Annotated in this window: 52 protein-coding genes (2 of these 52 cut by a window edge); 19 read left to right on the top strand and 33 right to left on the bottom strand. The window is 58.6% G+C overall.

The annotated features are described in order from the left end of the window. The 6 genes from F8N44_RS26225 to F8N44_RS26250 all read right to left on the bottom strand — a co-directional run. Positions 1-742, bottom strand: the 5' portion of a protein-coding gene (locus F8N44_RS26225) for an amino acid ABC transporter permease (protein WP_150652349.1). It extends 5 nt beyond the left edge of the window; 742 of the gene's 747 nt are visible here — the first part of the coding sequence; its start codon is at positions 740-742; its stop codon lies beyond the left edge, outside the window. Between the two features lie 193 nt (positions 743-935). Further along, positions 936-1,862, bottom strand: a complete 927-nt coding sequence (locus tag F8N44_RS26230) for a glutamate/aspartate ABC transporter substrate-binding protein (RefSeq protein ID WP_150652350.1) — start codon at positions 1,860-1,862, stop codon at positions 936-938. Between the two features lie 521 nt (positions 1,863-2,383). Then, on the bottom strand, positions 2,384-3,922 hold the full coding sequence (gene glpD / locus F8N44_RS26235; protein WP_150652351.1) for a glycerol-3-phosphate dehydrogenase: 1,539 nt from the start codon (positions 3,920-3,922) through the stop codon (positions 2,384-2,386). 347 nt (positions 3,923-4,269) lie between these two features. After that, positions 4,270-5,025 (bottom strand): DeoR/GlpR family transcriptional regulator, encoded by a 756-nt coding sequence (locus F8N44_RS26240; RefSeq protein WP_007916700.1) that lies wholly within the window; start codon positions 5,023-5,025, stop codon positions 4,270-4,272. Positions 5,026-5,120: 95 nt separating this feature from the next. After that, the gene (glpK, locus tag F8N44_RS26245) at positions 5,121-6,623 is read right to left on the bottom strand and encodes a glycerol kinase GlpK (RefSeq protein ID WP_007916698.1); all 1,503 of its coding nucleotides are present in this window, start codon (positions 6,621-6,623) and stop codon (positions 5,121-5,123) included. Positions 6,624-6,700: 77 nt separating this feature from the next. Continuing rightward, positions 6,701-7,552: an MIP/aquaporin family protein gene (locus F8N44_RS26250; protein WP_150652352.1), complete on the bottom strand. Its 852-nt coding sequence runs from the start codon at positions 7,550-7,552 to the stop codon at positions 6,701-6,703. A 361-nt stretch (positions 7,553-7,913) separates the two neighbouring features. Between F8N44_RS26250 and ybaK the strand changes: the two genes are divergently transcribed. After that, positions 7,914-8,384 (top strand): Cys-tRNA(Pro) deacylase, encoded by a 471-nt coding sequence (ybaK, locus tag F8N44_RS26255; protein WP_150652353.1) that lies wholly within the window; start codon positions 7,914-7,916, stop codon positions 8,382-8,384. 95 nt (positions 8,385-8,479) lie between these two features. Next, positions 8,480-9,262 carry a PhzF family phenazine biosynthesis protein gene (locus F8N44_RS26260; protein ID WP_150652354.1) on the top strand — a complete coding sequence of 261 codons (783 nt, stop codon included), beginning with the start codon at positions 8,480-8,482 and terminating at the stop codon, positions 9,260-9,262. Positions 9,263-9,381: 119 nt separating this feature from the next. Here the strand turns inward: F8N44_RS26260 and F8N44_RS26265 are convergent, their stop codons facing one another. Both F8N44_RS26265 and argF read right to left on the bottom strand, forming a co-directional pair. After that, on the bottom strand, positions 9,382-10,491 hold the full coding sequence (locus F8N44_RS26265) for an ABC transporter ATP-binding protein (RefSeq protein WP_150652355.1): 1,110 nt from the start codon (positions 10,489-10,491) through the stop codon (positions 9,382-9,384). Beyond that, on the bottom strand, positions 10,488-11,408 hold the full coding sequence (gene argF / locus F8N44_RS26270) for an ornithine carbamoyltransferase (RefSeq protein ID WP_150652356.1): 921 nt from the start codon (positions 11,406-11,408) through the stop codon (positions 10,488-10,490). The genes F8N44_RS26265 and argF overlap by 4 nt, the downstream gene beginning before the upstream one ends. Positions 11,409-11,812: 404 nt before the next feature. Here argF and F8N44_RS26275 point away from each other — a divergent pair, with 404 nt between their 5' ends. The 3 genes from F8N44_RS26275 (at position 11,813) to grxD (ending at position 14,782) form a co-directional block, all read left to right on the top strand. Further along, positions 11,813-12,103, top strand: a complete 291-nt coding sequence (locus F8N44_RS26275; RefSeq protein ID WP_007916677.1) for a hypothetical protein — start codon at positions 11,813-11,815, stop codon at positions 12,101-12,103. A 134-nt stretch (positions 12,104-12,237) separates the two neighbouring features. After that, positions 12,238-14,343, top strand: coding sequence for a molybdopterin oxidoreductase family protein (locus tag F8N44_RS26280; RefSeq protein ID WP_150652357.1), 2,106 nt, complete (start codon positions 12,238-12,240; stop codon positions 14,341-14,343). A gap of 97 nt (positions 14,344-14,440) precedes the next feature. Continuing rightward, on the top strand, positions 14,441-14,782 hold the full coding sequence (grxD, locus tag F8N44_RS26285; RefSeq protein WP_008079424.1) for a Grx4 family monothiol glutaredoxin: 342 nt from the start codon (positions 14,441-14,443) through the stop codon (positions 14,780-14,782). A 184-nt stretch (positions 14,783-14,966) separates the two neighbouring features. On the opposite strand, the gene bfr is transcribed toward grxD, so the two are convergent. Together bfr and F8N44_RS26295 are read right to left on the bottom strand one after the other, a co-directional pair. Next, positions 14,967-15,440, bottom strand: a complete 474-nt coding sequence (bfr, locus tag F8N44_RS26290) for a bacterioferritin (RefSeq protein ID WP_007916671.1) — start codon at positions 15,438-15,440, stop codon at positions 14,967-14,969. Positions 15,441-15,641: 201 nt separating this feature from the next. Next, a complete protein-coding gene (locus tag F8N44_RS26295) occupies positions 15,642-15,860 on the bottom strand; it encodes a bacterioferritin-associated ferredoxin (protein WP_003227725.1) in 219 nt (72 codons plus the stop codon). Between the two features lie 314 nt (positions 15,861-16,174). Between F8N44_RS26295 and F8N44_RS26300 the strand changes: the two genes are divergently transcribed. Beyond that, on the top strand, positions 16,175-16,777 hold the full coding sequence (locus F8N44_RS26300) for a peroxiredoxin (protein ID WP_003227723.1): 603 nt from the start codon (positions 16,175-16,177) through the stop codon (positions 16,775-16,777). 77 nt (positions 16,778-16,854) lie between these two features. Here the strand turns inward: F8N44_RS26300 and rnt are convergent, their stop codons facing one another. Together rnt and pyrC are read right to left on the bottom strand one after the other, a co-directional pair. Beyond that, positions 16,855-17,532: a ribonuclease T gene (gene rnt, locus F8N44_RS26305; RefSeq protein ID WP_007916667.1), complete on the bottom strand. Its 678-nt coding sequence runs from the start codon at positions 17,530-17,532 to the stop codon at positions 16,855-16,857. Continuing rightward, positions 17,529-18,575 (bottom strand): dihydroorotase, encoded by a 1,047-nt coding sequence (gene pyrC, locus F8N44_RS26310; protein ID WP_150652358.1) that lies wholly within the window; start codon positions 18,573-18,575, stop codon positions 17,529-17,531. Before pyrC ends, rnt begins: the two co-directional genes overlap by 4 nt. Before the next feature lie 160 nt (positions 18,576-18,735). On the opposite strand from pyrC, the gene F8N44_RS26315 reads away from it, so the two are divergent. Then, a complete protein-coding gene (locus F8N44_RS26315) occupies positions 18,736-19,647 on the top strand; it encodes a flagellar protein MotY (protein ID WP_127929598.1) in 912 nt (303 codons plus the stop codon). 129 nt (positions 19,648-19,776) lie between these two features. After that, positions 19,777-20,994: an argininosuccinate synthase gene (locus F8N44_RS26320; RefSeq protein WP_007916658.1), complete on the top strand. Its 1,218-nt coding sequence runs from the start codon at positions 19,777-19,779 to the stop codon at positions 20,992-20,994. Between the two features lie 133 nt (positions 20,995-21,127). Here the strand turns inward: F8N44_RS26320 and F8N44_RS26325 are convergent, their stop codons facing one another. Then, positions 21,128-21,844, bottom strand: a complete 717-nt coding sequence (locus tag F8N44_RS26325; protein WP_150652359.1) for a hypothetical protein — start codon at positions 21,842-21,844, stop codon at positions 21,128-21,130. Positions 21,845-22,358: 514 nt separating this feature from the next. On the opposite strand from F8N44_RS26325, the gene F8N44_RS26330 reads away from it, so the two are divergent. Then, entirely contained in the window at positions 22,359-22,985 is a 627-nt protein-coding gene (locus F8N44_RS26330) for a response regulator transcription factor (RefSeq protein WP_007916656.1), read from the top strand. A gap of 90 nt (positions 22,986-23,075) precedes the next feature. Here the strand turns inward: F8N44_RS26330 and F8N44_RS31425 are convergent, their stop codons facing one another. The 8 genes from F8N44_RS31425 to metG all read right to left on the bottom strand — a co-directional run bounded on the left by F8N44_RS31425 (position 23,076) and on the right by metG (position 30,085). Continuing rightward, positions 23,076-23,252 carry a PA3496 family putative envelope integrity protein gene (locus F8N44_RS31425; protein ID WP_191630954.1) on the bottom strand — a complete coding sequence of 59 codons (177 nt, stop codon included), beginning with the start codon at positions 23,250-23,252 and terminating at the stop codon, positions 23,076-23,078. A 106-nt stretch (positions 23,253-23,358) separates the two neighbouring features. Further along, complete coding sequence (gene nth / locus F8N44_RS26335; protein ID WP_150652360.1) at positions 23,359-23,997, bottom strand: endonuclease III; 639 nt, start codon at positions 23,995-23,997, stop codon at positions 23,359-23,361. Continuing rightward, positions 23,994-24,575, bottom strand: coding sequence for an Rnf-Nqr domain containing protein (locus F8N44_RS26340; protein WP_150652361.1), 582 nt, complete (start codon positions 24,573-24,575; stop codon positions 23,994-23,996). The genes nth and F8N44_RS26340 overlap by 4 nt, the downstream gene beginning before the upstream one ends. Beyond that, entirely contained in the window at positions 24,572-25,177 is a 606-nt protein-coding gene (locus F8N44_RS26345) for an RnfABCDGE type electron transport complex subunit G (RefSeq protein WP_150652362.1), read from the bottom strand. The genes F8N44_RS26340 and F8N44_RS26345 overlap by 4 nt, the downstream gene beginning before the upstream one ends. Further along, a complete protein-coding gene (locus F8N44_RS26350; protein WP_150652363.1) occupies positions 25,174-26,157 on the bottom strand; it encodes an RnfABCDGE type electron transport complex subunit D in 984 nt (327 codons plus the stop codon). The genes F8N44_RS26345 and F8N44_RS26350 overlap by 4 nt, the downstream gene beginning before the upstream one ends. Further along, complete coding sequence (gene rsxB / locus F8N44_RS26355) at positions 26,144-27,352, bottom strand: electron transport complex subunit RsxB (RefSeq protein WP_150652364.1); 1,209 nt, start codon at positions 27,350-27,352, stop codon at positions 26,144-26,146. The genes F8N44_RS26350 and rsxB overlap by 14 nt, the downstream gene beginning before the upstream one ends. After that, complete coding sequence (locus F8N44_RS26360; RefSeq protein ID WP_150652365.1) at positions 27,349-27,918, bottom strand: electron transport complex protein RnfA; 570 nt, start codon at positions 27,916-27,918, stop codon at positions 27,349-27,351. Before F8N44_RS26360 ends, rsxB begins: the two co-directional genes overlap by 4 nt. Before the next feature lie 115 nt (positions 27,919-28,033). Next, on the bottom strand, positions 28,034-30,085 hold the full coding sequence (metG, locus tag F8N44_RS26365; RefSeq protein WP_150652366.1) for a methionine--tRNA ligase: 2,052 nt from the start codon (positions 30,083-30,085) through the stop codon (positions 28,034-28,036). A 155-nt stretch (positions 30,086-30,240) separates the two neighbouring features. Between metG and apbC the strand changes: the two genes are divergently transcribed. Continuing rightward, positions 30,241-31,335: an iron-sulfur cluster carrier protein ApbC gene (gene apbC / locus F8N44_RS26370; RefSeq protein ID WP_150652367.1), complete on the top strand. Its 1,095-nt coding sequence runs from the start codon at positions 30,241-30,243 to the stop codon at positions 31,333-31,335. Positions 31,336-31,470: 135 nt separating this feature from the next. Here apbC and F8N44_RS26375 read toward each other — a convergent pair whose 3' ends face one another. Continuing rightward, positions 31,471-32,229, bottom strand: coding sequence for an SDR family oxidoreductase (locus F8N44_RS26375; protein WP_150652368.1), 759 nt, complete (start codon positions 32,227-32,229; stop codon positions 31,471-31,473). 164 nt (positions 32,230-32,393) lie between these two features. On the opposite strand from F8N44_RS26375, the gene F8N44_RS26380 reads away from it, so the two are divergent. The 4 genes from F8N44_RS26380 (at position 32,394) to groL (ending at position 35,907) form a co-directional block, all read left to right on the top strand. Next, a complete protein-coding gene (locus F8N44_RS26380) occupies positions 32,394-33,125 on the top strand; it encodes a HugZ family protein (RefSeq protein WP_150652369.1) in 732 nt (243 codons plus the stop codon). Between the two features lie 65 nt (positions 33,126-33,190). Then, positions 33,191-33,667: an FxsA family protein gene (locus tag F8N44_RS26385; protein ID WP_077574356.1), complete on the top strand. Its 477-nt coding sequence runs from the start codon at positions 33,191-33,193 to the stop codon at positions 33,665-33,667. Positions 33,668-33,915: 248 nt separating this feature from the next. Further along, positions 33,916-34,209 carry a co-chaperone GroES gene (locus F8N44_RS26390; RefSeq protein WP_007916610.1) on the top strand — a complete coding sequence of 98 codons (294 nt, stop codon included), beginning with the start codon at positions 33,916-33,918 and terminating at the stop codon, positions 34,207-34,209. Between the two features lie 51 nt (positions 34,210-34,260). Further along, complete coding sequence (gene groL, locus F8N44_RS26395) at positions 34,261-35,907, top strand: chaperonin GroEL (protein ID WP_127929586.1); 1,647 nt, start codon at positions 34,261-34,263, stop codon at positions 35,905-35,907. Positions 35,908-36,099: 192 nt separating this feature from the next. Here groL and F8N44_RS26400 read toward each other — a convergent pair whose 3' ends face one another. Both F8N44_RS26400 and F8N44_RS26405 read right to left on the bottom strand, forming a co-directional pair. Then, positions 36,100-36,843: a phosphatase PAP2 family protein gene (locus F8N44_RS26400; protein WP_150652370.1), complete on the bottom strand. Its 744-nt coding sequence runs from the start codon at positions 36,841-36,843 to the stop codon at positions 36,100-36,102. Positions 36,844-36,897: 54 nt separating this feature from the next. After that, a complete protein-coding gene (locus F8N44_RS26405) occupies positions 36,898-38,847 on the bottom strand; it encodes an LTA synthase family protein (RefSeq protein WP_150652371.1) in 1,950 nt (649 codons plus the stop codon). A 202-nt stretch (positions 38,848-39,049) separates the two neighbouring features. Between F8N44_RS26405 and colR the strand changes: the two genes are divergently transcribed. From colR to F8N44_RS26430, 5 genes are all read left to right on the top strand, one after another. Further along, the gene (gene colR, locus F8N44_RS26410) at positions 39,050-39,733 is read left to right on the top strand and encodes a two-component system response regulator ColR (protein WP_016986673.1); all 684 of its coding nucleotides are present in this window, start codon (positions 39,050-39,052) and stop codon (positions 39,731-39,733) included. After that, positions 39,723-40,997 (top strand): sensor histidine kinase, encoded by a 1,275-nt coding sequence (locus F8N44_RS26415; protein WP_150652372.1) that lies wholly within the window; start codon positions 39,723-39,725, stop codon positions 40,995-40,997. The genes colR and F8N44_RS26415 overlap by 11 nt, the downstream gene beginning before the upstream one ends. A gap of 161 nt (positions 40,998-41,158) precedes the next feature. After that, positions 41,159-41,827 carry a class I SAM-dependent methyltransferase gene (locus tag F8N44_RS26420; protein WP_127929583.1) on the top strand — a complete coding sequence of 223 codons (669 nt, stop codon included), beginning with the start codon at positions 41,159-41,161 and terminating at the stop codon, positions 41,825-41,827. A 4-nt stretch (positions 41,828-41,831) separates the two neighbouring features. Next, the gene (locus F8N44_RS26425; protein ID WP_150652373.1) at positions 41,832-42,548 is read left to right on the top strand and encodes a lipopolysaccharide kinase InaA family protein; all 717 of its coding nucleotides are present in this window, start codon (positions 41,832-41,834) and stop codon (positions 42,546-42,548) included. Positions 42,549-42,550: 2 nt separating this feature from the next. Beyond that, complete coding sequence (locus F8N44_RS26430; protein WP_127929581.1) at positions 42,551-42,778, top strand: hypothetical protein; 228 nt, start codon at positions 42,551-42,553, stop codon at positions 42,776-42,778. Between the two features lie 135 nt (positions 42,779-42,913). On the opposite strand, the gene F8N44_RS26435 is transcribed toward F8N44_RS26430, so the two are convergent. From F8N44_RS26435 to F8N44_RS26480, 9 genes are all read right to left on the bottom strand, one after another. Next, positions 42,914-45,940, bottom strand: a complete 3,027-nt coding sequence (locus F8N44_RS26435; RefSeq protein WP_150652374.1) for a multidrug efflux RND transporter permease subunit — start codon at positions 45,938-45,940, stop codon at positions 42,914-42,916. Between the two features lie 13 nt (positions 45,941-45,953). Continuing rightward, positions 45,954-47,102, bottom strand: a complete 1,149-nt coding sequence (locus F8N44_RS26440; RefSeq protein ID WP_150652375.1) for an efflux RND transporter periplasmic adaptor subunit — start codon at positions 47,100-47,102, stop codon at positions 45,954-45,956. A 181-nt stretch (positions 47,103-47,283) separates the two neighbouring features. Next, the gene (locus tag F8N44_RS26445; RefSeq protein ID WP_095191953.1) at positions 47,284-48,384 is read right to left on the bottom strand and encodes a DUF1513 domain-containing protein; all 1,101 of its coding nucleotides are present in this window, start codon (positions 48,382-48,384) and stop codon (positions 47,284-47,286) included. Positions 48,385-48,398: 14 nt separating this feature from the next. Continuing rightward, positions 48,399-49,463 carry an imelysin family protein gene (locus F8N44_RS26450; RefSeq protein ID WP_127929577.1) on the bottom strand — a complete coding sequence of 355 codons (1,065 nt, stop codon included), beginning with the start codon at positions 49,461-49,463 and terminating at the stop codon, positions 48,399-48,401. A 27-nt stretch (positions 49,464-49,490) separates the two neighbouring features. Further along, entirely contained in the window at positions 49,491-50,918 is a 1,428-nt protein-coding gene (locus F8N44_RS26455) for a di-heme oxidoredictase family protein (RefSeq protein WP_150652376.1), read from the bottom strand. Positions 50,919-51,237: 319 nt separating this feature from the next. Next, positions 51,238-52,584: an imelysin family protein gene (locus F8N44_RS26465; RefSeq protein WP_038366845.1), complete on the bottom strand. Its 1,347-nt coding sequence runs from the start codon at positions 52,582-52,584 to the stop codon at positions 51,238-51,240. Positions 52,585-52,814: 230 nt separating this feature from the next. Then, on the bottom strand, positions 52,815-54,866 hold the full coding sequence (locus F8N44_RS26470) for a putative bifunctional diguanylate cyclase/phosphodiesterase (RefSeq protein WP_150652377.1): 2,052 nt from the start codon (positions 54,864-54,866) through the stop codon (positions 52,815-52,817). A 466-nt stretch (positions 54,867-55,332) separates the two neighbouring features. After that, a complete protein-coding gene (locus F8N44_RS26475; RefSeq protein WP_008085479.1) occupies positions 55,333-55,929 on the bottom strand; it encodes a superoxide dismutase in 597 nt (198 codons plus the stop codon). Between the two features lie 176 nt (positions 55,930-56,105). Next, positions 56,106-56,651: the 3' portion of a LysE/ArgO family amino acid transporter gene (locus tag F8N44_RS26480; protein WP_016986684.1), read on the bottom strand. Its footprint extends 57 nt past the window's final position; 546 of the gene's 603 nt are visible here — the last part of the coding sequence; the start codon falls outside the window, past its right edge — the gene reads right to left on this strand; it ends in the stop codon at positions 56,106-56,108.

The raw sequence follows: 56,651 nt of genomic DNA on the forward strand, positions 1-56,651 counted from the left end.
TACCCCCCACGGAGATCAGGCCGGGCACCGCGACTTTCTTCTCGACCATGCGCATCAGCAACATCAGGCTCATGTTCAGGGTGAAGTAGATCAACGTGGCCAGGGTGAAGGCTTCAAACAGGTTGGCCGAGAACTCAGCGGTCTGTTTGGTTTGCGCCAGCAGTTCCATCAGGCCGATCAAGGACGCCACGGAGGAGTTCTTGAAGACGTTGAGGAATTCCGAGGTGAGCGGCGGAATGATGATCCGGTAGGCCTGGGGCAGCAGCACGTTCCAGTAGATCTGCGGCAGCTTGAAGCCCATGGCGCGGGCGGCGGATTCCTGGCCGCGCGGCAGCGCCTGGATACCGGTACGCACTTGCTCGCAAACACGGGCGGCGGTGAACAGACCCAGGCACACGACAACGCTCAGGTAAGCCGAGGTGGTCGGGTTGAGGTCCTGTTTGTACCAGTCCTGCAGGTTTTGCGGCAGCAGGTCGGGTACCAGGAAGTACCAGATGAACAGCTGAACCAGCAGCGGCACGTTACGGAACAGCTCGACGTAGCAGGTGGCGATGCCCGATACGATGCGGTTCGGCACCGTGCGCATGACCCCCAGAATGGAGCCCAGCAGCAAGGCGATAATCCACGCCACGATGGCGATGGCAATGGTCCAGCCCAAACCGGCGACATACCAGTCGAGATAAGTCTCGCTGCCAACGCCGGTGGACTTGAAGAACACGCCCCAGTCCCAGTTGTAATTCATTAGGGTCTCCCCTCGAGATCGATCGATGTACAAGCACCCGCTTGGGGAAAATCCTTTCCCGCCCGACGTTGAACGTCAGGCACACGCGATCGGCTCGAAAACCGCCAGGTCGAGTGTTCCACTGTATAGCCAGCAGGTAGTAACAGACGCCTGAGGGAGGGTGGCTCCCTCAGGAGATAAGGTTAGTCAGTAATCAGATTTTTACGTCAGGCGCCGGCTTGTCGCTCGGGTTGGCGATCAGATCTTTTACCTTGTCGCTCATCGGGAAGTTCAGGTTCAGGCCTTTTGGAGGAATCGGGCTCTCGAACCACTTGCTGTAGATCTTGTTGATCTCGCCGGACTTGTACAGCGAAACGATGGCGTCATCGACAGCCTTCTTGAAGGCTGGGTCGTCTTTACGAACCATGCATGCGTAGGCTTCGAAGGACTGTGGCGTACCGGTGATGATCCAGTCGGCCGGCTTCTTGGCCTTGGCTTCTTCGCCGGCCAGCAGGGCGTCGTCCATCATGAAGGCTACGGCGCGGCCGCTTTCCAGCATGTTGAAGGATTCGCCGTGGTCTTTGGCGGAGATGATGTTCATGCCCATCTGCTTGTCGGCGTTCATCGCTTTGATGATGCGCTCGGACGTGGTGCCGGCGGTGGTCACGACGTTTTTGCCTTTCAGGTCGGCAAAGTCAGCGTAGGACGGCTTGCCATCCTTGTCTTTCTTGACCAGCAGACGGGTGCCGATTTCGAAGATGTTGACGGTGAAGTCGACTTGCTGGGCGCGTTCGGCGTTGTTGGTGGTCGAGCCGCACTCGATATCCGCAGTGCCGTTCTGGATCAGCGGGATACGGGTTTGCGAGGTGACCAGGTTGTACTTGACCTGCAGGTCGGGCTTGTTCAGGTCTTTTTTCAGGGCTTCAACGATGGCCACCTGAATGTCGTGGGAGTAGCCCACTGGTTTGCCGGAAGCATCGGCAATGTAGGAAAACGGAATGGAGCTGTCGCGGTGAGCGAGCGTGATGGTGCCCGAATCGTTGATTTTCTTCAGGGTGCCGGTGAGTTCGGCGGCGAAAACTGGCGTGCTGATCAGAGCGGCCGCAATGGCTGCGCCCAGGATATGGGGAACGATGCGCATCAAATTTTCCTCGAATTGTTTTTTTTATGGAGCCAGTTCGTCGGCCCTTTTGTGCTTCGAATGCCTGACGGCTCCTGAAGTGTTGGCACAGCAGGCATTCGTCGAGAGAGTGTAGAGCATGAGTCGTGCCAGAGCCGTCTCATGTAGCTAAGTTTATGATTTATAACGTTATTAAAGTTTTGTGATGGTTTTTTTGGGCGTAACTGATCCGGTTTACCGAATCGACCGGGAAGTCGCGTTCGGAAATCCGAACGGCGAAAAGCCCCTCACCCTAACCCTCTCCCAGAGGGAGAGGGGACTGAGCGCGGTGGATGGTCGAGTTACGCCGACGTGAGATACCGAGTCGAACTCAGAATTTGAAGAGGCCCCCGATCGGCTCCCTTTCCCCTCTACCCCCTGGGGGAGAGGGCTGGGGTGAGGGGGAAAAGATCTAACTGACACAATCAGGTTCAACAGAACCCACAAAACAAAAAGCCCCTGAATCTCTCAATTCAGGGGCTTTCGTTTAAGCGATGTTCACATCACGCCGCTTCAATCTTGCTACGGTTCTGCTCAACCTTACCCAGATACGCCGCCAGTTTTTCCTGCTCAACCGGGGTAGTGAACAGCCCCAGCTTGCTACGACGCCACAGAATGTCGTGCGCCGTGGTCGCCCACTCTTCGCTGCACAGGTAATCGACTTCACGGGTGTAGAGCCCGCCGCCAATGTGTTCGCCCATGTCGGCGAGGCTTTCCACGCCTTCGAGCATGCGCCAGGTACGGCTGCCGTAAGTGGTGGACCAGCGACGAGCGATCTCGGTCGGCACGAAGTCGAACTTGTCGCGGATCAGCGCGCTCAAGGCTTGCGGGGTGGTCATGTCTTCGCCGCCGGGCAGGGTGGCGGTGGCCGTCCAGCTCGGGCGCATCTGGGTGAAGAATGGCAGCAACTGCGCCATCGCCGACTCAGCGAGTTTGCGGTAGGTGGTCAGCTTGCCGCCGAACACCGACAACAGTGGTGCTTCTTCAGTGTTGCCGGACAAGGCCAGGGTGTAATCGCGGGTGACGGCCGAGGGGTTGTCGGATTCGTCGTTGCACAACGGGCGTACGCCCGAGTAGCTGTGCTGGATGTCGTCACGGCTGATTTGCTTCTTGAAGTGGGCGTTGACCACTTTCAACAGGTAATCGGTTTCGCCGTCGGTGATGGCCACTTTCGCCGGATCACCTGTGTACTCACGGTCGGTGGTGCCGATCAGGGTGAAGTGGTTGAGGTACGGAATGGTGAAAACGATGCGCTGATCTTCGTTTTGCAGAATGTGCGCGTGATCACCTTCGTACAGTTTCGGCACGATGATGTGGCTGCCCTGAATCAAACGGATGCCATACGGCGATTCCATCTTCAGGTCGTCACGGATGAACTTGGCAACCCATGGGCCAGCGGCGTTCACCAGTGCTTTGGCGGTGATCGCAAACAGGCTGCCGTCGGCACGTTCCAGGTTCAGGTGCCACAGGCCTTTGGCACGACGGGCGCTGACGCAACGGGTCTGAGTGTGCACGTGGGCACCTTTTTCGCGGGCGGCCATGGCGTTGAGTACCACGAGGCGGGCGTCGTCGACCCAGCAGTCGGAGTATTCGAAGCCTTTCTTGATTTCGCTTTTCAGCGCGCTGTCGGCACCAAACTTGAGGCTTTTCGAACCTGGCAGTTTTTCGCGCTTGCCGAGGTTGTCATAGAGGAACAGGCCAGCCCGGATCATCCATGCCGGGCGCAGGTGCGGACGGTGTGGCAACACGAAGCGCATCGGCTTGACGATGTGCGGCGCCTTGGCCAGCAGCACTTCACGCTCGGCCAGCGCTTCACGTACCAGACGGAACTCGTAATGTTCGAGGTAGCGCAGGCCACCGTGGATCAGCTTGCTGCTGGCCGACGAGGTGTGGCTGGCCAGATCGTCCTTTTCGCAAAGGAACACCGAAAGCCCGCGACCGGCGGCATCCGCTGCGATCCCCACGCCATTGATCCCGCCGCCGATAACGGCGATGTCGTAGATCTCGGAGATTGGGGGCGTACGCAAGGTAGAGGTGGACATCGGCTGGCCTCGGGTTCTTTTGATTTTCTATATTGGAAATCGAACATGAATGTTCATTTGCGAAAATGGTAGCCCATAAAGACGCGCGCAGCCAGTCACGTTCGATTGAAAAAACTCATCGAAGGGCGGCTAAAAGAAAATTTTCGAACATTAAATGCGCGCAAGGGCGCAGAAGACGTGTTGTTTGATCGATTGTTTTCGTCGGATCGCCGCCCGGAGCAGGCTCGCTCCCACAGTGGGTGGAAGACTCACAAATCTTGTGATTGGCTCGTATCTCTGTGGGAGCGAGCCTGCTCCGGGCGGCGATCCGACGAAGGCGTCAGTACAGACAATGAAGAGAAGGGTAGTTAAACGACCTCTAAGCGAATCTTGTGCTGACTCAACAACTGCGCCAGCGCCGGCACCGGTTGCTGATCGGTCACCAGGCAATCAATCAGACTGATCGGCCCCAACCGGATCATCGCGTTACGCCCGAACTTGCTCGAATCCGCCGCCAGAATCACCTGCCGTGCATTGGCAATGATCGCCTGCGACACCCGCACTTCCTGATAATCAAAGTCGAGCAAACTGCCGTCTTCATCAATCCCGCTGATCCCGACCAGGGCGAAATCAACCTTGAACTGATTGATGAAATCCACGCTCGCCTGGCCGACAACACCGCCGTCACGACGCACATTGCCGCCAGTCAGCAACACATCGAAATCATCCTTGGCACTGAGCATCGACGCCACGTGCAGGTTGTTGGTGATGATTTTCAGGTGATTGTGATTGAGCAGGGCGCGGGCAATCGACTCGGTGGTCGTGCCGATATTGATGAACAGCGAAGCATGATCGGGAATCTGTGCAGCGATGGCTTCACCGATGCGTTGTTTTTCATCGCGCATCTGGTCGGCGCGCATCGCATAGGCGGTGTTTTCGACACTGGAATCATAGGCGGCACCACCATGGTAGCGACGCAGCAGATTGGCTTCCGCGAGCTGATTGATGTCGCGGCGGATGGTTTGCGGGGTTACAACGAACAGCGTGGCCATTTCCTCGATGCTCACATAGCCGCGTTCGCGGACCAGCTCGAGGATTTGCTGCTGACGGGGAGGCAGATTCATGGGGCTTCCTTTGGGCTGCCGTGCAAAATTTGCCCATGATGCCGCAGGAATCTCCTCCCGACCAGTTAGTTGCCTATCAGTCTGTGAAGGTTGGCTTATTCAGCGTCTTCACGCGCCCAGTCACGGGTACGGCTGACGGCTTTTTTCCAGCCTTTGTACAGCTTCTCTTTCTCGACTTCGTCCAGGCTCGGTTCGAACTCGCGCTCGATCACCGCTTTGCCGCGCAGTTCTTCCAGGCTGCCCCAGAAACCGCACGCCAGACCGGCCAGGTACGCCGCGCCGAGTGCCGTGGTTTCGCGCATTTGCGGACGCTCGACCTGCGTGCCGAGGATGTCGGCCTGGAACTGCATGAGGAAGTTGTTCGCCACCGCGCCGCCATCCACACGCAGGGCCTTCAGGCGTTCGCCGGAGTCCTGTTGCATGGCGTCGAGCACGTCGCGGGTCTGGTAGGCGATCGATTCAAGTGCGGCGCGGATGATGTGATCGACGCGAACACCGCGCGTCAGGCCGAACAGCGCGCCACGGGCATACGGGTCCCAGTACGGAGCTCCCAGACCGGTAAAGGCCGGCACCAGGTACACACCGTTGCTGTCCTTCACTTTATTGGCGAAGTATTCGGTGTCGTGGGCGTCGTTGATGATTTTCAATTCATCACGCAGCCACTGCACGGTGGAACCGCCGTTGAACACCGCACCTTCCAGTGCGTAAGCAACTTCGCCACGCGGGCCGCAAGCAATGGTGGTGAGCATGCCGTGCTGGGATTTCACCGCTTTGTCGCCGGTGTTCATCAGCAGGAAGCAGCCGGTGCCGTAGGTATTTTTCGCCTGGCCCGGCTCGACGCACATCTGGCCGAACAGTGCCGCTTGCTGGTCGCCGGCGATACCGCCGATGGCGATGCCGCTCTTGGTGCGACCGTAGATTTCCGAAGAAGCCTTCACTTCCGGGAGCATCTCGCGCGGGATGTCGAGGATCTCCAGCATCTTCGAATCCCACTCCAGCGAATGGATGTTGAAGAGCATGGTGCGCGAGGCGTTGGTGTAGTCGGTGACGTGCACCTTGCCGCCAGTGAATTTCCAGATCAGCCAGCTATCGACGGTGCCGAACAGCAATTCACCGTTACGCGCACGCTCGCGGCTGCCTTCGACGTTGTCGAGGATCCACTTCAGTTTGGTGCCGGAGAAGTACGGGTCGGTGACCAGACCGGTGTTGTCGCGGATGTACTCTTCGTGGCCATCGCGCTTGAGCTGCTGGCAGATCTCGGTGCTGCGGCGGCACTGCCAGACAATAGCGTTGTACACCGGGCGGCCGGTGGTCTTGTCCCAGACCACAGTGGTTTCGCGCTGGTTGGTGATGCCGATGGCAGCAACCTGATCGTGGTGCAGACCGGCCTGGGCCAGCGCTTCAACCATCACCGCGCTCTGGGTGGCGAAGATTTCCATCGGGTCATGTTCGACCCAACCGGCCTGTGGGTAATGCTGGGCGAATTCGCGCTGCGCGGTGCATACCACGTTCGCATCGCGGTCGAAAATGATCGCGCGGGAGCTGGTCGTACCCTGATCGAGGGCAATGATGTAGTTCTTATTCTGAATGTCGGTCATGTCGATTGCCTTGGACGAAATAAGGGAGAGTGGGCCGTGGCGCAGGCTCTATAGGGCAGGAGCCGGCGCCGACTGTTTCAAGAAGTTCTTGGTTTGCCGTCAATGGCCGGTTCTGCATCCTTTGTAGCAGGTGTGGCGCCGGTCAGGTGACGGGCGATGAGCCCGCGATACCCGGCAGCGCCGAGGCAGGCACCGACAATCGGTGCAAAAATCGGAATCAGGAAATACGGAATATCACGGCCGCCAGTGAAGGAAATTTCACCCCAGCCGGCGAAGAAAGTCATCAGTTTCGGACCGAAGTCACGCGCCGGGTTCATCGCGAAACCGGTCAACGGCCCCATCGAACTGCCGATAACGGCAATCAGCAAGCCGATCAGCAGCGGTGCCAGCGGGCCTTTCGGCAGGCCGTTGTTGTCATCGGTCAGGGACATGATCACGCCCATCAGGATCGCCGTGATGATCATCTCGACCAGGAATGCCTGGGCGGTGGACAGCGCCGGGTTCGGGAAGGTCGAAAACACCGAGGCCAACTCAAGGCTGGCCGCCGAGCCGCGAACCATTTGGTGAGTTTGTTCGTAATCGAAGAACAGGTTGCTGTACAGCGTGTAAACCAATAGCGCGCCGCAGAAGGCGCCGGCGATCTGCGAAAGAATGTAGAAGGGCAGTTTGCGCTTTTCGAAGTCGGCAAAAATCGCCAGCGCGATGCTGACGGCCGGGTTCAGGTGCGCGCCGGACACGCCAGCGGTGAGGTAAATCGCCATGCTCACACCGACGCCCCAGATGATGCTGATTTCCCACAGGCCGAAGCTGGCGCCCGCGACTTTGAGCGCGGCGACACAGCCAGTGCCGAAAAAGATCAGCAGTGCAGTACCCAGAAACTCGGCCATGCATTGGCTCGATAGCGATGGTTGCTGTAAAGCAGTTGTCATTGAAAACCTCGGTTTTTGTTGTTGTCTGGCGTCTCGCCGATAGGGCAGGGCGCGATTTTCACCGGGTGGGAATCCCCATTCCGTTCCGGTTTACTGCTGGGTGCTGCGATGACGATAATTCTTACATTATTCAGATTCGAAAAAATATAGACAAGAAACAAACCTGTCAAAGGTCGAAAGTGAACCGTCGGTCACAATAAAACTATTCGTTGGGTGAATGATCCTGTGTCGTCCGCGCGCGATGGTGTCAGCAGAATGTCTGCAAGCCACGGGAATCGTGGCTTGGGATAGAGCCTTTTAGAGGCTGATCACCTAGAATCGGATGCAGCATTTTTCTGTCACTGCCGAGCCTGGAGCTGCCATGACCCCTGCGTTGGACTTGTTGAAAAAAGTTCGTGCCGAACATCGCGTGCACAGTTACGAACATGACCCCAAGGCCGCATCCTACGGGCTGGAGGCCGCAGAAAAATTGGCGCTGGAGCCAGCGCAGGTGTTTAAAACCTTGTTGGCGGCCAGCGAAAAAGGCGAGTTGCTGGTGGCGGTGGTGCCGGTCGTCGGAAGCCTTGACCTCAAAGGTCTGGCCCATGCCGCGGGGGTAAAAAAAGCCGAGATGGCTGACCCTGCCGCCGCACAACGCTCCACCGGTTATCTGTTGGGTGGCATCAGCCCGTTGGGGCAGAAGAAGCGCCTGCGTACCTTCATTGATAACTCGGCTCAGGGTTTTGCGACTATTTATGTCAGCGCCGGTCGGCGAGGCCTGGAGGTGGAACTGGCACCCGCCGTGCTCGCCGAACATACCCAGGCGAAATTTGCCGATATCGGCCGCACGTGACCGTTATCGCTGTATGCAGAAAATTGGCCGGTTCTGTCACTGGCGTCGATCGCCTCGTGGCTGCATGCTCTGCCGACTGACTTAGGGAGAAGGTTATGCAGCTCGAGTTCCATCAGGTCGATGCGTTCAGTGATCGACCATTCAGTGGCAATCCGGCGATGGTCTATCGGCTGGATGCCTGGCTTGCGGATGAGCTGATGCAGAAGATCGCCGCCGAGCACAATCTGGCGGAAACTGCGTTTCTGGTGCGTGAGGGGTCGGCCTGGCATATCCGCTGGTTCACCCCGACTACTGAAGTGCCACTGTGCGGCCACGCCACGCTGGCGAGCGCTTATGTACTGTTCGAAATTTACAAGGAAAGCGCCGGGCGTATCGACTTTACCTGTAAATCCGGTCCGCTGAGCGTCACGCGGGAAGGTGATCGGTTGTGGCTGGATTTCCCGTCGATCATGCCGTCTGAGATTGGTGTAACTGTCGACGTTGAGCGGGCGCTGGGTGTCGAAGCGGTTGATGTGCTCGGCTCCAACGAACTGTTTGTGGTACTGGAATCGGAGCAGGCCGTGCTCGATTGCACGCCGGACATGGTGGCGTTGGCCAAGCTGCCCTGGCTGGGCGCTATCGTTACGGCGCGGGGTAATCAGCACGACTTCGTCTCGCGCTATTTTGCGTCGGCGATTGGCATCAATGAGGATCCGGTGACCGGGTCGACGCATTGCAGCCTGATCCCGTATTGGTCCAAGCGTCTGGGCAAATCGAGCCTGACCGCTTGCCAGCGCTCGGCACGGGGCGGGGAGTTGTTTTGTCGGCTGGAAGGCGAGCGAGTGAAGATTGGTGGCAATGCGACGCTGGTTGCCAGCGGTACATTGTTGTTGGGTTAGCCCAAAAACACCTGTGGGAGCGAGCCTGCTCGCGAATACGGTCGGTCAGTCAAATCATCTGTGACTGATACATCGCATTCGCGAGCAGGCTCGCTCCCACAGTTTTGATCCGGGTTGGATCAGAGGGCGGTGTTGTAGCGGCGGACGCCGTTTTCCACTGCCGGGATTTGTGCGGCGGTACTGCCCGATGCCTGGAACAACACCAGATGTTCAGCAGCTACGCGAATCCCCACCTCAGCCCCAACCTGATGATCCGCATGACTAGGGAAAATCGATTCCAGCTGCGCCCCCGTCGGCAATTGCAGACGATACAGCGTCGACGCCCCAAGGAACGTCTTGCCGACAATCCGCGCTTTCAACCCACTGTCCGGCGCATAAACAATGTCATCCGGGCGCAGCAGCACATCCACAGCCCCGCCAATCGGCCAGGTATAAGCCCGATTGCCGCGCAGCTCACCCAGTTCAGTCTGCACCGATTCCGGGCTGCCCAACTGGCCGCGAATGAAGTAACCCTGACCGATGAAGCTGGCCACGTACGGCGTTGCCGGTTCGTGATAGAGGTTGTACGGCGTGTCCCACTGCTCCAGTCGACCTTCCTTGAACACGCCAACGTGGTCGCTGACGGCGAAGGCTTCTTCCTGATCGTGGGTCACCAGAATTGCGCTGGTGCCACGGGCCTTGAGAATGTCGCGCACTTCATGACTGAGCTTGCGCCGCAGTTCGCCGTCGAGGTTGGAGAACGGTTCGTCGAGCAGCAGTAATTGCGGCTCCGGCGCCAAGGCACGGGCGAGGGCAACTCGCTGTTGCTGGCCGCCGGACAACTCATGCGGGAAGCGCTTGCCGAGGTTCTTCAGGTTGACCAGTTCGAGCAACTCTTCGGTCACGCGTTCCTTGTTCGGATGCTTGCGAATGCCGAAGGCGATGTTGTCGGCGACGCTCAGGTGGGGAAACAGCGCGTAGTCCTGGAACACCATGCCGATCCGGCGTTTCTCCGGGGCGAGGGTGAAACCGGCGCTGGAAATGGTCTCACCACCGAGAGTGATCTCACCTTCGTGCACCGGTTCGAAACCGGCGATGGCGCGCAGGGTGGTGGTCTTGCCACAGCCGGACGAACCGAGCAGGCAACCGATGTCACCGGCGTTGAGGTGCAGATTGAGGTTCTGCACCACACGTTGATCTTGGTAGCCGCAAGCGAGGTTGCGCAGGTTCAGCAGTAATTCATGGCTCATGCGTGGTGATATGCCGGTTCAACGAGGAACTCGAGCAGGGCCTTCTGTGCGTGGAGACGGTTTTCTGCCTGATCCCAGGCGACGGAGCGCGGGTCATCGAGCAGGTCGAGGCTGATTTCTTCGCCACGGTGCGCAGGCAAGCAGTGCATGAACAGCACGTCCTCGGCAGCGAGGTCGAGCAAAGCACGGTTGACCTGGAACGGGGCGAACAGCTTGAGGCGCTTGGCAGTTTCCTCTTCCTGACCCATCGAAGTCCAGACGTCGGTGCTCACCAGATGCGCGCCACGCACGGCGTCTTGCGGATCGCGAACGATGGTCACGCGATCGCCGGCCTTGGCGACGAATTCAGGATTGGGCTCGTAGCCTGCCGGGCAGGCGATGCGCAACTGGAAGTCGAACTGCATCGCTGCTTCTATATAGCTGTTGCACATGTTGTTGCCGTCGCCGATCCAGGCCACGGTTTTACCCTGGATCGAGCCACGGTGTTCAAGGAATGTCTGCATGTCGGCCAGCAACTGGCACGGGTGCAGGTCATCGGACAGGCCGTTTATCACTGGCACGCGCGAGTTGGCGGCGAATTCGGTCAGGGTGCTGTGGGCAAAGGTACGGATCATCACCGCATCGAGCATGCTCGACATGACAATGGCGCAGTCGCCGATCGGCTCGCCACGACCCAGTTGGGTGTCACGCGGCGAGAGGAAGATCGCCTGGCCGCCGAGCTGGATCATGCCGGCCTCGAAGGAGATACGGGTACGGGTCGAGGACTTCTCGAAGATCATGCCCAGTACACGGTTTTTCAGAGGCTCGAACAGTACGCCGCGGTTACGCAGGTCCTTGAGCTCAACGCCTCGACGGATCACGCTGACCAGCTCTTCGGGCGTGCAATCCATCAGGGAGAGAAAGTGCCTTGCGCTCATCATTGACTACCTTTTTGCTACAAACCGCAGATGCTCAAAGCCTTGTTTAACGGAACAACGGGCGAGACCTGCGGCGTAAGCCGCACGGGGCGACGAAATAGGGGAAGGCGCGATATTGACACTAAATGTCGCGTTTTTCCAATAGGCTACGGTTTTTGTGGGATTCGGAGGACGCACTGGCGTTGCAGTCGAGTATTTGAAGCCGGGCTCAGCACAGCAGCGAGCCTCTTTGTACACTGGCCTCGCAGGGCTTGGCAATGCGGCGTGGCGGGGGATCGGGTCGCTTGGGTCGGTTTACGATCGTGGCGCCATGCCACCACTTGGTCGGATGCTCGAGCTGAAACATTTGCTAAAGCAAAGTGCTGGGTTATAAATAAGTTTCGAGCGACGCAGGAAGCCTCCGCATGGAATCGAAAGAAAAACTGTTAATGGAATTGCTGGGCCACACGGCTCGCTCTCTGACCCATCTCACCGCGTCGGTGACCTCAATGTCGTTCGAACTGCTGCGCAGCGAAGACGAAGTCGTCAAGAGTGCCGGCCGCCACATGATCGATCGCATGGCAACGATTAGCGCCGGGCTCGACGAACACTGGCGATTGATCGGCGAACTCACCGGCGTGCACGTCGCCCACGAGCAGATCGAAACCATCCAGGAAATCCAGCTGGCAGCACCTCCGCAGCTTCCATCGAGTTGAGCGCGGCGGTCTATCGGCGCACCTGATAGGCGCCGATTCACAAGACGAACGTCGCTGGCGCTGCTTCTTCACTCGGGCCATAGTTTTGTTCCCGCGGGTGTCATTACCCGCCCAGAACAAGACAGAGACTGGCCATGACCAAGACTCTCCATCACCGTGCCTGCCACCTGTGTGAAGCCATTTGCGGCCTGACCATCGAGACCACTGAAACCGATGGCCATGTTGCGATCACCTCGATCAAGGGTGATGCGCTGGACACCTTCAGTCGTGGCCATATCTGCCCCAAGGCGGTGGCGCTGCAAGATATCCAGAACGATCCGGATCGCCTGCGCCAGCCGATGCGCCGGGTTGGCAGCGAATGGCTGCCGATCGAGTGGGACGAGGCCTTTGCGCTGGTGGCCGAGCGGCTGGCGGCGATTCAGGAGCGTCATGGGCAGAATGCAGTGGCGGTCTATCAGGGCAATCCGAGCGTGCACAACTACGGGCTGATGACCCATAGCAATTATTTCCTCGGTTTGCTGAAGACGCGCAATCGCTTCTCGGCGACCTCGGTCGATCAGTTGCCGCATCACCTGAGCAGTTACCTGATGTACGGCCATGGCTTGCTGCTGCCGATTCCGGACATCGATCACACCGATTTCATGTTGATCCTCGGTGGTAATCCGCTGGCGTCCAACGGCAGCATTATGACCGTGCCAGATGTTGAGAAACGTTTAAAGGCAATCCAGGCGCGCGGCGGTAAAGTCGTTGTGGTTGATCCACGACGCAGTGAGACGGCGGCGATGGCTGATCAGCATCTGTTCGTGCGTCCGGGGGGGGATGCCGCGTTGTTGTTTGGTGTGCTTAATACGCTCTTCAGTGAAGGCCTGACCCGTGACAGTCACTTGCCGGTCGATGGGCTGGAGGAGGTGCGCGGGGCGGTAGCGTCATTCACCGCTGAGGCCATGAGCCCGTTGTGTGCCGTGCCTGCCGGACAGATCCGTCAACTGGCCCGCGACTTCGCTGCCGCACCGAGTGCGGTTTGCTACGGCCGCATGGGGGTTTCAACCCAGGCCTTTGGCACGCTGTGCCACTGGGTGGTGCAGTTGATCAACCTGGTCAGCGGCAATCTCGACCGGGTAGGTGGCGCGTTGTGCACCGAGCCCGCAGTGGACTTGGTGGCATCGACCTCGGGCGGGCATTTCAACAAATGGCAAAGCCGTGTCTCGGGTCGTCCTGAATACGGCGGAGAGTTGCCGGTCTCGGCGCTGGCCGAAGAAATGCTCACCGAAGGCGAGGGTCAGATCCGTGCGCTGATCACTGTGGCCGGCAATCCGGTGTTGTCGACGCCGAACGGGCGGCAACTGGAGCAAGCGCTGGACGGCCTGGAGTTCATGGTCAGCATCGACCTGTATATCAACGAAACCACGCGCTACGCCGACTTGATCCTGCCGTCGACCTCGGCGCTGGAGAATGATCACTACGACACCACCTTCAATCTGTTCGCGGTACGTAACGTGACTCGCTTCAATCGTGCAATTCTCGCCAAGCCCGAAGGCGCGCTGCATGACTGGGAGATTTTTGTTGGCCTGGCCAAGGCCTTTGCCGAGAAGACCGGTAAAGAGCTGAAGCCGACCATGCCGCCATCGAAGATGATCGACATGGGGCTGCGCATGGGCCTGTACGGTGATGCCTCTGAGCAGAAACTCTCGGTGGCGACGCTGTTCGATCATCCCCACGGGATCGATCTGGGTGCGCTGAAAGCGAATCTGGCCTCGCGCCTGAAAACACCGAACCAGCGTGTGCAGGCCGCGCCGCCAGAGATCCTCGCCGACCTCGCACGTTTTGCCGCGTTGCAGGCACCCGCTGCAGATGAACTGTTGATGATTGGCCGTCGCCACGTACGCAGCAACAATTCGTGGATGCACAACTATCACCGTCTGGTGAAGGGCAAGCCACGTCATCAGTTACTGATGCATCCGGACGATCTCGCCAGCCGTGGGCTCCACGATGGTCAATGGGTGCGCGTCAGTTCGCGGGTTGGGCAAATCGAAGTCGAAGTGCTTGGCAGCCTCGACATGATGAAAGGTGTGGTCAGCCTGCCGCATGGCTGGGGTCATGCAAGGCCAGGCGTGCAGATGGCGATTGCCAGTAGTCAGCCGGGCTCGAGCGCGAACGACCTGACTGATGAATGTCAGCTCGACGAGTTGTCCGGCAATGCGGTGTTGAATGGCGTGCCGGTGACGGTGGCGGCGGCTTGAGCATGACTGTCGGGGAGACCGAGCATGGCGCTCGGGATTCCGTTACAATGCGTCACCGTGCCGACCCATGAGTCGGAAAGTTCAGCCGAGGTGCTCCATGGATATCATCGAAACGATTAAAGAGCAGATTGCCAACAACACCATTCTGCTTTACATGAAAGGCTCGCCGAATGCCCCGCAGTGTGGCTTCTCCGCGAAAGCTGCGCAGGCTGTCATGGCTTGCGGCGAAAAGTTTGCGTACGTGGACATCCTGCAGAACCCGGAAATCCGCGCCAACCTGCCTAAATACGCCAACTGGCCGACTTTCCCGCAACTGTGGGTCGGCGGTGAGCTGGTCGGCGGTAGCGACATCATGACCGAGATGGCTGCAGACGGTTCGCTGCAAAGCACCATCAAGTCGGCTGTTGAAGCTGCAGCGGCGAACAAGTCCGAAGCCTGATCAGCCAGGTTTCATGCGATAGCTGCTGGTGTAGGAGCTGTCGAGTGAAACGAGGCTGCGATCTTCTGATCTTCAGCCAATAAAAAGCCCCGCCACTCGAAAGAGGGCGGGGCTTTTTAGTGCGTTCGAAACGTTACTGCAAGTTGCCGGTGCAATCTGAAAAGATCGCAGCCTTCGGCAGATCCTACTCTTCGCCCATCTGCGATTGCAGATAGTTCTCAAGACCGACTTTATCGATCAGGCCCAGTTGGGTTTCCAGCCAGTCGATATGTTCTTCTTCGGATTCGAGAATGTCTTCAAGCAGTTCACGGCTACCGAAGTCACCGACGGTCTCGCAATGCGCGATCGCGGTCTTCAGGTCAGCGTGACCGGTCTTCTCGATACGCAGGTCGCACTCCAGCATTTCCTTGGTGTGCTCGCCGATGTGCAGCTTGCCCAGATCCTGCACGTTCGGCAGGCCCTCGAGGAACAGGATGCGCTTGATCAGCTTGTCCGCGTGCTTCATCTCGTCGATGGATTCTTTGTATTCGTGCTTGCCGAGCTTGTTCAGACCCCAATCTTCATACATGCGCGCATGCAGGAAATACTGATTGATCGCGACCAGCTCATTGGCAAGGATCTTGTTGAGATGCTGGATGACTGTAATGTCGCCTTTCATGATCGGAGTCCTGCCCTGTATTAGCTGTATATACGGCAGAGTTTGAGCTTCGTACTTATAAGTGTCAAACCTAAGTTATTGAATAATATATGAAAATTAATCGGAATAAGAATGTTTGTGTTCCGCGTCTGTAGCCTAAGCAATTGATTTACAGGCATAAAAAAACCGGACATAAGTCCGGTTCTTTGAAATGTGGTGTTATTACGCGGCAGTAAATTCTACCGGATAGGGGATCGCGGCCTGGGCGGTTTGCAGCTTGGTCAGGGTTTCGCGAACGACTTCCTTGGCAAGGCAGGCACATTTGCCGCATTGGCTGGCGACGCCGGTGGCCTGGCGAACTTCTTTATAGCTGCAGCAACCTTCATAGATCGCTTCGCGGATCTGTCCGTCGGTGACGCCAGTGCAGAGACAAACATACATAAGTGAGAACCGTCGCTGGTTGTGACTCAATTGCGATGGATCTTAATGTTAACGAGAATGATTGTCAAAGTGCTTTCGGAACGCTTCAGCCGATTAACAGCCATGACTGACGAACGGTATTTACTGGCGATTTGCCTGGCCCCGTAAATGCAGCGCCGTTCTGCGCCTGCTTTAAAAAACCGTTAAGGACAGGCCAAATTCGCAGTGTATGATGGTCGGCCCTTGCGAAGGGGGTTCGTGTCACAGGGCTGTCGCCTGAGGGTGGCAGGCTGGCGCGAACCCTGAACTTCAAGTTTTTACACCAGGAGATATCAATGAGCGTACTCGTAGGCAAACAAGCCCCTGACTTCACCGTCCCGGCCGTACTCGGCAATGGCGAGATCGTTGACAGCTTCACCCTGTCCTCGGCCATCAAAGGCAAATACGGCCTGGTGTTCTTCTACCCACTGGACTTCACCTTCGTCTGCCCGTCCGAGCTGATCGCTCTGGACAACCGCATGGCTGACTTCAAGGCACGCAACGTTGAAGTGATCGCTGTGTCGATCGACTCGCACTTCACTCACAACGCATGGCGCAACACTCCAGTGAACAATGGCGGCATCGGCCAGGTGAAATACACCATGGCTGCCGACATGAAGCACGACATCGCTAAAGCCTACGACGTTGAGTCGGAAGGTGGCGTAGCGTTCCGTGGCGCGTTCCTGATCGACGACAAAGGCGTTGTCCGCTCGCAGATCATCAACGACCTGCCGCTGGGCCGTAACATGGAAGAGCTGATCCGTCTGGTCGACGCTCTGCAATTCCACGAAGAGCACGGTGAAGTCTGCCCTGCCAACTGGAAAAAAGGCGACAAAGGCATGAACGCTTCGCCAGAAGGCGTTGCTGCATACCTGACCGAGAACGCTGCTGCCCTGTAAGGCGCAATGTCGAGGTACAAAAAAACCGGCCCACGTGGCCGGTTTTTTATGCGCGGGATTTACCCGACGACCATCGATCAGTCGTCGAAATCTTCCCAGCCGCCCATCTGTTTCCAGCGGTTGACGATGCCACAGAACAGCTCAGCGGTTTTCTCGGTGTCGTAACGCGCCGAGTGCGCCTCACGGCCGTCGAAATCGATGTCGGCAGCCTGGCAGGCTTTAGCCAGCACGGTTTGACCGTAGGCCAGACCAGCCAGCGTCGCGGTGTCGAAGCTGGAGAACGGGTGGAACGGGTTGCGTTTCATGTCCAGACGCGCAACGGCCGCGTTGAGGAAGCCAAGATCGAAGCTGCTGTTGTGGCCAACCAGAATCGCGCGTTTGCAGCCATTGGCCTTCAACGCTTTGCGAATGCCACGGAAGATGTCGGTCAGTGCGGTTTCTTCGCTGACCGCCATGCGCAGCGGGTGATCGAGCTTGATCCCGGTGAACTCCAGAGCCGCTGCTTCGATGTTGGCGCCTTCGAACGGCTCAACGCGGAAGAAGTAGGTGTGATCGGGGTAAACAAAACCCTTTTCATCCATGGCGATGGTGGTCGCGGCAATCTCCAGCAACGCATCGGTGGCCGAGTTGAAGCCACCGGTTTCTACGTCGACGACTACCGGCAGGTAGCCGCGAAAGCGTGCTGCCATTGGGTGACGGGAACCGCCACCACCACTTTGACCGTCCAGTTCGTCGTCGAAATGGTCTTCACTCACGCGTGTTCCTCCAGCAGGCGCCAGCGCAGTTTTTCACCGGCGCGCAGCGGGATAACGGTCAGCTCGCCAAACGGCAGGCTGGTCGGGGCGGTCCATTCTTCACGAACCAGGGTGATGCGATCGGTGTTCACCGGCAGGCCGTAGAAACGCGGGCCGTTGAGGCTGGCGAAGGCTTCGAGCTTGTCCAGCGCGTTACGCTGTTCGAAGGCTTCGGCGTACATCTCGATGGCGGCGTACGCGGTGTAGCAACCGGCGCAACCGCAGGCGGCTTCCTTGGCGTGCTGGGCGTGCGGCGCCGAGTCGGTGCCGAGGAAGAACTTCGCGCTGCCACTGGTGGCGGCGTCGAGCAGGGCTTCCTGATGCGTGTTGCGCTTGAGGATCGGCAGGCAATAGAAATGCGGCCGAATCCCGCCGACCAGCATGTGGTTGCGGTTGTAGAGCAGGTGGTGCGCGGTGATGGTCGCGCCAACGTTGGCCGGAGCCTCATTGACGAACTGCACAGCGTCGCCGGTGGTGATGTGTTCAAACACCACTTTCAGTGTCGGGAAACGCTCGACCACACGGCGCATGTGCTCATCGATAAAGATCTTTTCGCGGTCGAACACATCGACGTCGCCACGGGTGACTTCACCGTGGATCAGCAGCGGCATGCCGACTTCGGCCATGGCTTCCAGCGCCGGGAAAATCTTGTCGATGCTGGTTACCCCGGAGTCGGAGTTGGTGGTCGCGCCAGCCGGGTACAGCTTGGCGGCGTGCACAAAACCGCTGGCCTTGGCCTCACGAATTTCTTCGGGCTGGGTGCGGTCGGTGAGGTACAGCACCATCAGCGGCTCGAAGCGACTGCCGGCCGGGCGGGCAGCAAGAATCCGCTGGCGATAGCCGTCGGCTTCAGCGGCGTTGCGCACCGGAGGTACCAGGTTGGGCATGATGATGGCGCGGCCAAAGGTGCGCGCAACATCGGCAACGGTATTGGTCAACACGGCACCATCGCGAAGATGAATGTGCCAGTCGTCGGGACGCAGCAGGGTCAGGCGGTCGGACATGAGGGGATTCCAGGCGGGTCAAACTGAGGCGAATGCTACCGGAAAAGACTCTTGCAGGCACTCGCTATCAAGTTTTGCCGGAACCTTCCGATATCCCGTAGGTATGCCGTAAACATAGTGTGAATCGGTCTTTGTGTTTCAGAAGCCAATGGAGCCTCCCGTGCGCCAGCGTTATTTAGCCTTGCTCAGTGTGTTTGCCAGCCTTCCCGCGATGGCGCTCACGTACCAGACCCGTCTGGAGAACATTGAGTGGACGGTCGCCGGGGACAAGTTCGAATGTCGTCTGACCCAGCCGATCACTGATTTCGGCTCGGGTGAGTTCGTGCGCAAGGCCGGTGAGCAGGCGATATTTCGTCTGAATGCCTACAACGCCATGCTTGGCGGCGGTTCAGCGACCTTGCTCGCGGCGGCGGCGCCTTGGCAGCCGGGCCGTGGCGACATCAACCTGGGCAGCGTCAGGCTCGGCAGCGGCAACGTGTTGTTCAACAGCTCGCAGTCTCAGGCCGGTGGTCTGATCAGTGGCCTGCTGGACGGCCGTAGCCCGGTTGTACGCCGTGCCTCGGGCGATGGCCGCGTCTCGGAAGTTCGCTTGTTGCCGGTCAAATTCAGCAAAGCCTTCAACGATTACCAGACGTGTGTGGCGAAATTGCTGCCGCAGAATTTTGACCAGATCAAACAGTCGCAGATCGGCTTCCCCGGCGAGGGCGTTGACCTGGACGCCGCCGCCAAGGCCAGGCTGCAAGTAATGCTCGAATTCATGAAGGCCGATCCGACGGTCAATCACATCGAGCTCGACGGCCATTCCGATAACAGCGGCAATCGCCTGACCAACCGCGAACTGTCGCGCCGCCGCGCGCTGGCGGTCGTCGACTTCTTCAAGGCCAATGGTATTCAGGAATCGCAGATCACCGTGCGTTTCCACGGCGAGCAATATCCCATTGTGCCGAACACCAATGCAGCCAATCGCGCGAAGAACCGTAGGGTCAATGTAAAACTGGCGCGCGTGGCGCCGGTCAGCCCCGCACCTGCGCCTCAAGCGAGCACGCCCGCCAGCACTGCAGCGACTTCCTGACCCGCCGGTCATCGTCGCGCTCTCGACAGATTCTGTCGCTTTGTCGTCTTAAGCTGTCGCGCCTCTGTAAATTATCGCGTTTGAGCGGTAGACTCCTCGGCTTTCCGTAGAACCCCGTGGAGTGATGGCATGGCGGACGTAAACAAGGTCGTTCTGGCGTATTCCGGCGGCCTGGACACTTCGGTGATCCTCAAGTGGCTGCAGGATACTTATAACTGTGAAGTGGTGACCTTCACCGCTGATCTCGGTCAAGGCGAAGAGGTCGAGCCGGCCCGCGCCAAGGCTCAGGCCATGGGCGTCAAAGAAATCTACATCGACGATCTGCGCGAAGAGTTCGTGCGTGATTTCGTGTTCCCGATGTTCCGCGCCAACACCGTTTACGAAGGCGAGTACCTGCTGGGTACTTCCATCGCACGTCCGCTGATCGCCAAACGTCTGATCGAAATCGCCAACGAAACCGGCGCTGACGCCATTTCCCATGGCGCCACCGGCAAGGGCAACGACCAGGTGCGCTTCGAACTGGGTGCCTACGCACTCAAGCCAGGTGTAAAAGTGATTGCCCCTTGGCGCGAGTGGGATCTGCTGTCCCGCGAGAAGCTGATGGACTACGCCGAGAAGCACGCGATCCCGATCGAGCGTCACGGCAAGAAGAAGTCCCCGTACTCGATGGACGCCAACCTGCTGCACATCTCCTATGAAGGCGGCGTGCTGGAAGACACCTGGACCGAGCACGAAGAAGACATGTGGAAATGGACCGTCTCCCCGGAGAACGCTCCTGATAAAGCGCAATACCTGGAACTGACCTACCGCAACGGCGACATCGTTGCACTGGACGGCGTCGAAATGACTCCGGCCACCGTGCTGGCGACGCTGAACAAAATCGGTGGTGCCCACGGTATCGGCCGTCTCGACATCGTCGAGAACCGTTACGTCGGCATGAAGTCCCGTGGTTGCTACGAAACCCCGGGCGGTACCATCATGCTGCGCGCTCACCGCGCCATCGAATCGATCACCCTGGACCGCGAAGTCGCTCACCTCAAAGACGAGCTGATGCCGAAATACGCCAGCCTGATCTACACCGGTTACTGGTGGAGCCCTGAGCGTCTGATGCTGCAGCAAATGATCGACGCTTCGCAGGTCAACGTGAACGGCGTTGTGCGCCTGAAGTTGTACAAAGGCAACGTGATCGTCACTGGCCGCAAGTCCGACGATTCGCTGTTCGATTCCAACATCGCGACCTTCGAAGAAGACGGCGGTGCTTACAACCAGGCCGATGCGGCGGGCTTCATCAAGCTCAACGCGCTGCGCATGCGCATTGCTGCCAACAAGGGCCGCAAGCTGTTCTAAGTGTTACAGACTGACGCGCAATGAAAAGGGCGGCCTTGTCATCGAGACAAGGTCGCCCTTTTTGCATGATTCTTTGTCTGGATCTGATCAATCCATGTTTCTGGCCTTCGCGCTTGTCGCCAAGACTCATCGTTCATGTCCGTGCCATCAGCGTCACTGCTTGTGAACACAGGTTATAGACGATACAGAGCGTCTTGCCTGAGCCCTTTTTTACCTGCTTGCTTTGCTGCAGTGCGTTTTTCGTCAGTAAAACATCCGACACGTGATTGGAAAGGAAAACGACTACCCTGGCAGTTTTCCTGTCGAGGTTTCGGATTTTTTCCAGAATCGTGGCCAACTCCCTCGCTTCATCGACATCCCTCGCATCAATGAGGTGCAGGTTACAGACCCATGCAGGTAACTGAATGTTGTGCTGAACAATCAGGTTCGGCTTTGTGTTGATGTCCGACGGTGGGTCAGGTGCGTTGTGGATTTTGCACGAGTCTTGCCGTTCGACAGTGCCTGACTCACTTGGCACGATACAACTTGATAGTCCAAATGCACCTTGCATGGCAGGCTCCTGGGGCGAGGCGTGTCGTTTGTTTTCGCGATCATTGTTATCGATTACTTTTAGAAAGTTTTTGTCCTTGCCGAAGTCGGAGGGTGAGTAGAGGGAGCGGTAGTTGAAGTTTAGTGTGATAAAGAAAAGAAATAACAAGTAAAACGGAAAGCTGATCAAAAACCACACGTATATTTCCCGGTCCTTGTTATCAAGAAACGGTAATGAGACCGCGGCTGATGTTTCCGAAATGGCGGCAAATATGGCAATGACTGTCATTGGATTGGTAATTCTGCTTTTTATTTTCAACATGCTTTGGCTCTTCTGTCTGGTCTTTCTCATAGTTGATGTATTGGTAGGTGTGAGTTGTTGTTTGGTAGTTGTTTTCCGAGATGTTTATTTTTATAGCAAAAACAATGGAGCAGGTATAAATATCTTGTTTCAGGTGTTTATATTCTGGCTTGAAGGGCGTGTTGCTCTCGAGCTGATATTGCTTGATGTTTCTAATTTGAATCAGTGTCGCTTGCGTCCGTCGGGTCGAGGCTGTTCAGCGCGGCTCAGGTGTTATCGAACGCAGCGACGAGCTCCGATTTCAGTTCTGCTGGAAGTAACCTGTAACAATGTAAATGGACAGATATTGCCAAGTGCGAAGGAGGCGATGACGTCGGATTTTTAGAGCGGTAGCGATTTTTTGTAGGATAAGTCCGCAATGACTGTAGGGCATGTCTTTCGATGCAAGTGCATGATTATCCCGGCATGCCATAGAGCAAGTGGCTGGGCTATTGTGCGTGTTCTAAAAATTCGAACAGCGAAACTGGACTTGCCCATGAATAAAGTGCTGATCGTGGATGATCACCCTGTCATTCGTCTTGCGGTGCGTATGCTAATGGAGCGTCATGGCTACGAAGTCATCGCAGAGACTGATAACGGTGTGGATGCGTTACAACTGGCTCGAGAACAAATGCCGGATATTGTTATTCTGGATATTGGAATACCGAAACTTGATGGTCTGGAAGTTATTGCGCGCCTGACTTCGACGGCCATGCCTATTAAAGTCCTGGTATTGACTTCACAGGCCCCCGGGCATTTTTCAATGCGCTGCATGCAGTCGGGGGCTGCCGGCTATGTCTGTAAACAGCAAGACCTGACCGAATTGCTCAGTGCGATCAAGGCGGTATTGTCAGGCTACAGTTATTTCCCCAATCAGGCTTTGCATACGGTGCGAACCAGTTTGGGCAATGCCAGTGAGGCCGACATGGTAGATCGGCTGTCCGGTCGGGAAATGATGGTGTTGCAGCAGTTGGCACGGGGAAAGACCAACAAGGAAATCGCCGATGGCATGTTTTTGAGCAACAAGACCGTGAGCACCTACAAGACACGCTTGTTGTTGAAGCTTAATGCACGCTCCCTGGTTGACCTTATCGAGTTGGCGCAACGCAATGGTCTGGTCTGAATGCCTGTAGTAGCTGACAGGGTCATGGGCCGATCGAATCCAGCTAGCTGCAGAAAGTAAAAAGCCTCCGGTTCAGGAGGCTTTCAAATATCAGTCATCAAAATCGTATTCGGCCAATTGCTTTTGCAGTCGGCGCTCCTCGAGCAGGTTATCGATGGTGCGGCGCTTGCTCAGGTTGGTCTTGGCGACCTCGACCACAGGTTCGGCGTCATCAGTTTCTGCAGCGATATCGTCATCTACATCCAGTGGCTCTTTGTCGCTACTCATAAGCTGACTCCCGGCTAAGAATGCCTTTGGCGCTCCTTATATCGATATTCCTGCGGCGGGTAAAAAAGATTTTTTCAATCGATTTATCAATTATTCCAATAGCCGGTCAATCGTCCGAGGTTTTGTCTTTGTACTCGCACAAGTCCTCGATCCGGCAACTGCCACAACGCGGCTTGCGGGCCAGACACACATAGCGACCGTGAAGAATCAGCCAGTGATGAGAGTCGAGCAGGAATTCCTTGGGCACAAACTTCATCAGCTTCTTTTCCACTTCAACCACATTTTTACCCGGTGCAATGCCGGTGCGGTTGCTGACCCGGAAGATGTGGGTGTCGACGGCCATGGTCAGTTGCCGGAAAGCCGTGTTGAGTACGACGTTGGCGGTCTTGCGGCCCACTCCCGGCAAGGCTTCGAGTTCTTCACGGGTTTGCGGGACCTCGCTGCCATGGCGTTCAACCAGCAAACGGCAGGTTTCGATGACGTTCCTGGCCTTGCTGTTGTAGAGACCGATCGTCTTGATGTATTCGGATAGACCTTCGATACCCAACGCGTGGATCGCTGCCGGCGTATTGGCAACCGGGAACAGCTTCGCCGTGGCCTTGTTGACGCCTACGTCAGTCGACTGCGCCGAAAGAATCACGGCGATCAACAGCTCGAACGGCGAGGAGTAGGCCAGTTCGGTCTTTGGCTCCGGATTGTCTTCGTGCAGGCGACGGAAAATCTCCAGACGTTTTGCAGCATTCATGGACGATGGTTTTCCTTGGAAATTGAGTTCGGGCGAATCAACGCCTGGCGCGCCGCCAGCAGCAGCGCCAACAGAATAAAAGCACCGGGGATCAAGGTGATCAGGTGCAGCCCTTCGCTAAACAGAACAAGACCTGGCCAGGATTCGGACAGCCCCCGGCCGAGACTACCGTGGCCGGTGAGTTCACGCAGCCCTGCAAGTACCAGCATGAGTCCACCGAACGTCGCGCAGAGTTTGAAGCGTTCGGCCAGTGATTGATGCCAGAAACCATTGTGTTCCAGAACCACGCATTGCAAGGCGATCAGGCCGGCATACAGGCCGAATGCTAGCTGCCAGGGCAGAAACCAACGCTGTGCCAGAAGATCTGCGCAACTGGTGAAAGTCGCGGCGAGCAACAGGCTGGCCAGTAATGCGCTTGTACCACTGAGCCTCGATCGCAAAGCCGGCATGCACAGGCCATACAGACCCACCACTGTGGCGAACATCAACAATGTTCCCAGTGCGCCTGCCAAGGAGTCGCTGGTGCCAAGCAGCAGTGTCAGCATCAAAGCATTCGAAAGGGTTGCCGAGCGGTTCATGTTCCGCTCCCCAGCAGTGCCGCCCGATGAGCATCGAAGTAGCGCAGCGCATCGTGGATCGTGCTGATGGCGGCGCGAGAGGTGATGGTCGCACCGGCCATCTGATCAAATTGGCCTTGATCCTTTTTCAACGCCCAGCCTGCATCGCTCGGATCATTGCTCAATTTGCCGATAAACGTCTGCAGCCAGGCGTTCGGCCAGTCTCCCAGATGCCCGCCGAGTGCTGGCGTTTCGGTTTGTTGGAGAGTTTTGACGCCCAGCAATTTGCCGTTGGCATCGATTGCAATCAACAGTTCGATGGCACCCGCATAACCCCGGGTCTGGCTACGCAGCAGAATCGCTACGGTCTGGCCGCCTCGGGTCACGCGATAACCGCCGGTCAAGGTGCTGTGGTTCAAGGCTGTGTCTGCCAAGGCCAAAGGCTGTTCCAGCGGTTGATTGTCGTAGGCCTCGAGCGGGAGCAGGTCGAGCAGTTTGCGGCTTTCGATCAAGCGCTGTTCGGCGGCTATCTGCGGTGCGTTAATGCGCTGTAAGACGTAGGTCGCACCGATGCCGATGAGCACCAACATCAACACGATTAGCGCGCTGCCCGTGCGGTTCATGGATTCACCTGTGACTGGCGGCCAGCGGCAAATCGCTCCAGCGCCGGCACGCAAAGGTTCATCAGCAGCACCGCAAACGCCACGCCATCCGGGTATCCGCCCCAGGTGCGAATCAAATAAGTCAGCAGCCCGACGCCGACACCGAACAGCAGACGGGCGAGCGCGGTTTTCGCGCCGGAGACCGGTTCAGTGATGATGAAGAACGCGCCGAGCATTGTTGCGCCGCTGAGCAGATGAAACAGCGGCGATCCATGCGAGTTCGACCCTGAACCATTCCAGCACAGCAGGCTGACGACAAGCAGGCTGGCAAGCATGCCCACTGGAGCGTGCCAGGCAAAGACCTGGCGTTGCAGCAAAAACAGCCCGCCGGCAAGAAACGCCAGATTCACCCACTCCACACCGTGTCCGCCAAAGCGGCCGAAGGCCGGGTCGCTGGCGAACAACTCGTCCATGGTCAGGCTTTTGTTGATGCGCAGGCTGTCTAGTACGGTGGCCTGTGCCCAGGCGTCCGGCGCCTGACCAGCGCCAAATACCTGTTGAAACGTTGCTGTCAGATCCAGGCCGTGGGCCGGCCAATGGGTCATCGGCTGCGGGAACATCACCATGGCCAGGGCGAAGCCGAGCATTGCCGGGTTGAACGGATTTTTTCCGACGCCGCCGTACACGTGCTTGCCGAACAGCAAGCCTGAAGCAATGGCCGTCACCGTCAGCCACCAGGGGCAGTAGGGCGGCAGGGCGGCAGCCAGCAACGTCGCGCTGACCAGCGCACTGCCGTCGCTCAATGTCGGTTGCAAAGGTTGTCGACGCAGGCGAAGGACCGCCGCCTCGACCATCAGCGCAGTGACGATCGCCAGCAGCAGATTGATCAACACGCCCCAACCGTAAAACCAGAACAACGCCAACAGCCCCGGCAACGTCGCCAGCAATACCAGCTTCATCGCCTGTTGCAGGCGACTGTCCGGCGTTTCAAGGGGCGACATGGTCTTGCACCTGGCGCTCGGCGTCTTGCAGGCGGGCGCGGGCCTTGTCGAGCATTTCAGTGGGGGTACCGGCGCGCCGTTCGAGTTTATTGAGGTCCGCGCGGGCGTAGGCCAATTCGGTTTTCAACTGGCGAAGCTGGCTGTCGATCGGGCGCTTTTCGACCCGCACCAAGTCAGGCAATGGCTGATCGCTGGTGGCTTCGGCAGCGTGCAGGGCCTGCTCTGCGTCGCGCAACGCTTGTTCCAGCGCGGCGATCTGTTCGGGCGCCGCTTCGGCGCTTTGTGCTTTTTTCAGTTCGGCGCGGCGCATGGCCAACTGGATCTTCGCCCGTTTCAGATCGGCGTCTTTGGCGGGGGCGGGCACTGTGGGCGCTGGCGTTGCACTGCTTTCAAGTTTCGCCAAGGCCAGTTCTGCCGCTTCGAACTGCTGCTGCAACACGATCAGTTGCGTCTGCTGCTCGAATGTCGGCGGATGGCCGAAGGCTTTCAATGATTTGTGCAATTGCGCACGGCTCATCGCCACATCGATCTTGGCTTTCTTCAGAGCCGCATCCACAGTCGCCGCTTTCTGCGCGCGCACCCGCTCCAGCGCTGCCTGGACCGGATCGGTTGCGACCACTTCAGGTTGCGCCGCCCGTTTCACCCGCGCTTCTCGCTCCGCCTGTTTCTGCTGTTCTTCGCGTTGCAGACGCTGATTGCGTCGTTCGAAGCGTTGACGTGCATGATCACGTTTGGCAGCGCGGGCGCGTTGCTCTTCGAGACTAAAAGCCAGGCCGCCGACCACCGGCAATGTGCCGAGCGGCAGCGGGTGCATTTCAATGCAATCCACCGGGCACGGCGCGACACACAGGTCACAACCGGTGCATTCATCGATGATCACGGTGTGCATCAGTTTCGCCGCGCCGACAATCGCGTCGATCGGGCAGGCCTGGATGCACTTGGTGCAGCCAATGCACTCGGCTTCGCGGATGTATGCCACTTGCGGCGGCGCCGAACCGCGACTGATGTCCAGTTCCAGCACCGGCACTTTCAGCAGTTCAGCCAGTGCGGAGATGGTTTCGTCACCGCCCGGCGGGCACTTGTTGATCGGCTCGCCCTCGGCGATGCCTTGTGCATAGGGCTTGCATCCGGGATGGCCGCACTTTCCGCATTGGGTCTGCGGCAGGAGGGCATCGATGCGTTGAATCAGACTCATGTTTTGATCAGTCCACTGAATCCGAGAAAAATCACTGCGATCAAACCGGCGCTGATCAGGTCGATCGGCAAGCCGCGAAAGGGCAGGGGAATATCGTTGTCGGCCGTGCGTTCGCGTAAATCGCTGAACAGGCTCAGCACCAGCCAGAAGCCCAGCCCGGCACCGAGGCTCAGCGCTGTCGCCTGCAGCAGACCGCGATCGTTTTGCGCGTTGATCAGCGTCAGCCCGAGAACACCGGCGTTACCGAGTAACAAAGGCCACAAACCGTCGAAGGGCAGATTCGGCAACCCGCGCGCCAACAGTTTCAGCAGTGGCGCGATCAGCAAAACGCTCAACGGCAGAAACACGAACAACCGCAGGGCTTCAAGGTGAAGCGGCACCAGCAACCCATGCCAGATCACGTAACCGACCACACCGACGACCAGCATCATGCAAAGCGTCGCTGACCCCAGCGCGTGCACTTGACGACGATTGCCTGCCAAGAGCGGATCGACGCCCAGCGGCCAGTGCAACACGAAGTTGTTGAGCAGCGCAGCACTGACAAGCGTAAGCACGAGTTCGGTCATGGTTCTGTCGGCGAAACGGGCAGATGTCTCATAAGGTTAGGCAGTATCCGCCCAGATATGAAAAATCCCACCGGCATGCGGGGCACGTCGGTGGGATCGATTTTGTTGCTGTCGCTTACTTGATGCGCTGACCCGGCTTGGCGCCGCTGTCCGGGCTCAGCAGGTAAATCTCTTCACCGCCGGGGCCGGCCGCCATCACCATGCCTTCGGAGATACCGAACTTCATTTTCCGAGGCTTGAGGTTGGCGATCATCATGGTCAGGCGACCGTCGAGCTTGGACGGATCCGGATAAGCGCTCTTGATCCCGGAGAACACGTTGCGTTGCTCGTCACCGATATCCAGTGTCAGGCGCAGCAGTTTGTCGGCACCTTCCACGTGTTCGGCCTTGACGATCAATGCGACGCGCAGGTCGATGGCGGCAAAGGCGTCGAAGTCGATTTCCGGCGACAACGGATCCTTGGCCAGTTCGCCATTGCCGGCCGGAGCAGCGGTGCCGGTGTCGGTCTGGCTGGCGGTCAGGTCTTCTTTCGAGGCGTCGCTCATGGCTTGTACTTTTACCGGGTCGATGCGGGTCATCAGCGGTTTGAATTCGTTGAGCTGATGGTTGGCCAGCAGGGTGGTGTGGTCGTTCCAGGTCAGCGGGGCGACATTGAGGAACGCCTCGGCATCGGCGGCCAGCAGCGGCAGCACCGGTTTGAGGAAGATCACCAGTTGGCGGAACAGGTTGATGGCGGTGGCGCAGATCGCTTGGACTTCATCCTGTTTGCCTTCCTGCTTGTTCAACGACCACGGTGCCTTGTCGGCGATCCAGGCGTTGGCGCGGTCGGCCAGGGCCATGGTTTCACGCATGGCGCGGGCGAAGTCGCGAGCTTCATAGGCGTCGGCAATGCTTGGCGCAGCAGCGAGGAAAGCCTCGGTCAGCTCTGGCGCGGCATTGGTGTCGACCAGCAGGCCGGCGTTGCCTTTTTGAATGAAGCCGGCGCAACGGCTGGCGATGTTGACCACTTTGCCGACCAGGTCAGAGTTGACCTTCTGCACGAAGTCTTCGAGGTTCAGGTCGAGGTCATCGACGCCACGGCCCAGTTTGGCCGCGTAGTAGTAGCGCAGGTATTCCGGTGACAAGTGATCCAGATAGGTGCGCGCCTTGATGAAGGTGCCGCGCGACTTGGACATCTTCTGGCCATTGACGGTCAGGTAGCCGTGCACGTTGATGCCGGTCGGCTTGCGGTAGCCCGCGCCTTCGAGCATTGCTGGCCAGAACAGCGCGTGGAAGTTGACGATATCCTTGCCGATGAAGTGGTACAGCTCGGCGGTGGAATCCTTGCCCCAGAACGCATCGAAGTCCAGCTCCGGCGTGCGGTTGCAGAGGTTCTTGAAGCTGGCCATGTAGCCGATCGGCGCATCCAGCCACACGTAGAAATATTTGCCCGGCTCGCCCGGAATCTCGAAACCGAAGTAAGGCGCATCGCGGGAGATGTCCCACTGTTGCAGGCCAGCGTCCAGCCATTCGGCGATTTTGTTGGCGACGGCGTCTTGCAAGGTGCCGCTGCGGGTCCAGGTTTGCAGCATTTCCTGGAAGTCCGGCAGTTTGAAGAAGAAGTGCTGGGAATCCTTGAGCACCGGGGTGGCGCCAGAGATGGCCGACTTCGGATCCTTCAAATCAGTCGGTGCGTAGGTCGCACCGCACTTTTCGCAGTTGTCGCCGTACTGGTCTTCGGTGCCGCATTTCGGGCAGGTGCCCTTGATGAAGCGGTCGGCCAGGAACATTTTCTTTTCCGGGTCGAAGTACTGGGTGATCGAGCGCTGGGCGATGTGCCCGGCGTCACGCAATTTGATGTAGATCTGGCTCGACAGCTCACGGTTTTCTTCGGCGTGAGTGGAGTGGAAGTTGTCGAAATCGACCAGGAACTCGGCAAAGTCGGCGCTGTGTTCAGCCTGCACGTTGGCGATCAGTTGTTCCGGGGTGATGCCTTCCTTTTCCGCGCGCAGCATGATCGCCGAACCGTGGGCGTCGTCGGCGCAGACATAAATGCATTGATTGCCGCGATGCTTCTGGAAGCGCACCCACATATCGGTCTGGATATATTCCAGCATATGGCCAAGGTGAATCGAACCGTTGGCGTAGGGCAGGGCGCTGGTGACGAGGATCTTGCGTGGTTCGGACATGTGGGGCTTCGCTACTTGATGAAACGGAGGTCGGCCACTATAAAGCGCCGGGCAAGATATTTCACCCCTGCAAATCGTTGCCGGGCGTGCCGTCCGGAGGATAGAAGGGGTAGGATACCCGCCATCTTTTCCCAGTCTTGTTATCGGAGTTGCCCATGAGTGCCGTCACTCGCGCAGCGGTGGAAGCCGTCCTCAGCCAATACACCGACCCCTACCTGAACCAGGACCCGGTCAGCGCCGGTTGCGTGAAGAACATCGAAATCATCGGTGATCGCGTCAATGTTCAGCTGGAAATCGGTTATGCCGCCGGTCTGTTCAAGAGCGGCTGGGCGCAATTGCTGCAATTGGCCATCGAAAACCTCGATGGCGTGGTGATCGCCAAGGTTGAAGTCAACAGCGTGATCGCCGCGCATAAGGCGCAGGCGCAGATTCCGGGGCTGGCCAACGTCAAGAACGTGGTCGCCGTGGCTTCGGGCAAGGGTGGTGTGGGTAAATCGACCACCGCCGCCAACCTCGCGCTGGCGCTGGCCCGTGAAGGCGCCAAGGTCGGGATTCTCGACGCCGATATCTACGGCCCGAGCCAAGGCATCATGTTCGGCATTCCCGAGCGTACTCGCCCCGAGGTCAAGGATCAGAAGTGGTTCGTGCCGCTCAAGGCCCATGGCGTTGAAGTCATGTCGATGGCGTTCCTGACCGACGACAACACGCCGATGGTCTGGCGCGGGCCGATGGTCTCCGGCGCATTGCTGCAACTGGTCACGCAAACCGCGTGGGGCGATCTGGACTATCTGGTGATCGACATGCCGCCGGGCACTGGCGACATTCAGTTGACCCTGGCACAGAAAGTCCCGGTGGCCGGCGCGGTCATCGTCACCACTCCGCAGGATCTGGCCCTGCTCGACGCGCGCAAAGGCGTGGAAATGTTCCGCAAGGTCAACATTCCGGTGCTGGGCGTGGTGGAAAACATGGCGGTGCACATCTGCTCGAACTGCGGGCATGCCGAGCATTTGTTCGGTGAGGGCGGTGGCGAGAAGCTGGCGACCCAGTACGGCGTCGAACTGCTGGCTTCGCTGCCACTGTCGATGCTGATCCGCGAGCAGGCCGATGGCGGCAAACCGACCGTGATCGCCGAGCCGGACAGCCAGATTGCCATGGTCTATCAGGAACTGGCCCGCCACGTCGGCGCGCGGATCGTGTTGCAGGAAGCGGTGACGCCGGCGATGCCGAATATCACCATCAGCGACGATTAAATCTAGCTGTAAACGCCGGGCAAAACTGTGGGAGCGAGCCTGCTCGCGAAAGCGGAGTGTCATTCAACTCATTAGTTGGCTGATCCACTGCATTCGCGAGCAGGCTCGCTCCCACATTGGTTTTTGTGTTTGCAGTTAGATCCGCAACCCGCCATCCATCTCCAGAATCCGCCCGGTGTAATAGTCGTTCTCGAAGATATACGCCGCCGAATGGGCGATCTCTTCCGGCTTGCCCATGCGCTTGAGCGGGATCCCCGACGTCATTTTCTCCAGCGCTTCCGGCTTCATGCCCAGAGTCATCTCGGTTTCGATGAAGCCCGGCGCAATCCCCGCCACGCGAATGCCGTAGCGCGCCAGCTCTTTGGCCCAAGTCACCGTCGCCGCCGCAACACCGGCCTTGGCCGCGGAGTAGTTGGTCTGACCAACGTTACCGGCGCGGGAGATCGACGAAATATTGATGATCGCGCCGCTATTCTTCAGCTCGACCATTTTTGCCGCCACCTCACGGGTGCAGAGGAACACGCCGGTCAGGTTGACGTCGATGACGGCCTGCCACTGTGCCAGGCTCATCTTGGTCATTTCACCGTCCTTGACCTTCAACAGCAGGCCATCACGCAGGATCCCGGCGTTGTTGATCAGGCCATGAATGGCACCGAAGTCGGCGGCAACCTGGGCGACCATGTGCTCGACCTGTTCTTCATTGGCCACGTTGCACAGATAGCTGCGCGCCTCGACGCCCTTGGCCTTGCAGGCCGCGACCGTGTCGTCGAGTTTTTCCTGATTGAGGTCGACCAACGCCAGCTTCGCGCCTTTGCCGGCGAAATACTCGGCCATCGAGCGGCCCCAACCCTGGCAACCGCCAGTGATAATGATTACTTTGTCGTTGAGTTGCATTCGCATGCCCCGATAGCAGGTCTGATTGGTTTTTGTTTTCAGCGATTCCCGATCTGCACCGGCCATGGCTGGGTTGCACATGAGAATTGCCCGCTGGCGTGACGGGGACTTGATCCCGGGCGCCCGTCCGTTTTTTCGACGGATTCTATTTAAGGAGTCATAAATTGAGCGTTGAAGTGGCCAAGAATGCCCGAGAATTGCTTCTCAAGGAATACCGTGGAGTGCTGTCGACCCACTCCAAATCGATGCCCGGTTTTCCCTTTGGCTCCGTGGTGCCTTACTGCCTGGATGAGCAGGGCCGGCCGCTGATCCTGATCAGTTGCATCGCCCAGCACACCCACAACCTGCAAAAAGACCCAAAGTGCTCGATGCTCGTCGGCGAGCGCGAGGCCGATGACGTGCAAGCCGTTGGTCGCCTGACCTACCTGGCCGAAGCGCAAAAGCTCGAAGACGCGGCTGTCATCGAAGCGGCCGCCGAGCGTTACTACCGTTATTTCCCCGATTCGCAGAACTACCACAAGGCCCACGATTTCGATTTTTGGGTGCTGAACCCGGTGCGTCATCGCTACATCGGCGGCTTCGGCGCGATTCACTGGGTCGATCAGTTGACCCTGGCCAACCCGTTTGCCGGCAAAGCCGAAATCAGCATGGTCGAGCACATGAACAGCGACCACGCCAAAGCCATCGCGCACTATGTCGACCTCGCCGGTCTGCCGAAAAGCGTGCCGGCACAACTGGCCGGGATCGACACCGAAGGCATGCACCTGCGCATCGGTCAGGCGCTGTACTGGTTGCCGTTCCCGGCACCTTGTAATACGCCGACACAAGTGCGCGAAGCCTTGGTTTCATTGGCTCACGCCCAGGTGTGGCCAAAAAATGAAGTGGTCGGCGCTTGAATTCACGAAAGGGCGACGTCATCTAAGGCTTACTGCAAGGCATTTCTTGCGTTGAGGAAACTTTGATGCGCCCTTTTCTGTTGCTCTTTCTGCTGTTTCCAGTGCTGGAGCTGTTCGTATTCGTCAAAGTGGCAGGCTCAATCGGGTTTTTCCCGGCCCTGCTGCTGATCATTCTCGGCTCGATGTTCGGCGTGTTCGTGCTGCGCGTCGCCGGTCTGGCCACGGCCCTGCGTGCCCGTGAAAGCCTGAACCGCGGCGAACTGCCTGCGCAAACCATGCTCGAAGGGCTGATGCTGGCTCTGGCCGGTGGCCTGTTGATCCTGCCAGGCTTCATCAGCGACGTGGTCGGTCTGGTCATGCTGCTGCCGTTCAGCCGTCGACTGCTGGCGAACAAGATGCGCCAGCGCGCCGAAGAACAGGCCATGCGCCAGCGAGCATTCGCCGATGACCTGCAACCTCGTGGCGGTCCTGCACCGCGTCAGCCTCTGGGCCGCGAGGGCGATGTGATCGAAGGCGAGTTCGAACACCGCGACAGCAAGTAACTGCACTGTCTGCACGGCACCTTCGGGTGCCGTGTTCATTTTCGGGGTGCTGAAGTGAAAAATTTTCTGCTCCTGCCCTTGTAATAAGCTTATGCGCCCTTATGTATCGGTCACCGCAAGGTTTCCGGTATTTGAACCGGACAGACTTCCGCGACTCGCTCGACGAGCCGCAACCGGCGCAGGCCGGATTTGTTAAACCCGCCGGGACTACACCGGCCGATGAAAACCACAATTAGGAGAGATCGACAATGAAGCTTCGTCCTCTGCATGACCGCGTCGTTATCCGTCGCAGCGAAGAAGAAAAGAAAACCGCTGGCGGTATCGTCCTGCCAGGTTCGGCTGCTGAAAAAGCCAACCACGGTGTGATTCTCGCTGTAGGCCCGGGCAAAGCTCTGGAAAACGGCGAAGTGCGCGCACTGTCCGTGAAGGAAGGCGACAAGGTTGTGTTCGGTCCTTACTCCGGCAGCAACACTGTGAAAGTCGACGGCGAAGACCTGCTGGTAATGAGCGAGAACGAAATCCTCGCTGTTATCGAAGGCTGATAACCCCCGTTCATTTTCCCGCTACTACAAAGTATTTAAGGAATATCGATCATGGCTGCTAAAGAAGTTCTGTTTGGCGATTCCGCCCGTAAAAAAATGCTCAAGGGCGTCAACGTCCTGGCTGACGCAGTAAAAGCGACCCTGGGCCCGAAAGGCCGTAACGTGATCATCGAGAAGAGCTTCGGCGCTCCGACCATCACCAAGGACGGCGTTTCCGTCGCTAAAGAAATCGAACTCGAAGACCGTTTCGAAAACATGGGCGCGCAGTTGGTCAAAGACGTTGCCTCCCGTGCTAACGATGACGCTGGTGACGGTACTACCACCGCTACCGTTCTGGCTCAGTCGATCGTCAACGAAGGCCTGAAAGCCGTCGCTGCCGGCATGAACCCGATGGACCTGAAGCGCGGTATCGACAAGGCGACCATCGCCATCGTCAAAGAGCTGAAGAACCTGTCCAAGCCATGCGCTGACACCAAGGCAATCGCTCAGGTCGGCACCATCTCGGCCAACTCCGACAACTCCATCGGCGACATCATTGCCGAAGCCATGGAAAAAGTCGGTAAAGAAGGCGTGATCACCGTTGAAGAAGGCACTGGCCTGGAAAACGAACTGTCGGTTGTAGAAGGCATGCAGTTCGACCGTGGCTACCTGTCCCCGTACTTCGTCAACAAGCCGGAAACCATGGTTGCCGAACTGGACAACCCACTGGTTCTGCTGGTCGACAAAAAGATCTCGAACATCCGCGAAATGCTGCCAGTGCTGGAAGCCGTTGCCAAAGCTGGCCGTCCACTGCTGATCGTTTCCGAAGACGTTGAAGGCGAAGCCCTGGCGACTCTGGTTGTGAACAACATGCGTGGCATCGTTAAAGTTGCAGCCGTGAAGGCTCCTGGCTTCGGCGACCGTCGCAAGGCGATGCTGCAGGACATCGCTGTTCTGACCGGCGGTACCGTTATCTCCGAAGAGATCGGCCTGAGCCTGGAAGCTGCTACCCTGGAAAACCTGGGCAGCGCCAAGCGCGTGACCATCTCCAAGGAAAACACCATCATCGTTGACGGTGCTGGCGTTGCTGGCGACATCGAATCGCGTATCGCTCAGATCCGTGCTCAGGTTGCCGAAACTTCCTCGGACTACGACCGTGAAAAACTGCAAGAGCGTCTGGCCAAGCTGTCCGGCGGCGTTGCAGTGATCAAGGTTGGCGCTGGTTCCGAAGTTGAAATGAAAGAGAAGAAAGCCCGCGTTGAAGACGCCCTGCACGCAACCCGCGCAGCCGTTGAAGAAGGCGTGGTACCTGGCGGTGGCGTTGCGCTGATCCGCGCTCTGCAAACCCTGGTTGACCTGAAAGGCGACAACGCTGATCAGGACGTCGGTATCGCCGTTCTGCGTCGCGCTGTTGAAGCGCCGCTGCGTCAGATCGCTGCCAACAGCGGCGACGAGCCAAGCGTTGTGGTCAATGAAGTCAAGAACGGCAAAGGTAACTTCGGTTACAACGCTGCGACTGGCGAATACGGCGACATGATCGAAATGGGCATCCTGGACCCAACCAAGGTGACTCGTTCCGCTCTGCAAGCAGCCTCGTCGATCGGCGGTCTGATCCTGACCACCGAAGCAGCTGTAGCTGACGCGCCGAAGAAAGACGGCGCGGCTGGCGGCGGTATGCCAGACATGGGCGGCATGGGTGGCATGGGCGGCATGATGTAAGCCAGCCTTACCCCCGTAACGCAAAACCCCGCTGACGAAAGTCAGCGGGGTTTTTTATTGCCCAAGTTTCAGCTTCACACCAATTCCTTGTGGGAGCGAGCCTGCTCGCGAAGGCGTCGGATCAGCCAACATTAATGTTGAATGACACACCGCATTCGCGAGCAGGCTCGCTCCCACAATTGGATCTATATTTCAGGCACTGACCGGTTGCGCCTTGACCACGGCCTCGGTTTTCACCGCCGGGCGATACAGCACCCAGTAATACGACCCCAGACAAATCAGCCAGCAAAAAATCGCCGTCCACACGTTGTGCGAGAAGAAGTGTGCACCCTGCATCATCCGGCTGATCGAGAACACCGAACCCAATGCAAAGGCAAAGATAAACGCCTGCCTGGCCAGACGCGGCCGCCGATCACGCAGAACAAAGAACAGCGCAAACAGAGTGAATCCCGTCGCCGCATGACCACCCGGCCAGCAACGGCCCGGCTTGTCGGTCTGTGGTCGATGCTCCATCAGTTTGCTGTAGGTTTCATGGCCGCCAAACTGCTCCAGGCTCCACGGGCACTGCACGGCAGTCACGGCTTTGACCGGGGTGACGAATGAGGTCGCCAGGCCCAGCGACAGCACCAGGCAACCCAGTTCACGCTTGAACGGTTTCAGTCTGTCGAGGAAAAACGAGCCGAGAAAACCCAATACCGCAAACACCGAGAACGCGATCACCACCTGTTTGGCGCGATCGTGAAGGATGTCTTCCAGGAAAAAACTGTGGCGGCCGATGAAGTCGCCCGCAACCGGGTCATAGAATAACCGCGCCAGCACCATGTCCAGATCGGTCATTTCCAGCAGGATCAAAGAGATCGCTGCAACGACGGGAATGCCCAGATACAGCCAAAGATTCATCGGGCGAGGAGTGGGGCGTACAACCTTTGATGACATGTTGGTTCCTGAATAAAAGAAAACGCCCCGGGGCATCAGCCCGGAGCGTTTCGATTAACGTTCGCTGACTTGCGGAGCACCCTCCTTGGGTGCTTTCCAGGCAAGCAGCTGTTGCTTGAAGCCATAACTGGCGGTTTGGTAATAAGTGATCGCGCGGCTGATCAGTGGATCATCACTGGTCGCTCGGGATTCGCGGCTTTCGGTCAGCGCATCGTCATGCCGGCGCAAGCCTTGGCGCGGGCTGAGAATCGCCAGATCCTTGCCGTCGAAGAGGCCCAGATGCTGGTAGTTGCCGACCACGACGCGCGGTGGCAACGGGTTGTCCTGCAACAGGTTGCGCCCGAAGAACGTCGACTGGTAATCCATGTTCAACAATCCCAGTAGCGTCGGTGCGAGGTCGATCTGGCTGGCCAGTTGACCACTTTCGCGCGCCTCGATCAGCTTCGGTGCATAGATGAACAGCGGAATCTGATAGTTGGTGATCGGCAAATCTTCTTTACCGGCACTCCCCGCCGTGTGGTCGGCGACGAAGATGAAGATCGTGTTGTCGAACCATGGTTTCTGCCGCGCCTGCTCAAGGAACTGACCTATGGCGTAGTCGGTGTACTTAACCGCACCATCGCGACCGTTACCGGATTTGATGTCGATCCGGTTGTCCGGGTAGGTGTAAGGTCGGTGGTTGGAAGTGGTCATCAACTGCAGCAAGAACGGCTGTTGTTTGGCGTAATCCGCATCAGCCAGCTTCAAGGTCTGCTTGTACAGATCCTCATCGGCCATGCCCCAGGCGTTCTTGAAGTGAATCTCCGCTTCGTCAACGCTGCTCTGGTCGACCACGCGGTAACCATTGCCACTGAAAAACGCGTTCATATTGTCGAAGTAACCGCGCCCGCCATAGACAAACACGCTGTCGTAGCCGACGGCGCTCAGTTGCTGGCCGAGGCTGGCGAAACCGCTTTCACGGCCAATACGCTTGACGATGGAACGTCCCGGAGTCGGTGGAATGGCCAGAGTGATGGCTTCCAGCCCTCGATCGGTGCGAGTGCCAGTGGCATAGAAATTGTTGAAATACAGGCTCTGTTTGCGCAGCGCATCCAGATTTGGAGTCAGGTCGCGTTTGTCGCCATTACTGCCCAGGTACTTGGCGCTGAGGCTTTCGATGGTGACCAGCACGATGTTCGGTTTGCGCGGGATACCGGGGTTATCGATCATCCGGCGAATGTCTTGCGGATCCTTACCGATGAACTGTGCATTGGGTTCATTCAGTTCAGCACGAATCTGCCGGGCGACTTTTTCCGGCGCCAGGCTGCCGTAAAACTGCGTGTAGTCCAGTTCATTGTTACGAAACGCAGCGAAGAACTGATAAGGGCCGTTGCTCGCCAGTTCATTCTGATAGGCGTTGCCGCCCTGGGCGCGGGGCGCATCCTGACTAAGCAATTGCAGACTCAGGCCGGCGATGACCAGCAACGCCAGCGCATTGAGCAAACGCCCACGCAACGGCGGCAGCGGAGCGTCCAGCGCAGCATTGAACGGCTTGCGCAGGGCAACGCTGAGAGCAACGGCCAGTAGCGTGAGAATGCTCAGCAGCGTACCGATCGGATACGACTCCAGCACGTTGTTCAGCACTTCGTCGGAATACACCAGGTAGTCGACCGCGATGAAGTTGAAGCGCACACCGAACTCGTCCCAGAACAGCCACTCGGCCACGGAGACGAACAGCATGGCGAACAGACTGACGGTCAGCAGCCCTTGCAGGAACCAGCGATGGCCACGGCGACGCCACAGCGCCGGTGGGCAGAGCAGCAGGTACAGGCCCATCGGCAGCGCGGCATAGGCGAGGAAGCCCAGGTCATACAACAGACCGATGCCGAACACGGAAAGCGCAATGCCGCCGGCCTCATCAAGATGAGTCAGCAGCAGGACGGTTCGAGTCAGGAAGAACAGCACCAGCCAGACGCCAGTGACCAACAGCAAAAGGCGCATGGGCGCCGTCTTGAAAAAGTCCATTGTCTACATTCCTTATATCTAATGGCGCGAGAGTCTCGCGTTGTCACTGTAGTCAGGTTGTGAACCGATAGTGAAAAACTTGTTAAGGATTAAATTTGGTTGAGAGAGTTGATTTACGAGGCTTTCAGCCCTAGCTCTGAGCTGAATCTGGCCTTAAGCTGCGCGGGCCATGACGGCCGTTACTGTGTACGGAGGAGATGCCATGCGAATTTTATTGGTCGAAGACAACCGCGACATCCTGGCCAATCTGGCCGATTACCTGGGGCTCAAAGGCTATACCGTCGATTGTGCCCAGGACGGTTTGTCGGGCCTGCATCTGGCCGCCACCGAGCATTACGACCTGATCGTGCTCGACATCATGTTGCCGGGCATCGACGGCTATACCCTGTGCAAACGCCTGCGCGAAGACGCTCGTCGGGACACGCCGGTGATCATGCTCACCGCCCGCGATCAGCTGGATGATCGTCTGCAGGGCTTCAAGTCCGGGGCTGACGATTACCTGGTCAAACCCTTCGCCTTGTCGGAACTGGCCGCGCGCGTCGAAGCGGTCATGCGGCGCACTCAGGGTGGCGGCCGCCGGGCGTTGCAGGTTGGCGATCTGAGCTATGACCTCGATACGCTGGAAGTGACCCGTGAAGGCAAGTTCCTCAAGCTCAACCCGGTCGGTCTCAAATTATTGGCGGTGTTGATGCAGAAGAGCCCGCACGTGCTGCGTCGGGAAATTCTCGAAGAGGCGTTGTGGGGCGATGATTGCCCGGACAGCGACAGCCTGCGCAGCCACGTGCACCAATTGCGTCAGGTCATCGATAAGCCGTTCGCCAAGCCACTGCTGCACACCGTGCACGGTGTCGGTTACCGCTTGGCCGAGGGCCGTGATGGAGTTTAAGCAAAGCCTTTCCCAGCGGATCATCATTGCCTTTGCGTTGATGAGCGCACTGGTGGCCGGCGCATTTGCCATGGGCATCGTCGCGACCGTGCACCTTGTAGAAGAAAAACTGATTTCGGCAGGGCTGGGCGGCGACTTGCAGCGCCTGCTGCTGATGGACAACGTCTCGGACTGGAGCCATCGCCCGGAGCCGGACCAGTTGTTCTATTTCAGCGGCGGCCCGGGTGATTTCGAGTTGCCCAAGGATCTGCGCCACCTCGATTCGGGTTTCCATGAAGTGTTCCGCGAGCAGCTGTCGTATCACGCGATGGTCGAGATCGTTGACGGTCGGCGTTATGTGCTGTTGCAGGATCAAAGCGATTTCGAAGAGCGTGAGCGCGTGCTGTTTGCCGTGGTGCTGGTGGGTTTTGTGCTCAGTCTGGCGCTGGCGGTGTTCCTCGGTTGGGTACTCGCGCGCAAGGTGATGGCGCCGGTGGTGCGATTGGCACGGCAAGTGCGCCATCGCGATCAGTTACTTGGGCTGGCGCCGCCGCTGGCGCCGGATTATGCGGCCGATGAGGTCGGTGAGCTGGCAGTGGCGTTCGATGCCACGCTGGGACGTCTGCGTCAGGCGCTGACCCGTGAAAGATTGTTCACCAGCGATGTCAGTCACGAGTTGCGCACGCCATTGATGGTATTGGCCAGCTCCTGCGAACTGCTGATGGAAAACCCGGCCATCGATCAGCGTGGGCGCAATCAGGTCGAGCGTATTGCCCGCGCCAGCGAGGAAATGCGCGAGCTGGTGCAGACTTTCCTGATGCTCGCTCGCTCCCAGCGTGAGGACGCCGGTTCAGCGCCGCAACAGAATCTTGCCCAAGTGGCTGACAGCCTGTTGTGCGTGTGGCGTGAGCCGATTGAAAGCAAAGGGCTGACTTTGCAGTTCGAATCAGGGAACCCGCCGCACACTTGCTACAACGCGACCTTGCTGACCGCAGTGATGGGCAACCTGTTGCGCAACGCTTGTCACTACACCGAGAAGGGCTTTATTCGTCTCACACTCACTGCCAACGGCTTTGTGGTCGAAGACTCCGGCGTCGGCATTCCGGAAGAAAAGCGCGAAGCGATGTTCGAGCCTTTCGTGCGTGGCAGCGAAAAGCGCGGTGAAGGCCTGGGGTTGGGCTTGTCACTGGTGCAGCGCATCTGCGAGAACCAGGGCTGGACCGTCAGTCTCAGCACGATGGAGCCCAATGGCTGCCGCTTCGAAGTGGATCTGGGCAAAATCTGACGCACGGAGTGGCTCGATGCTACTCCCTCTCACCTGTCTAAATCCTGTATAACGCTGTAATAATTTGTCTGTTTACCTGACATTTTTTTCACAAATGGATGACCTGACGCTGACACGCCGCTCCTTAAGGTGGTGCCATCAGCAATTCAGGAGTCCTGGTGATGGCCGGCCCGATCAAACTCGATTTTTCCGAGAAGTACGACGATCAACACGCGCAGAAATATCTGCGTAAGCACAAGGAAAGCCTTGGACGTCGGCTCTCTCACTGGCGTGATGAACAACTGGCTCGCAAGGCGCTGGCGCTGGTCGGCGAGCCGGGACTGGTGCTGGATCTGCCCTGCGGTGCAGGGCGTTTCTGGCCACTGCTGGGTGAAAAGGCCAACCGGGTGATCATTGGCGCGGACAATTCCGAGTCGATGATCAAGACGGCCATGCAGGCGCAACCGGCTGATGTGGTGAAACGGGTACAACCCTTGCACACATCTGCGTTCGACATTGCCTTGCCTGACAACGCCGTCGACAGCATTTTTTGCATGCGTCTGCTCCACCACATCGGTGAAGCCGAGCATCGCCGGGCGATTCTGCGCGAATTCGAGCGCGTCACCCGTGACAGTGTGATTGTTTCGCTGTGGGTCGACGGCAATTTCAAGGCCTGGAAACGTCAGCGTGCCGAGCGCAACCGTGACAAACGCGAGTATCAGAATCGCTATGTGTTACCGGCTGCTACGGTAGAAAAGGAGTTCGAGGAGGCGGGTTTTCGAATTCAGGAACAACTGGACTTTATTCCGCTCTATGCCATGTGGCGGGTTTACGTATTACGCAAGAGGTAACAGGATGGCGGTGCAATTTGCAGCAGAAACGGATGTCGCTCCGCAAGATCGCTTCGACTACTACTGGGATCAGCGCGGCGATTGGGTAGAAGAGCCCAACGTGCGCCGGGGTGGCGAAAGCGGTGTGCAACGTATCGTTGGACGCGACGGACAACTGCTGTACGCCAAGCGTCAGACGGGTCATATCTACCGCAGTTGGTTGCACCCGTTTGGCCGTCCTACGGTTTTGCGCGAGCTGGATGCGCTGACCGGCGTCAGCAAACTCGGGGTTCGCGTGCCGGAAATCGTTTTCTGCGGCGCCCAGCCTGATCCGCAGCACAAATGGCGCGCACTGCTGGTGACCAAGTCCCTGGACGGTTTTCAGGAACTGGAACACTGGCTGGCCGCTGCCGGTGGTCGTGATCAGTGTGGCGACGTGGTTTATGAGCGTGTGCTCAAAGACCTCGCCGAAAATCTCGCGCGCATGCACAAAGGCCGCTGGCAGCACAGCTGCATCTACATCAAGCATGTATTTGTGCGGGTGACGGGCGAGGGCGAGTCGGCCAAGGTCGAGGTTGCCTTGATCGATCTGGAGAAATGCCGCCAGCGTCTGACCGCCTATCGCGCCGCTTCCCATGACATGAAGCAATTGCGCCGCCATTCGTCGTTCCGCGACGCGGACTGGAAAAAACTCGTCTACTTTTATGAGACGGCGTTTGGCAGCGCTATCAAAGGTTTATAGCGATGAAACTAGAAATTGCACGAGGTTTGTTTTTGGTTGGAGCCTTGGCAGTTGCGTCATTGGCGGTGGCTGCCTGGGAGCAGCCTCGCATGCAGGTAATAGGCGCGTCCGTAGACGACGCCCACTGCGCAGTCCCACGGGTGGCAAAAGCCTCCGTGGCGACCAAACCCGATCATGATTTGTTGTTGTTCATGTTCGGACTTTCTCAAGGGATGAGGCCGCAAAGTTGAAACGATTGAAGCCCACATAAAAGGCCTCGCAGTTGCGAGGCCTTTTTTTATGCAAGCAAGATCAAAGGATCGCAGCCTTCGGCAGCTCCTACATGGATAGGTGTAGGAGCTGCCGAAGGCTGCGATCTTTTGCTTTCAAGGTTTATCGGGTTTCGCCAGCAGGGTGTACACGCACGGCAGGACGAACAGCGTAAACAACGTGCCAATCGACATCCCAGTGGCAATCACCATGCCGATATCAAAACGGCTGACGGCCCCCGCACCCGTGGCCAGAATCAGCGGCACCATGCCAAACACCATCGCCGCTGTGGTCATCAGCACTGGCCGCAAACGAATCGCCGCCGCTTCCTCCACGGCTTCCCGCGCCGTCAGCCCCTTGTCCTTGCGCAACTGGTTGGCGAACTCGACGATCAGAATCCCGTGCTTGCTGATCAGGCCGATCAGCGTCACCAGCCCAACTTGGGTGTAGATGTTCATGCTTGACCAACCGAGGAACAGCGGAATCAGCGCGCCGCAGATCGACAACGGCACCGTCACCAGAATCACCAGCGGATCGCGGAAGCTCTCGAACTGCGCCGCCAGCACCAGAAAGATAATCGCCAGCGCCAAGGCAAACGTCACCCACAGCGCGCTGCCTTCCTGAACGAACTGGCGTGAGGCGCCGCCATAGTCGAAGGCAAACCCGGCCGGCGCTTCTTCCCGGGCGATCTGCAACACGGTGTCGATGGCTTCGCCCATGCTCACCAACGGGAACCCGGAAATCTTCGCCGCGTTGAGCTGCTGGAACTGGTTGAGCTGGCGCGGTCGTGCGCGGTCACTGACCTTGATCAGCGTCGACAACGGCAACAATTCGCCCTGAGTGTTTTTCACGTAGTAGTTGTTCAGCCAGTCCGGGTTGTCGCGGTACGGCCGTTCGACCTGAGCGATCACCTTGTAGCTGCGGCCTTCGATGGTGAAGCGGTTGATTTCCGCCTCGCCGAGCAATGTCGCCAGCGTGCCGCCAAGGTCCAGCATCGATACGCCCATCTGCGCCGCTTTGGCGCGGTCGATATCGACGACAACTTCAGGTTTGTCGAACGCCAGATCGAGGTCGAAGAAGGCGAACTTGCCCGATTCCATGGCGCGCTTCTTGATCCTGTCGGCCACTTGCAGCAGCAATTCGTAGTCGTTGGCGGTGTTGACCACGAATTCGAACGGCAAGCCTTCGCCAGTACCGGGCAGGGAAGGCAGGTTGAAACCGAAAATCTGCAGGCCGGGGATGCCTTCAAGTCTGCCCTGCACCTCGGGAAGGATTTCCATCTGCGTACGGCTGCGCTCGTTCCATGGTTTGAGCAGGAAACCCCCGATGCCCGCCTGCACACCGTTGTAGCCGTTGATCTGGAACGAGGAGTAGTACTCGGGGAAGTCCTTGAAGATCTTGATGAATTCGTCGGTGTAGGTGCTCAGGTAATCAAGGTTGGTTGGCTGCGGCGCAGTGGCCATCATGAAAATGATGCCCTGGTCTTCGTCCGGGGCCAGTTCCGATTTGGTGAACTTGAGAAACACCGGGATCAGGCACAACACGATCACCGCGAACACCAGCACCACCGGCCGCGTGTTCAGCGTGCCATGGAGCATGCTCTGATAGCGGCGCTTGAGACCTTCGAAGATGCGGTCGAGGCGGTGCGCCAGGCCGCTGGGGTTTTCCTCGTGGCGCAGCAAAAACGCGCACATCATCGGCGACAGGGTCAGGGCGACGATTCCGGAAATCACCACCGCACCGGCGAGGGTCAGGGCAAACTCCTTGAACAACGCCCCGGTCAGCCCGGTGAGGAAACCGATCGGCGCATACACCGCCGCCAGGGTGATGGTCATCGACACCACCGGCATGGCGATTTCCCGCGCGCCTTCCAGCGCCGCATCAAACGGCGTCTTGCCTTCCTCGATGTGCCGGTGGATGTTCTCCACCACGACAATCGCATCGTCGACCACCAGACCGATGGCCAGCACCATCGCCAGCAGCGTCAGCAGGTTCATCGAGTAGCCCATCATCTGCATGAAGAACATCACGCCAATCATCGACAGCGGAATGGTCACCACCGGGATCACCACCGAGCGCAGTGCGCCGAGGAACAGGAACACCACAACGATGACGATCAGCACCGCCTCGAACAGGGTTTTCACCACTTCGTCGATGGACGCCTGAATGAACAGCGTGGCGTCGTAGGCGATCTCGCTTTTCAGGTTCGGCGGTAGCTGCGCTTCCAGCTCGGGCATCAGCTTGCGCACTTCCTTGATCACATCCAGCGGGTTGGCGCCGGGGGTGGCCTTGATGCCGATGTACACCGACGGCGTGCCGCCGAAGGAGCTGATCGAGTCGTAGTTTTCCGCGCCCATTTCCACCCGCGCGACATCGCTGAGCAGCACCCGGCTGTTGCCACTGACCTTGAGCGGAATCGCCGCAAAAGCCTCGGCGGATTTCAGCTCGGTGTTGGCGTTGATGCTGGTGACCACGTACTCGCCTTTCACTTCACCGGCGGCGGAGAGGAAGTTGTACTGGCGCACGGCGTTGGTCACATCGCTGGCGCTGAGACCGAAACCGGCGAGTTTCACCGGGTCGAGCCACAGGCGCATGGCGAACACCTGATTACCGAGAATCTCCGCTTCGGCCATGCCCGGCAGCGTTGCCAGTTTTGGCTGGATCACTCGTGACAGGTAGTCGGTGATCTGCGGGTTGCTCAAGTCCTTGCTGAAGAAACTGATGTACATCAGCGCCGAGGCGTCGGCAGACTCTTTGCTCAGCACCGGGTCTTCGGCGTCCTGCGGCAGCTTGTTCTTCACCTCGTTGGCCTTGGCCAGCAGCTCGGTGAACAAGCGGTCGGTGTTCGAGCCGATGCGTGCGTAGATCGAAATCACCGAGAAGTTCTGCCGGCTGACCGAGGTCATGTAGTCGATGCCCTCGGCGCTGGCCAGGCTCTGCTGCATCGGCTGGGTGATGTAACCCTGAATGGTTTCGGCGTTGGCCCCGGGGTAGGCGGTGGTCACCGTGATCAGGGCGTTTTCCATTTGCGGGTATTGGCGCAGCGGCAACTTGCTCCAGGCCTGAAAGCCGAGCAATACAATCAACAGGCTGACCACAGTGGCGAGCACCGGGCGGCGGATGAACGGATCGGTAAAAGCCATGGGGATTCCTTGATCAGTCGGCGCGAGGCGGACTGTTCTGCTCGCCGAGGGTCTTGTCGTCGCTGATGGCGATGTGTGCGCCGTTGTCCAGTTTGATCTGGCCAGCCGTCACCACTTGTTCGCCGCTCTGCACGCCCTTGTTGATCATCACCAGGCCATCGCGGCGTTCACCGGTTTCGATGAAACGGCGTTCGGCGATCAGCACCGGTTGGCCCTTGTCATCCTTTTCGACGCTGCCATCTTCGGCTTTCTTCTGCCCGACCACGTAGATCGAGTTGCCGTAGAGGGTGTAGGTGATCGCGCTTTCCGGCACCACGATATGTTTCTGCGGGTCGGGCAGCAGCACTTCAAGGCTGGTGAACATGCCCGGCAGCAGTTTGCCGTCGGGGTTGGCCAGGGTGGCGCGGATCAGAATGTTGCGCGTGGTGCTTTCGACGATCGGGTTGATCGCGCTGATCTTGCCGGCGAAATTTTGCCCGGGGTAAGCCGAAACCGAGATCTGTACGGGTTGGCCGATGGCCAGTTTCGGCACCGATTGTTCGGGCAGGTAGAAGTCGGCGTAGAGGCTGCTCAAATCCTGCAACGTAGCGATTTTGGTGCCGCTGGCGAGGTAGTCGCCGACATCGACCTGACGGATGCCGATGGTGCCGCTGAACGGCGCGAGGATGCGTTTTTTTGCCAGCGAGGCGTTGAGCTGATTGACCGTGGCCTTGTTCTTTTGCAGAACCGCCGAGAGCCGGTCGTACTCGCCTTTGGAAATGGCACGGCTATCGACCAGTTGGCTGCCACGACCGAAGTCCAGTTGCGCCAGACCCAGATCAGCCTTGGCGGTTTCCAGCAGGGCGGTCTCGACGGCGCTGTCGAGTTGCAGCAAAGGTTGCCCGGCCTTGACCTTCTGTCCGGATTCGAATTTGAGCTCGGTGACGGTGCCGGCGACTTCCAGGCTCAACTCGACACCTTGTAGCGCCTTGAGCGTGCCGACGGTTGGCAGGCGCAGCTGCCATGGCTGCTCGCTGGCGTTGGCCACGGCGACGCTGATCGGCGGTTTCGGCTTGGAAAAGCCCTGGATCATCGTGTAGATCGAAAAGGCTTTGTACCCGCCCAGCACCAGGACGATCAACAAAACAACACCCAACATGATCAGCATGCGGCGACGCAGCATATTTCCAGTTCCTTGGATAAATCAGGTGAGACAGGCGGGCACATTACTCCGAGTACAGGGGGGATTCCAACTGGCAGTTCTTACAGGGGGGAGCAAAAAGATCGCAGCCTGCGGCAGCTCCTACAGTAAAGGGTGATATCCCTGTAGGAGCTGCCGCAGGCTGCGATCTTTTAAAGGTGCTTCAGGCCATCAAGTGCAAATGGTTGTCCCAGAGCCCCGCCGGCAATTCCAGCGGCTTGGCCAACAACTCATCCTGGCGGCAATCGTAGTAACGGCAACGGCCTTGGCCGGAGGTCACGACAAAGCCGTCCTTCACTGCACCGACACCGGCGCAATCTGGCAACGGCGCATCGAGGCGCACTTCGCCGCTGTCCAGATCCCAGATGAAGAAGCGATTGCCACGCGGCGCCGTCAGCGCGACCAGGCGCAAGTCGCTATGCACGGCAACACTGGCGGTGTAATGCCCCATCGACTGCAACTGATGCTCCGGCACCGGGAAGGCCACGAACGGCTGCCCCGGACGTTTGATCGCCAGCAACTCCGAACGCTCATGCGAGGCGCCCATGAATTGCTGACCGGCAACGATGGTGCCGTCGCTGGCGATGCCCAGATGACGCACGCTGTTCATCTGCTGGGCGAGGGTTTCCTTGCTCAACAAAGTACCGTCGCGCTGCATCAGGACCAGGCTCGGCTCCATGGCGTTGAGGTTCATGTCGACGCGGCTTTCCGCCTCGGTGCGAATCCCGCCATTGGCCACCACCAGCGTCTCGCCATCGGGCATCCACGACACCTGATGCGGGCCGAGGCCGTGGGTGGAAATCTCACCGCTGTGCACCAGCCGCTCGCCTTCAAACTTGTACACGCCGAGCAAACCACGACCGGGATCGGTGGTGTCGTTCTCGGTGGCGTACAGGTATTCGCCGTCCTTGTGTACCACGGCGTGACCGTAGAAGTGCCGGTTCGGCTGCGAGGTCACCGTCTGCAGCAACTTACCGTCGCGCAGGTCGATCAGGTAGCTTTCGGTGCCCGGGCGACGTGCGACAAACAGCGCGATTGGCTGCGTCGGGTGATTGATGATGTCGTGGCAACGCTGGCCGACTTCGGTGGCGAACACCCGGGTGCCGTCCAGCCGATAACCGACGGCGTAGTGCTTGCCGTCGGTGTCGTCGCGCGCCGACAGCAACAGCGGGCTCTGATCCTTGCGTTTGAACAGCGTCCAGCCGCCCAGCGTCACTGCTCCCAGCAGTGCACTACCTAAAGTCAGAACCTGACGTCGCAGCATGGCAGTTGCCCTCATCAGTCACCGTCGTTGGCGTTGAAGCCCAGTTGGATGCCCAGCGCCTTGGCCAGTTCGCCTTCGTGCAGGCGATGGACGACGTTGAGGCTGTCGTAGATATCGTTCAGTTGTTGACGACCGGCGTCGTCTTCAAGCATTTCGCCGAGCGAACGCTGGGTGCTGTCGAACAGTTTCAGCGAAGCGGCGTAAGCGGCATCGATTTTGTCGGCCAATGGCTTTTGCTCAGCCGGCAACAGACCGCGCAGGCCTTTGTTGTCGACGCCTTCCCAGACGGTTTTGGCGGCGGCGAGACTGGCCTCCAGCGCGGTGAGGGACGACTGGCTGCGCCATGCATCAGCCTGGAATGGCTGTGGCACACCTTTGCTCTGGCGACCCATTGGCGTGCCGAGCTTTTTCTTCAGGGTGTCCAGCGCGGTGACTTGCACGCGCAGCAGATCGGCGATCGCTTCGTGGGAGTCGGCGTAGCGCTGGTTGGGGAACTTGGTCATCTGCGCGAGCATGCCGTCGGTGTTGTTCCAGTTCTGCAGAATCTCTTCAGCCAGTTGCTTCTGGCGCTCGCCAATGGCGATCAGCAGTGGGCAGTATTTGGCTTTTTGTTCTTCGTTGGCCACGTCAGGTTTGGCGTCGAACAGGATGTATTCGTAGGCCGACAGGCCTTGCACGACAACGCTGGATTTGGCCAGTGCGGCGGCATCGATCTGCGGTTGCGCGACCACCAGTTGCTCGACCTGACGGCCGACGAGGTTTTTCTTGTCCGGCCAGAACTGCACCTGCCACGAACGGTTGCCCTCGGCCAGCGGCCCGATCAGCAGCGGTTGCAACTCGGCCCAGGCTTTCTGTGCATGCAGGAAGTCGGCGCGGGCGGTTTCCAGGGTTTCTTTGCCCTGGCAGTAGGCGAGGGCGCTGACCGCCAGTTGCTTGTCGGCTTCGACCCAACGGGTGTAGGTCGGCAGGATCACCGATTTGGCGATGGCCGCCGAGGTGACCGCTTGCGGATCCTGTGGCGAGCAAGCGCCGAGGGCGAGGGCGGCAAGGCTGGTGAACAGTAGCTTGGGACGGAACATGTCGGGCTCCCGATTCTTTATCAGTGTTTAAAGTGAGTTCAAAAACGCCAGCAGCGCGGCACGCTGCTCGGCATTGAAAGACAAAACCTGTTGCTGCGCGGCTTGCGCTTCGCCGCCGTGCCACAGCACCGCTTCGAGCAGATTGCGCGCGCGACCGTCATGCAAAAACTGCGTGTGTCCGCTGACCGCTTGCGTCAGGCCAATCCCCCACAACGGCGGTGTGCGCCAGTCGCGGCCGGAGGCCTGGAATTCCGTGCGGTTGTCGGCCAGACCGTCGCCCATGTCATGCAGCAGCAGATCGGTGTACGGGCGAATCACCTGATTGGCCAATTCAGGTTCGGCGGCGTTGGCGGCGGTGGTGTATTTCGGCGTGTGGCACGAATCGCAGCCAGCCTGGAAAAACAGGTTCTTGCCGGCGATGACGTCTGCATCGTTAACGCCACGGCGTGCAGGCACGGCGAGGTTGCGGCTATAGAACAACACCAGACGCAGGATGTTGTCGCTGACTTCCGGTTCGCCGTTCGGGCCATTGCCGTTCGGGGCCTGTTTGCAGGCAGTTTGCGCGTCGGTGCAGTCATCGAAGGGTCTCAAACTTGTCGTAAGACCCATATCGCCGGAAAACGCGTGAACATTTTGTTGATTGAGGTTCGGTTGCCCGGCTTTCCAGCCAAATCTGCCCATGACGGTTTTTTGCAACGCATCATCCCAGACCTGATTTGGGCGGCCATTGATACCGTTTTTCTCTTTTGCCTGAGCGGCGGCGTTGGCGAGGATGGCTTCTTCGGGGATTGCTTCGAGCAGGCCCAGGCCAATCATCGGCGGCGCGACGCGGGCGGAAAAACGCGTGTCCGGGTGCATCGGGCCGTAGCCTAGCTGCGTGATCTGCAAGACGGGCTTGCGCAATTCGACTTCGGTGCCGTCCTTGAAACGCACGGGCACCGGTGTGTAGTCGACGCGCATTTTGCCTTCGGGGGCGACGCCGGGCACGGCCATGTCCTGGAACTGGCCGCCGTATACCGGCTCCGGCACTACGCCAACCTGTTCAATGACTTTGGCAAACTCCGGCGCATCGGGAATCGACAGGCGCACGAGCATCGACACAGCGTTAGGCGCATCCGGTGGTGGCGGATGACCGCGGCCGTCCTTGATGTGGCAGCCCTGACAAGCGTTGGTGTTGAACAACGGGCCGAGGCCATCGCGCGCGGTGGTGGTCGATGGCGCGATCACCCACGGGCTGCGGAAGAAGCTGTTGCCGACGCTGAAATCCACCCGACGCGATGGTGGCAGATTCGCTGAAGGCAACGAGAATGCGTTCTGATCGGTCTTGCGCACGGTCGCCGCTCCGCCCGAGCGTGCTTCACCAGGCTCGGCCTTGGTAAAACGCGGGGCGTCATCGCAGGCACTTAGGCCCAGGGCCAGCAACAGTGCGGACAAGCGAAGAGGCAGCGAGGGCATCAGACATCCTGCGGACGGGCGAAAACAAAGGCGCAAAGTCTAACAGGGCCGGGGTGATTGAATAAGAGGAATTATCGTTTGCTTGATATGGCGCAAGCCTTGAAGTCCATGTAAACCCTGTGGGAGCGAGCCTGCTCGCGAAAGCGGTGTCCGACGCGCTGAAAATGTGGCGGCCGATACAGCCTTCGCGAGCAGGCTCGCTCCCACAGGGATGGGTGGCGCACTTGATATTGGGTACACCCCTGAAGCAGGGGTTTGTGTTTGGCAGGTATGAAAAAGGCGACCCGAAGGTCGCCTTTTTTTGAATCGGACGCTGTGATCAGAACTCGTGATCAGCGTTGTCCGGGTTCAGGTCGCTGATGCCCAGTTTGCCGGCAGCGGCTTCGATCGAACCGGTCTGCTTGACCAAGGACGCGATCGCGTCGCGAACGATCTGGTTGCCAGCGGTGTTACCCGCAGCGATCAACTGGTCGTAGTGCTCACCCTTGTTGGCGTGATCGACCATGACCTGGATCTTCGCTTCGGTAGCGGCCAGATCGGCTTTCAGTGCGGTGTCGGCAGCCGGGTCAGCCTTGGCGACCAGCGACGACAGGCTGGCGCCGGTCATCTTGGTGCCGTCAACACGGGTGTACTCGCCCAGGTAGACGTTACGAATGCCTTTGGCATCGTAGAAGTGCGAGTTGTGGGTGTTGTCGCTGAAGCAATCCTGCTCGTCTTCAGGGGAGTTGGCTTCCAGGGAAACCTTCATGCGCTCGCCGGCCAGTTCGCCCAGTGACAGGCTGCCCATGCCGAAGAGCATTTTGCGCAGACCGGTTTCGCCTGGCTCGGCTTCCAGAGTGGCGCGGTAGTTGTCAGCCACGTTCGGCTTCCAGTTACCGACCATTTCTTCCAGATCGCTGACCAGCAGTTGAGTCACGGATTTCAGGTAGGCGCGACGACGATCGTTGTGACCGCCAGTGGCGCCGGCGCCTTCCAGGTAGTCGGATGCAGGACGGTTGCCAGCGCCAGGGCCGGTGCCGTTCAGATCCTGGCCCCAGAGCAGGAATTCGATGGCGTGGTAGCCGGTGGCGACGTTGGCTTCGGAACCGCCCAGCTCGTTGAGACTGGCGAGTTTTTCCGGGGTGATGTCTTTGACGTCGACCTTGTCTTCGCCGACCTGAACTTCGGTATTGGCGATGATGTTGGCGGTGGCGCCCGGGTTACCCAGTGCGTGCTCGTAGGATTTGTCGACGTAGTCGATCAGACCCTCGTCCAGCGGCCAGGCGTTAACCTGACCTTCCCAATCGTCGATGATGGTGTTGCCGAAGCGGAACACTTCGCTCTGCAGGTACGGAACGCGCGCGGCGACCCAGGCAGCCTTGGCGGCTTTCAGGGTGTCGGCGTTCGGCTTGGCGAGGAACGCGTCGACGGCGGTTTGCAGGGTTTTCGCGGTGGATTCGGCATCGCTGTAAACGGCGAAGACCATGTCGGCGTAGTGCGCGACCACAGCCTTGGCGGCGGCTTCATCGACTTTACCGGCCGCGGCCGGCGCAGCCGCAGGTGCGGTGGTGCTGGCGGCTGGAGTCGGCGTGGCCGGAGCGGCAGCCTTGTCTTTGCCTTCGCCGCAACCGGCGAGGGAAATAGCGATGGCCAGCAGACTGGCGGTAGCCAGAGGCATACGAATCATGGCGAACATCCTGCTTCGATAGTTGAGTGGACTCGCGCTGGGGGTGCGCAAAACTGCGACATAATGCAAATCTTTCGCATTATGTGTAAAGGGTTGTGGCTGGAAATATTTCTTATTTACGCCGGTGTGATGGCACCGATCAAAAGATCGCAGCCTCGTTGCACTCGACAGCTGCGGCAGGGGAATGCGATTCGTGTAGGAGCTGCGGCAGGCTGCGATCTTTTGATCGTCTAGAGAATGGCCGCGTTAGTGCGTTGCGCTTGCTTGAGATAGGCGCTCAGCTCGCGCGCCGGCAGCGGCTTGCTGTAGTGATAACCCTGACCCTCGTGGCAGCCTTCGGAAATGATGTAGCTTTCCTGTTCGGCGGTTTCCACGCCCTCGGCAATCACCTGCATGCCGAGACTCTTGCCCAACTGAATGATCGCGCGAACGATGGTCGCATCGTCGTCGTCATCAAGCAGATCCTGCACGAAGCTCTTGTCGATCTTGATTTTGTCCAGCGGCAGGCTTTTCAGATAACTCAGCGATGAATAGCCGGTGCCGAAGTCGTCGATGGCAATCAACGCGCCGGAACGGCGCAGGCTCAGCAAGTGCTGGGCGGCGGTGCTGATGTCTTCCATCAGGCCGGTTTCGGTGACTTCCAGTTCCAGGCTGCGCGGTGGCAGACGGTACATCTGCAGCAGATTGTTGACCACGCGCGGCAACTCGGCGTGGTGCAGTTGCACGGTAGACAGGTTGACCGCCATGCGCAGGTCGGCGAAGCCCTGATCGTGCCATTCGCGCAATTGCTTGCAGGCCTGATCGAGCACCCATTCGCCGATGGCGATGATTGTGCCGTTTTGCTCGGCCAGCGGAATGAACAGGTCTGGAGGCACCAGACCGTGTTCCGGGTGTTGCCAGCGAATCAGCGCCTCGACCCCGACCACGCGGTGATCGCGATAGCTGATCTGCGGCTGATAGACGAGGTAGAACTGATCGCGCAACAGCGCATCGCGCAGGTCTTTTTCCAGCTCGCGACGACGACGCATCTCGCTGTCGACGCTGGCGATGTAGAACTGATAGCGGTTGCGCGAGCGGGTCTTGGCCAGGGTCATGGTCTGCTCGGCTTTCTGCAACAGCTTCTCGGTACTGTCGCCATCCTCCGGGAACAGGGTGATGCCGATGGTCGCGCGCAGGCGGATTTCCTGGTGATCGAGGGCGAACGGCGCTTCCAGATCATCGAGAATGCTTTGCGCCAGCTCTGCCGCTTCATAAGGCTGTTCGATGTCGGCCTGCACCAGCGCGAATTGGTCGCCGCCCAAGCGGGCGAGGGCGCCGAGGCGGCCGCTATGGGCGCGCAGACGATCAGCCAGCGCCAGCAGTAATTGGTCGCCGGTCTGGTAGCTGAACTGCTCGTTAATGCCTTTGAAATCGTCCAGCCCGACGCACAACACCGCAACCCGGCGTTGCAGCTTGCCCGCGTCGACCAGAATCTTGTCCAGTTGCTGCTGCAATTGCTGGCGGTTCGGCAGACCGGTGAGGAAATCGTACTGAGCCATGCGCAGCAAACTGTTTTCCGCCTCGTGGCGCAGATGGGTGTTGCGTTCGATCGATTCGAGCAATTGGTTGGCGGTGTTGATCCAGATGCCCAATTCGTTTTTCTCGTGACCCTTGAGCTGCGGAATCTTGTGTTCGCTGGGGCGATCCGGGTTGATCTCGGTGAGGTGCTCGATGATTCGCGACAGCGGCTTGGTCAGTAGCCAGTGATAAACCAGATACAGCACCAGGCCCATGGCCAGAGCACGCAACACACCGGAAATGAAGATGATCACCGAACTGACGATAAACCCCTCGCCATAGGTGGCAGTGTCGAGGGTGATGCTCAGGTCGCCGTAATACTCGCTGTACGGGCCGCGCCCCACCAGTTGCGTGGTGAAGGTGCGCTCCTGGCCGAGAATCAGGTCGGTCAGCCAGCGGCTGCTGGAATGCTGCAGGTCGCGGGATTTCTGCGCGAGCATGACTTCGTTTGGATGGCCGATGGAGGCCTGACGTACGGCATCGTCCTGGAACAGGCCTTCGATCACCTGCATGCCCATTTCCCGATCAAGGCTGTAAACGGCCTGAGTCGAGGGATCGCGGAACATGTCGAGGATGCGTTCGGCGTCGCCGGCAACCGCCTGACGGGTTTTATAGGCATCGAACACAATCTGCGCGCAGCTCAAGACTACGCCGACGATCAATGCCGACAGGAGCACGACCCGGAGCAACTTCACCGACAAGCTGTTCTTGAGTTCCAGCTTCAAAGGGTTATTCCTTGTTCCGTGCGGGTAGCGTCAAGTTGCCATGAGTATTGGCAATCCCGAGTTGGCAGTCAAAGGGACAATCAGGCCCAAGGTCATTTGCCCGTGGCCTTGGCCGAAATGCTGCTGTTTGGAGTATTAGCCCTATTTGTACTGTGTCGGTAGTTTCGGCCCTCAACTTGAGCGGTTTGCCGCATTTTTTCGTCTTTTTGATGGTAGCCCGCTGTGGCACGGCAGCAAGCAGCGACAGACAGCTTTAATCGTGAGAGATACGCCATTGTTATGTAGGAGCTGCCGAAGGCTGCGATCTTTTGATCTTCGGCGTATTTGAAGATGCCAAAAGATCGCAGCCTTCGGCAGCTCCTACAGGAGATCAAAAGCGTTGAGTGCTCGCAGGTTCCGGCAGTGCCTACGAATTACAGGCATAAAAAAACCCGGCAAAAGCCGGGTTTTTTGACTGGCGCGCAGCTTAAGCGGTGAAGGTTTTGCCTTCGAACTGCTCAGCAACGAACTTCCAGTTGACCAGGTTCCAGAACGCTTCGACATACTTCGGACGAACGTTGCGGTAGTCGATGTAGTAAGCGTGTTCCCAGACGTCGCAGGTCAGCAGCGGGGTGTCGCCGCTGGTCAGCGGGTTGCCGGCGCCGATGGTGCTGGCCAGGGCCAGGGAACCGTCAGCCTTTTTCACCAGCCAGCCCCAGCCGGAACCGAAGGTGCCGATCGAGGTTTTGCTGAACTCTTCCTTGAACTTGTCGAACGAACCGAACGAAGCGTTGATGGCTTCAGCCAGCGCGCCGGTTGGTTGACCGCCGGCGTTTGGCGCCAGGCAGTTCCAGTAGAAAGTGTGGTTCCAGACCTGAGCGGCGTTGTTGAAGATACCGCCCGAGGAAGTCTTGACGATTTCTTCCAGGGTCTTGCCTTCGAACTCGGTGCCTGGCACCAGGTTGTTCAGGTTCACGACATAGGTGTTGTGGTGCTTGTCGTGGTGGTATTCCAGGGTTTCCTTGGAAATGTGCGGCTGCAGGGCATCGTGTGCGTAAGGCAGCGGCGGCAATTCGAAAGCCATGATGATTCTCCTAATCAGGTCTGTTGCGGTGAGCGCAAGGCCGATCACGGGCGGCCAGAAATGCACCGGCGAGTTTTTACTCTTTGCGGCGCAGGGTTTCGATCATAGCACCGGGGTTGCGGCATAACCACGCAACAACTGTGTGGGATAGAGGTTCCAGAGCTGTTTGGAATAAATCAGCTCGCGAAAATTAATTGCCCAGCCACGGTAAACATCATCAACGCCACCACCAGATCGAGAATCCGCCAGGTGCTCGGACGCGCCAACCATGGCGCCAACCAAGCTGCACCCAATGCCAAGGTGAAAAACCACAACAGCGAAGCACTCGCAGCCCCGACCACATAAGCCCCCGGCACCGATTGCTGCGCGCCGAGCGAGCCAATCAGCAACACCGTATCCAGGTAAACATGCGGGTTGAGCAGCGTCACCGCCAACGCGCTGAGCATCACTGCGCGCAACGAACGCACGGTCTGGTTTTCGCCCTGATCCATGCTCTGTTTCGAACAGGCCCGGCGCAACGCCTGACTGCCGTACCAGATCAAGAAAGTCGCGCCACCCCAACGGGCGATCGCCAGCAACGTCGGGTTCTGCGCCAGAATCGTCGCCAGCCCGAATACTCCGGCCGCCACCAGCAGCGCATCGCAAACCACGCACAACGCCGCCACGGGCAAGTGGTGCTCTCGGCGCAAGCTCTGCGCCAATACAAAAGCGTTCTGCGTACC

It is taken from the genome of Pseudomonas fluorescens (genome assembly GCF_902497745.1).
Taxonomy (GTDB): Bacteria; Pseudomonadota; Gammaproteobacteria; order Pseudomonadales; family Pseudomonadaceae; genus Aquipseudomonas; species Aquipseudomonas fluorescens_BM.

Bases quoted from the DNA above. Each gene is read 5' to 3' on its own strand.
- F8N44_RS26405 (WP_150652371.1), bottom strand. From the start codon at position 38,847: ATGGACTTTTTCAAGACGGCGCCCATGCGCCTTTTGCTGTTGGTCACT.
- F8N44_RS26415 (WP_150652372.1), top strand. From the start codon at position 39,723: ATGGAGTTTAAGCAAAGCCTTTCCCAGCGGATCATCATTGCCTTTGCG.
- rsxB (WP_150652364.1), bottom strand. From the start codon at position 27,352: ATGAGTCTGATTCAACGCATCGATGCCCTCCTGCCGCAGACCCAATGC.
- apbC (WP_150652367.1), top strand. From the start codon at position 30,241: ATGAGTGCCGTCACTCGCGCAGCGGTGGAAGCCGTCCTCAGCCAATAC.
- nth (WP_150652360.1), bottom strand. From the start codon at position 23,997: ATGAATGCTGCAAAACGTCTGGAGATTTTCCGTCGCCTGCACGAAGAC.
- F8N44_RS26300 (WP_003227723.1), top strand. From the start codon at position 16,175: ATGAGCGTACTCGTAGGCAAACAAGCCCCTGACTTCACCGTCCCGGCC.
- F8N44_RS26275 (WP_007916677.1), top strand. From the start codon at position 11,813: ATGGAATCGAAAGAAAAACTGTTAATGGAATTGCTGGGCCACACGGCT.
- F8N44_RS26230 (WP_150652350.1), bottom strand. From the start codon at position 1,862: ATGCGCATCGTTCCCCATATCCTGGGCGCAGCCATTGCGGCCGCTCTG.
- F8N44_RS26280 (WP_150652357.1), top strand. From the start codon at position 12,238: ATGACCAAGACTCTCCATCACCGTGCCTGCCACCTGTGTGAAGCCATT.
- F8N44_RS26340 (WP_150652361.1), bottom strand. From the start codon at position 24,575: ATGAACCGCTCGGCAACCCTTTCGAATGCTTTGATGCTGACACTGCTG.
- F8N44_RS26375 (WP_150652368.1), bottom strand. From the start codon at position 32,229: ATGCAACTCAACGACAAAGTAATCATTATCACTGGCGGTTGCCAGGGT.
- F8N44_RS26445 (WP_095191953.1), bottom strand. From the start codon at position 48,384: ATGCTGCGACGTCAGGTTCTGACTTTAGGTAGTGCACTGCTGGGAGCA.
- F8N44_RS26330 (WP_007916656.1), top strand. From the start codon at position 22,359: ATGAATAAAGTGCTGATCGTGGATGATCACCCTGTCATTCGTCTTGCG.
- F8N44_RS31425 (WP_191630954.1), bottom strand. From the start codon at position 23,252: ATGAGTAGCGACAAAGAGCCACTGGATGTAGATGACGATATCGCTGCA.
- F8N44_RS26440 (WP_150652375.1), bottom strand. From the start codon at position 47,102: ATGCTGCGTCGCCGCATGCTGATCATGTTGGGTGTTGTTTTGTTGATC.
- ybaK (WP_150652353.1), top strand. From the start codon at position 7,914: ATGACCCCTGCGTTGGACTTGTTGAAAAAAGTTCGTGCCGAACATCGC.
- F8N44_RS26260 (WP_150652354.1), top strand. From the start codon at position 8,480: ATGCAGCTCGAGTTCCATCAGGTCGATGCGTTCAGTGATCGACCATTC.
- groL (WP_127929586.1), top strand. From the start codon at position 34,261: ATGGCTGCTAAAGAAGTTCTGTTTGGCGATTCCGCCCGTAAAAAAATG.
- F8N44_RS26455 (WP_150652376.1), bottom strand. From the start codon at position 50,918: ATGCCCTCGCTGCCTCTTCGCTTGTCCGCACTGTTGCTGGCCCTGGGC.
- F8N44_RS26450 (WP_127929577.1), bottom strand. From the start codon at position 49,463: ATGTTCCGTCCCAAGCTACTGTTCACCAGCCTTGCCGCCCTCGCCCTC.
- F8N44_RS26350 (WP_150652363.1), bottom strand. From the start codon at position 26,157: ATGTCGCCCCTTGAAACGCCGGACAGTCGCCTGCAACAGGCGATGAAG.
- F8N44_RS26475 (WP_008085479.1), bottom strand. From the start codon at position 55,929: ATGGCTTTCGAATTGCCGCCGCTGCCTTACGCACACGATGCCCTGCAG.
- F8N44_RS26390 (WP_007916610.1), top strand. From the start codon at position 33,916: ATGAAGCTTCGTCCTCTGCATGACCGCGTCGTTATCCGTCGCAGCGAA.
- F8N44_RS26385 (WP_077574356.1), top strand. From the start codon at position 33,191: ATGCGCCCTTTTCTGTTGCTCTTTCTGCTGTTTCCAGTGCTGGAGCTG.
- glpK (WP_007916698.1), bottom strand. From the start codon at position 6,623: ATGACCGACATTCAGAATAAGAACTACATCATTGCCCTCGATCAGGGT.
- bfr (WP_007916671.1), bottom strand. From the start codon at position 15,440: ATGAAAGGCGACATTACAGTCATCCAGCATCTCAACAAGATCCTTGCC.
- F8N44_RS26360 (WP_150652365.1), bottom strand. From the start codon at position 27,918: ATGACCGAACTCGTGCTTACGCTTGTCAGTGCTGCGCTGCTCAACAAC.
- metG (WP_150652366.1), bottom strand. From the start codon at position 30,085: ATGTCCGAACCACGCAAGATCCTCGTCACCAGCGCCCTGCCCTACGCC.
- F8N44_RS26320 (WP_007916658.1), top strand. From the start codon at position 19,777: ATGGCGGACGTAAACAAGGTCGTTCTGGCGTATTCCGGCGGCCTGGAC.
- F8N44_RS26345 (WP_150652362.1), bottom strand. From the start codon at position 25,177: ATGAACCGCACGGGCAGCGCGCTAATCGTGTTGATGTTGGTGCTCATC.
- F8N44_RS26250 (WP_150652352.1), bottom strand. From the start codon at position 7,552: ATGACAACTGCTTTACAGCAACCATCGCTATCGAGCCAATGCATGGCC.
- grxD (WP_008079424.1), top strand. From the start codon at position 14,441: ATGGATATCATCGAAACGATTAAAGAGCAGATTGCCAACAACACCATT.
- F8N44_RS26425 (WP_150652373.1), top strand. From the start codon at position 41,832: ATGGCGGTGCAATTTGCAGCAGAAACGGATGTCGCTCCGCAAGATCGC.
- argF (WP_150652356.1), bottom strand. From the start codon at position 11,408: ATGAGCGCAAGGCACTTTCTCTCCCTGATGGATTGCACGCCCGAAGAG.
- F8N44_RS26435 (WP_150652374.1), bottom strand. From the start codon at position 45,940: ATGGCTTTTACCGATCCGTTCATCCGCCGCCCGGTGCTCGCCACTGTG.
- F8N44_RS26325 (WP_150652359.1), bottom strand. From the start codon at position 21,844: ATGTTGAAAATAAAAAGCAGAATTACCAATCCAATGACAGTCATTGCC.
- F8N44_RS26430 (WP_127929581.1), top strand. From the start codon at position 42,551: ATGAAACTAGAAATTGCACGAGGTTTGTTTTTGGTTGGAGCCTTGGCA.
- F8N44_RS26240 (WP_007916700.1), bottom strand. From the start codon at position 5,025: ATGAATCTGCCTCCCCGTCAGCAGCAAATCCTCGAGCTGGTCCGCGAA.
- colR (WP_016986673.1), top strand. From the start codon at position 39,050: ATGCGAATTTTATTGGTCGAAGACAACCGCGACATCCTGGCCAATCTG.
- F8N44_RS26295 (WP_003227725.1), bottom strand. From the start codon at position 15,860: ATGTATGTTTGTCTCTGCACTGGCGTCACCGACGGACAGATCCGCGAA.
- glpD (WP_150652351.1), bottom strand. From the start codon at position 3,922: ATGTCCACCTCTACCTTGCGTACGCCCCCAATCTCCGAGATCTACGAC.
- F8N44_RS26465 (WP_038366845.1), bottom strand. From the start codon at position 52,584: ATGATTCGTATGCCTCTGGCTACCGCCAGTCTGCTGGCCATCGCTATT.
- F8N44_RS26420 (WP_127929583.1), top strand. From the start codon at position 41,159: ATGGCCGGCCCGATCAAACTCGATTTTTCCGAGAAGTACGACGATCAA.
- F8N44_RS26265 (WP_150652355.1), bottom strand. From the start codon at position 10,491: ATGAGCCATGAATTACTGCTGAACCTGCGCAACCTCGCTTGCGGCTAC.
- F8N44_RS26400 (WP_150652370.1), bottom strand. From the start codon at position 36,843: ATGTCATCAAAGGTTGTACGCCCCACTCCTCGCCCGATGAATCTTTGG.
- pyrC (WP_150652358.1), bottom strand. From the start codon at position 18,575: ATGTCCGACCGCCTGACCCTGCTGCGTCCCGACGACTGGCACATTCAT.